The following is a 51,967-nucleotide window of genomic DNA, read 5'->3' on the forward strand; positions in this document are numbered from 1 at the left end:
TGCACTACTACCGCCGTCGCAAAGTCGCCGAGTCGGTCGGCGTGTGCGCGGCCGGGGCGACCTCGTCCGCGGTGACGGTCAGTCAGCAGAGCAGGGATTTCGCCAGGAGTACCTCGATGTTGCCCTGACGAGTACCTCACTGACGTTAGAACTCGTGAACATCACCCGCCCGTGGTTCGGGGTGCCTCCCGAACTCGTGAACAACTGACGTCATAACTCGTGGATAGAGCCACACCAGCAGCGCCACCACGAACATCGTCACTGTCAGCCGAGCATCTGGCGGGCCGTCGTGCGCAGCTCTTCAGGTGATCTCACAGCGGCGCACTGCCAGTGAGGAGCTATCGGGGACCGGTCGCTGGATGCACGACACTGCCGTCAGAGACGAACAGCAGGTACTCGCTGCTGGGATCAGGTACCTCTTCGGCCGTGCCGAATGCCCCCGTTGTGCCAGCGTGTTCGTCATCGCGGACGAGTACACGTCCGCCGAGTGCCCTGGCTGGGTGGCGATCGGCGACCCGAGCGCGGGTTCTCCGCAGGCACCGGCAGCTGGCGACAGGGGCACGCGACAACGACAGTTCGAGCTGTACTGAACGGATCCTCCCGCCGGGCGGCTCCTGGCAGGCGGACATGATGTTCCGCGGAGAATCCCGAGGTATTCGATGGACGGCGGCAAGGCGGTCCGAGTAGGCGCGGAGCGCCGACGGGGTGTCCGTGCGTGTCGGTGCTCTCCGGAATGATGCCCCTGTTCGAGGTCGAAGGAGAGGGGCTGTCATGGAAGACGAGCTGGGCGATCTGATCCACCTGGCCGATCCGCCGGGAACGAGCGGTCACGCCGTGTCTCTCCGCGTGCTGGAGCGGCCGGCCCCGGGCAGTGAGTTCCTCGACTGCGAGTTCGTCGTGTCGACCGGGACCATCAACGGCAGCTTTCCCGTCGGCATCACGTCCGATGACCTGGAGCAGTGGGAAGAAGCCCTGGACGAGCTGGCCGGCAATCGGTTCGTCTCGTGGCTGACCTCCGGTCGGACGGTCCAGCTCGGGATCAAGCCGTTGGCCTCCGGAGCGATCGGAGTGTCACTTCAGGACGCTCCGTCCTCGCAGGTGACGGTCAGCCTGCCGCTCTCGCCGTCGGCCGGTTGGATCGAGGAGCAGCGTGCGCGACTCGACCGTGTGCGGCGGGTGTTCGTGGGCTGACCGGGCAACTGATCGCCGGGGCAATGACACTGCTTAGCCGAGGTGGTGCTCGACCAGGTCGGCGGCTCGGGCCGCTCCGCCGCTGCGCCGGACGGCGAGGCGCATCTCCGCGAGGGCGGTGCGGATCACCTGGTCGGAGGCCACCGTGTCGATGGCCGACCGCAGGGCCTCAGGGTGTGCCGCGTCGGTGGCGTCCAGCCGTACCCCCAGGCCGAGTTCGACCAGGCGGGCGGCGTTGGCCTCCTGCTCGGGTGTTCGGGGGACGGCGACGATGCCGACGCCGTAGTGCAGGGCCTCCAGGACGAGTTCATCCCGGCGTGCGAGACGAAGGCGGTGGCCCGGCGGAGCACCGCGAGCTGAGGGAACTGCGGTCGTAGGTCCACCCGGTCCGGGATGGGCCTCAGTTCGGCGGCTGCCGCGCCGTCCACACGCATCGCCACCTGCCAGGGGCCGTCGGCGACGGCGGCCAGGCAGGCGCGGTAGAAGTCCGGGTCGCCGTCGAGCACGGTGCCCAGCGAGACGTACAGCAGAGGTGCGTCCGGGCCGGGTGGAGACCAGGTCTCGGCCTGCTCCCGCCGGCCCAGCGACGGGCCGACGAAGTGGAACCGTCCGTCGAAGCCCTCCGCGGCGGGCTGGAACTCCCGCGGGACGAACACCAGGTTGAGCCCGTCCGCCACCGTCATGGTGTCGGCGACATCGAGTGGGACGCCGTGTTCGGCGGAGAAAGCCGCGCAGGCGGCGGCGAGCGCCGCAGTCGCCGGGTCGTCGGCGCCGATCCCCGCGGTCAACTGTCGGTCCAGCGAATACGATTCGTTCGAGGTGAAGTGTGGGAAGCACTGCACACCCGGGACGCCCAGGCTCCGGGCGGCGATCCGGCCCGGCCAGTTCGTCGTGTCGTAGCAGATCGCGTCCACCGGCTCCGACGCGCAGTGCCTCCGCAGCACCGGCCACGTCGCGCTCAGCGCCGCGAAGTAGTGGCGCAGCCAGCCCGCCACGGCCGCCGGACCGATCGTCGGCGGCGGAGTGAAAGGCACCGGGGCCGGCAACTCCAGCCAGCGCGCCCCGGCACTGGACACGGCGGCGGCATGGCCGGACTCGGTGGCATACACCACCCGGTGCCCGCGCCGGACGAGTTCCTCGACCAGCGGCAGCGTCGGGTTGACGTGCCCGTGGCCGGTCAGGGTCATGAAGAGCAGGTTCTTCCTGAGCACGGCGGAGAGGTTGCCAGGAGCGGCCGCGCTGCGCCAGCGGTTTGCGCTGGGGCCCAGGGCCTCTCCTTCGGGCCGCGCCGGATCGGTGCGCGGCGTATCGCGCCCGGCGCGAACCGAAGGAGAGGCTTGGCCGTGTCCGTCACGCTGGTGGCGGTGACCTCTGTGAGTGCCGGGACTTGCAGCTGTTCTGCTGGCCGATGTACGGCTGACCCCCGCGGGTGCGGGGAGGGCCCTTTGTGAGCTGCGGGGATATGGCGGTTTTGCTGGTTCTTCGCGAATTGCGCCGGGGGTTGTTGAGGTGTCAGAGGGACTGCACGCCATCCTACGTGGGCCGCCTGGGTGGAGGGTCGGTGCCCCGGGCGGGGCAGCGACCCTCCACCCCTCGGGCTACTTGGTGAGGCGGGACCAGTCGGCGGGTTGGGCGGGGTCGAGCTGGCGGAGTTTGTCGAGGACCTTGGGGTCCTGGGCGTCGAGCCAGTCGGCGACTTGGCGGAAGGAGACGCAGCGGACGCCGTCGCGCCGGCAGACGTTCTTCATCACGTCCTCGATGGCCTGCATGTAGATGCCGCCGTTCCAGTCCTCGAAGTGGTTGCCGATGAAGAGCGGGGCGCGGCTGCCGTTGTAGACGCGTTCGAAGCCGGCGAGGTAGCTGTCGCGGGTCTCCTTCTCCCAGGTGTCGTACTTCTTGGGGTCGCCCTTGGTGGTGTCGCCGGACTGGTTGGCCAGGAAGTTGAAGTCCATCGAGAGGCTCTGGGTCGACTTGCCGGCGTAGGGGAGCATCTGCAGTGGGAAGTTCCAGATGCCGTCCTTCTTGACGGGCCAGACCTGGAACTCGCCCGGGGAGCTGGCGTCGTAGCGGAAGCCGGTCGCTTTCTCCGCCGCCAGCAGGTTCTTCTGGCCTTCCAGGCAGGGGGCGCGGCCGCCGACGACTTCCTTGGTGTAGTCGAAGGGGAGTGGCGGGAGGTCCTTGAAGCCGGTGTTGGTCTTCCAGTTGGTGACGAAGGAGATGGCCTGGTCGAGTTCGCTCTTCCACTCCTCGGTGCTCCAGTCGCCGCCGCCCTTGGGGCCGCAGAAGTGGCCGTTGAAGTGGGTGCCGATCTCGTTGCCGTCCAGCCAGGCGAGGCGCAGCTGTTCGAGGGTGTCCTTGATGTGGGGGTCGGTGGCGTAGTCGATGGAGGCGTCGCCGGGCTTGTGCTGCGGCGGTTTGTAGGTCGTGCTCTTGGACTTGGGGAGGGTGTAGAGCCCGGTCAGGAAGAAGGTCATCTGGGCCTTGTTCTCCGCGCCGAGCTTGCGGAAGCGGGAGAACAGGCGGTCGTCGCCCTCCAGCGCGCCGTCCCAGGAGAAGACGACGAACTGGGGCGGGGTCTCGCCGGGTTTGAGTTTCTCCGCCGTGGGCTGCTTGGGCTGCGGCCCGGTGTCGGAGGTCGATCCGTCGCCGAGCACCTTGACCTGGCCGTCCCAGGTGGGGGTGGGCGTGGGCGGTGGCGGGGCGGGGGCCTCGGTGGAGGCGCTGGGGGCGGGGCCGGCCGGGGTCGTTTCGGTGGCGGCGGCCGTGGGTCTGCTCGATGTGCCGGAGCATCCTGTCGCCAGGGCGGAGGCCCCGAGGACCCCCATCGTCAGCAGGATGGCCGAGCCGCGAGCAGTCCGCACCGGACCTCATTTCTCTGATGTCTGATCAGGCGATGTTTGGAAGGTGATCGATGGATGTGATCATCAGAACACTTTTGATCGACCTCTGTCGAGACGGGTCCGGTGCGGCTTCGATGGGGGAGCTTGGAAGCCAACTCCCTTGTGTCACACAGTGGATGGCGCGGAACGCAGGATCCGCTGGAGGGCCTCGGAGGCCGCGAGGGTGCAGAAGCGGCCGATGCGCTCGGGGACGTCCGCCCCTGACGTCGCCTCCGGCCCGACCGGGTATCACTCAGGTTTCCGGCCAAGTTCGTGGCAGGGCCTCGATACTCCGTGCCCAACCGTCCCGTCCGGAGCTAGGGTCGCTTCAGCCCTACGAACCTCCGGCGCCCCACGGCCCTCGTGCGGCGCTCCGTGGACCTGCCCGATTGGACCGGTGTGCCATGAACAGGACGTACCACCGCCCGCTGAACCGTCCGTCGACCACGACCACCCGGAGCCGGCTCGCCTCCCTGGCAGGGGGCGCCGCGGTGGCCGCGTTCGTCCTCACCGGCATCGCGGTCGGCGCCGCCGGTGCCGCGACCGCCGCTCCCGGCTCGGTCCCCGCGCCCGCGATCACCATCTACCGCGTGGCCGATGCCGCCCAGCCCGCTCCGGCGGCCACCCAGGTCGGCGTGGCCGCAGCCACGCAGCCGGCCCCGGCGGCCACCCAGCCCGCCCCTGCCGCCACCCAGCCGGTCGCGCCGCGGTAGGCGGGCGGCGGAACTCCGAACGTCCGGGCGGCGGTTCACCCGAGCCGCCGCCCGGCGCTCACCCCGCCCCCGCTCCCGCCCCGCCGTCGGCCTCGGGCAGCGGCCCGTCGCCGGTGAGCCAGGCCCGGAGGACGTTCTTGCGGACCTTGCCGAGTTCGTTGCGCGGGAAGCGCGGAACGGCCTCGACGCGGGTGGGCCAGTACCAGTCCGTCATCCCGCGCCCGGCCAGCCAGGCCCGCAGTTCCGCCGGCTCCGGGGCGGAACGGCCGTCGGCCGGCACGACGACGGCGCACGGCAGGTCGCCGTGTTCGGCGGGGTAGCCGACCAGGGCGACGTCGGCGATCGCCGGGTGTTCGCGGAGCTCCGTCTCGACGTCCAGGACGGGGATCATCAGCTGGGTGGTGCCCGAGATCCGGTCGGAGGCCCGGCCCGCGTAGCGCAGGCCGCCTTCGCCGTCCGGGCGCATCAGGTCGCCGGTGGCGTACCAGCCGTCGGTGTCGGCGGCGCGCCAGCGGAGTCGGCCGGTGTCGCGGTCGAAGGTGCCGAGGCAGGTGGACGGGCTGCGCACGTCGACCGGCGAGGCCTGGTCCGGCCGGGAGTCGTCCGTCGCCATCCGCAGTTCGATGCCGGGCATCGGGCGGCCGACGCTGCGGGCGGCCCGCTCGGGCGGGTCGGTGAGGCCGGTGGCGAGGATGCCGCCGGTCTCCGTCGAGCCGAGGGCGTTGACGACGTGGCCGCTCAGGGTGCGGCGCAGGAGGTCGACCAGCTCGCGCGAGGGGCTCGCGGCCATCGCGGCCACCGCCTCCCACGCGGGCAGGTCCCGTGGTCGGCGGCTCTGCTCGGCGGCGAGGGATTCCAGCATCGCGGGCGGGGCGATCAGTGCGCCGGTGCGGTAGGTGCCGAGCAGGTCGAGCCAGCGGCCGGCGTCCCACTCGTCGCAGTACAGGGCGCTGGTGCGGTGGACGAGCGGCCGCAGCACGCCGTTGCGCAGCCCGGCGCCGTGGCTGAGCGGGGTGAGCACCGGGAACGGCTGCCCGGGCCGCAGGGGCGGGATCGGCAGCGCCCGGCGGACCCCGGCGTACAGGGTGTTCAGGCTGTGCACGACGGCGGTGGCGCTGCCGGTGGTGCCGGAGGTGAACAGCACGGTCGCGGCCTCGTCGGGCCCGAGGCCGGGGCCCTGCGGCGCGTTCGGGGCGTGGGCGGTGCGCAGGAGGGCGTCGAAGTCGAGGGCCCCGGTGGCGGCGGTGTCGGCGGTGTCGCCGAGGACCGCGTGGTGGCGGAGGTCCGGCAGGTCGTCGGCGAGCCGGGCGAGGGCCGCGATGTGCTCCGGGCCGGGGTCGCGGTCGGTGGTGACCAGCAGGACGGCGCCGGTCGAGGCCAGCATCCGGCCCACCTCCCGGCGGCCGAACCGCAGGGAGAGGGGTACGGTCACCGCGCCGACGCGCCAGCACGCCAGGGTGAGCACGGCCGTCTCCCACCGGTCGGGGAGTTGGAAGGCCACCGCCTCGCCGCGCCGGACGCCCAGCCGGTGCAGCGCGGCGGCGTACCGCTCCACCCGGTCGGCCAGCTCGGCGAAGGTCAGGGTGACGGCCCGGCCTTCCGCCGCGCGCCAGTTGATGATGACGGGCCGGCCGGGCGCCCGCTCGGCGGCGTCGCGCAGATCGTCCAGGAAGGTCCCGTCGCGCCACCAGCCCTGCTCGCGGTAGCGGGCGGCGGTGGCGGGCAGGGGCCGCAGGGCGTCGAACAGCTCCGGCATGGGTTCCTGCTCCCTCGGTGAGGCGAGGTCGGTGAGGCGAGGTCGGCGGTGCGGGGTCGGCGGTGCGGCGACAGCGCGACGGGGACACCCGCGCACTGCTCGGCGCACGGGCACCCGACCTCCCGGCCGCACGGGCCCGCCGGACCATGCCTGCACTGTGGCACACGGGGGCGGCCGGCGCCCCCGCGGAGCCGCGGCTTACCCGAACGGGTGATTGCGGAGGTACGGCCGGTGCGGTTGGTGTCGGACGTGGTTTCCTCGGGCAGCCGCCGGGGTGCGGGGCCCGTCGTGCGGGGTCGGAGGTGCGGGGCCCGGCACACCGGACCCGGGCTTCGCGCCCGGAGGCGGCGGCGATCGGAAGCGGCGGCGACCGGAAGCGGCGGCGCCCGCCCGGCGCCCGGCGGCACCCGGCGCGGCACGGCTCGTCCGGGGAGGGGGAAGGCGGAGAGGAGAGCGCATGGACAGGTCGATCGGTTCCGTCTGGGGCGGCGACCGCTTCGGCCTCGACGCCTATCTGGCCCGGATCGGGTACCGGGGGGTGCGCGAGCCGACGCTGGAGGTGCTGCGCGCGCTGCACGCCGCCCACATCGACGCGCTCGCCTTCGAGAACCTGGAGGTCGTCCTGGGCCGTCCCGTCCGGCTGGACCTGGAGTCGGTGCAGGCGAAGATGGTCCGGCGGCGGCGCGGGGGCACCTGCTGCGAGCAGACGCTCCTCTACGCCGCGGCGCTGGACGCGATCGGTTTCACCTTCACCGCGACGGCGTCCCGGGTGCGCCTGGGCGAGCGGCGGATCCGCCCGGCCACCCACTACTCGCTGCGGGTGGAGCTCGACGGCGAGGAGTGGTTCACCGACGTCGGTTTCGGCGGGGAGGGGCTGCTGGAGCCGATCCGGCTACGGGACGGCGAGGTCGCGCGGCAGTCCGGGTGGACGTACGGGCTGGTCCGGGAGGAGGGCCCGACCCCGGGTGCGGCCGGTCCGCTGGTGCTCCGGCGGTGGCGGCGGGACGGCTGGTTCGACCTGTACGCGATCGGTTCGGAGCCGCGCTTCCCGGTCGACTTCACCGTGACCAGCCACTACACCTCCACGCACCCCCTCTCGCCGTTCCACGACAGGCTGCTGGTGCAGCGGCCGGCGGCCGACGAGCGGCTGGTCCTGCGCGACGCGGAGCTGGTCAGGCTGTTGCCGGACGGCACGGAGGAGCGGCGCCGGGTGGAGGCGCGGGATCTGCCCGGACTGCTGACGGGGACGTTCGGGGTGGTGCCGTCCGAGGGGGACCTCGCCGTGCTCGTCGCGCGCCACGAGGAGCGGTCGTGGAGGAGCGGCGGTCGAGGCCGGCCGGAGGGTCCTGATCCGGAGGGCCTGGTGCGGGCGGAGCCCTGATCCGGGGCCTGATCGTTTCGGCGGGTGGCATTGACAGGGGGGCACCCGCGGCTGAATGCTAAGCAAGCGCTTAGTCAATGAGGTCCCACGCAGAGGAGCCGCCCGATGGCCGAGACCCCCGCCGACCCGCCCGGCCTGGACCTGGCCCGTCTCCGGGCCCACCTGGAGCGCGAACTGCCCGGCCTCCTCCAGGGGCCGCTGCGGGCCGACCTCGTCGAAGGGGGCCGCTCGAACCTCACGTACGTCCTGAGCGACGGCGCCTCCCGGTGGGTGCTCCGGCGCCCGCCGCTCGGGCACGTCCTGGCCACCGCGCACGACATGGGCCGCGAGTACCGGGTGATGACCGCGCTGCGCGACACCGGCGTCCCCGTGCCCGGCACGCTGCTGCTCGACCCCGGCACCGACACCCTCGGCGCCCCCTGGTACCTCATGGAGTACGTCCCCGGGACGGCTCACCGGGACGCCGCCCCGCTGGCCGCCCTCGGCGAGCAGCGGGTGCACGCACTCGGGAGCCGGCTGGTCGAGACCCTCGCCACCCTGCACCGGATCGACCCGGCCGCCGTCGGCCTCGCCGACTTCGGGCACCCGGACGGCTACCTGGAGCGCCAGCTGCGCCGCTGGTCGCAGCAGCTCGCCGCCTCCCGCAGCCGGGACCTGCCGGACCTGGACCGGCTGCACGGCCTGCTCGCCGAGCGCCGGCCCGTCTCGCCCGCGCCCGCCCTCGTGCACGGGGACTACCGGCTGGACAACGTGCTCGTCGACGACGGCGACACCATCGCCGCCGTCCTGGACTGGGAGATGTCCACCCTCGGCGACCCGCTCACCGACATCGGCCTCCTGGTGATGTACACCGAACTCGCGGGCGTCGGCGGCGGCATCATCCCCTCCGCCATGACCGCGCCCGGCTTCCCGAAGGCCGACGAGATCGTCTCCCGGTACGCCGAGTCGACCGGCCGCCGGGCCGAGGACCTCGACTGGTACGTCGCCTTCGCCTCGTTCAAGCTCGCCGCCGTCGCCGAGGGCATCCACTTCCGCTTCCGGCAGGGCCGCACCCTGGGCGCGGGCTTCGAGCGCGCCGGCGAGATGGCGCCGGTCCTCGCCCGGCACGGCCTGAGCACCCTCAAGGAGAACTGAGCCCCGATGGACTTCGCCTACGACGCCCGGACGAACGAGCTCCGCGAGCAGCTGCTCGCCTTCATGGACGAGCACGTGTACCCCGCCGAGCCTGTCCTCGCCGCCCAACTCGCCGACCGTGACCGTGACCGCGACCGGGGCCGTGACCGCGACCCGTGGGCCATCCCGCCGATCGTCGCGGGCCTCCAGGCGGAGGCCCGCAAGCAGAACCTGTGGAACCTGTTCTTCGTGGACAAGCACAGCCTGCCCGGCGGGCCCGGCGCCGGCCTGACCAACCTCCAGTACGCCCCGCTCGCCGAAATCACCGGCCGCAGCGTCCAGTTGGCCCCGCCCGCGCTCAACTGCGCGGCGCCCGACACCGGCAACATGGAGCTGCTCGCCCAGTTCGGCAGCGCCGAGCAGCGTGAGCGCTGGCTGCGGCCGCTGCTGGACGGCGAGATCCGCTCCGCCTTCGCGATGACCGAGCCCGAGGTGGCTTCCTCGGACGCCACCAACATCGCCACCCGGATCGAACGGGACGGCGACGAGTACGTGATCAACGGCCGCAAGTGGTACATCACCGGGGCGATGAACCCCGACTGCCGGATCCTCATCGTGATGGGCAAGACCGATCCGGCCGCCGAACCGCACCGCCAGCAGAGCATGGTGCTCGTCCCGCGCGACACCCCGGGCGTGACCGTCCGGCGCGGCATGACGGTCTTCGGCTATGACGACGCCGACCACGGCGGCCACGCGGAGGTGCTGTTCGAGGACGTCCGCGTCCCGGTGGAGAACCTGATCGGCGAGGAGGGTACGGGCTTCGCCATCGCCCAGGCCCGGCTCGGCCCCGGCCGGATCCACCACTGCATGCGCGCCATCGGGATCGCCGAGCGGGCCCTAGAGCTGATGTGCCGCCGGGCCGGCGAGCGGGTCGCGTTCGGCAGGCCGCTCGCCGAGCAGGGCGTGGTGCAGGACTGGATCGCCGAGTCCCGGGTGCGGATCGAGCAGTTGCGGCTGCTGGTGCTGAAGACCGCCTGGCTGATGGACACCGTCGGCAACCGGGGCGCGCACACCGAGATCCAGGCGATCAAGATCGCCACCCCGCGGACCGTCGAGTGGATCCTGGACAAGGCCGTCCAGACGTTCGGCGCGGCCGGCGTCAGCCAGGACACCCCGCTCGCCCAGCTCTGGGCCGGCAACCGCACCCTGCGGCTGGCCGACGGCCCGGACGAGGTGCACAAGCGCTCGCTGGCCCGGAGGGAGCTGCGGCAGTACCGGAGTTGACCCGTAGGGGTGTCATACCCGGGTATTCAGGGACCGGTTGGCTCCCCGGTATGACGGCCGCGGCCCGTCCCCGACCGTACTGTCCTACGTGTTCGAAAGATCGGAACACGGAGGACGAGATGGGCAATCCGGGACGGGCCGTGGCGATGGTCCTGCTGGCGGCGGCGACGGCGATGGGCACGATGGGCACGGCCCCGGCCGGTGCGGCGGACGCGGCCCCGGCCGGCGGCGCAAGCGACGGCACCACCGGGCGGCAGGCGCGGGCCTGGCTGCCGGAGCCCAGCGGGCCGTACCCGATCGGGACCACCGCCCTGCACCTCACCGACGCCGGACGGGAGGACCCCTGGCACCCCGGGCAGCGGCGCGAGCTGATGATCAGCCTCTGGTACCCGACCTCCCAGCCGGCCGCCGGCGAGGACCGGGCCCCCTACATGACACCCGCCGCCGGGCGGCACTTCGACGGCCCGGACGGCGTCGGCCTGCTCAACTACGGCACCGAGCCCGGCCGCACCGACTGGTCGGCCATCCGCACCCACGCCCGCGCGGACGCCCCGGCGCTGTCCGGCGGCCCGCGCCCGGTCGTGCTCTACTCGCCCGGCCTCGGGGACCCGCGCACCTGGGGGACGGCGCTGGTCGAGGACCTCGCCTCGCGCGGCTACGTGGTGGTCACCGTCGACCACACCTACGAGGCCTCCGAAGTCGCCTTCCCCGGCGGCGACCTGGCCACCTCGGTGTTCCCCGGCATGCTCGGGCAGCCCGGCCTGGACGTCGGCGCGGTGCTGCGCAAGGCGATCGACGCCCGGGTCGCCGACACCCGCTTCGTGCTGGACCGGCTCGCCGGACTCGCCGGACGGCCGGGACTGCCCGCCGGGGTGGCCGGGGCCCTCGACCTCGACCGGATCGGCATGGTCGGCCAGTCCGCGGGCGGCTTCACCGCCCTCCAGGCCATGCACGACGACCCGCGGATCGCCGCCGGCGTCAACATGGACGGCCAGATGCACTTCCCCGGCCCCGACGGCCACACCGGCGTCCTGCTGCCCAGCGTCGCCGAGGACGGACTGAACAGGCCCTTCCTGCTGATGGGCACCGGGAGCTCCGACTCCGGCGGCTACCGCGACCAGCCCGGCTGGAACGCCCTGTGGCGGCACAGCACCGGCTGGCACGCCGACGTCACCCTCACCGGCTCCCGCCACGGCTCCTACACCGACGCCCAACCGCTGCTGCCGCAACTCGCCCGGCAGGGCGTGCTCGACGCCGAACAGCTGCGCAAGGACGTCGGCGACATCCGCCCCGGCCGCGCCGAACTCGCCACCCGTTCCTACGTCGCGTCCTTCTTCGACCGCTGGCTGCGCGACCAGGACGACCACCTGCTGGACGGGCCCTCGGCGCGCTTCCCGGAGATGGCGTACGAGCGGTAGCCGCGCCGGGACGGCCTTGTCCGACGCCCGGACCGCGGCCCGCCCTAGCGGATCTCGGAGCCGGGGTTGGCCCGGTCCCACCGCTGCCGGGAGGTGACGATCGCGGCGTGGTGGTCGTAGGACCAGTCCGTCATCGCCCGCACCAGGTGGGTCAGGCTGTGGCCGAGCGGCGTCAGCTCGTACTCCACCTGCGGCGGGACGGTCGGGTGGACGGTCCGCGAGACCACGCCGTCGCGCTCCAGACGGCGCACGGTGAGGGTGAGCATCCGCTGCGAGATCCCCGGCAGGGCTCGCTGTAGCTCGCGGAACCGCCGTACGCCCTGGGCGAGTTCGACGACGGTGAGGACGGACCACTTGTCGCCCAGGCGGTCCAGCAGGTCGCGGATCCCGCAGTCCACGCCGTCCTCGCACCAGACCACCGGGCGGGGGGTGGTTACCGCGGTGTGCCCTGCTGACATGAAAGTGCCTCCTTACGCCGAACCTCCAGGCTATCGAGGATGGTCGTGCAGCCGACCGAACACCCCTGGAGGAACCCATGCTGCTCGTCACCGGAGTCAACGGAGGCCTGGGCGCGCTCGTCCTGGAACGGCTCGCCGGGCTGGGAGCCGCCGGGCTCGCCGGGCGCGGGCCCGTCGTCGCCGGCTCCCGCACACCGGAGCGGGTGCCGGCCGGGATCCCGGCCCGGCTGGTGGACTTCGACCGGCCGAAGACCCTGGCCGCGGCCTTCACCGGCGTGCGGACGCTGCTGCTGATCTCGGCCGGCGCCGCCGAGGACGACGTGGTGACCGCCCGGCACGGCGCCGCGATCGAGGCGGCGGAGCGGGCGGGCGTCGAGCACGTCGTCTACACCAGCCTGTCCGGCGACGGCGACCACCTGCCGTACGCGCTCGCCCACCGCTGGACGGAGCGGCGGCTGCGCGAGTCGGCCACGCTGCGCTGGACGGTGCTGCGCAACGGCCTGTACGCCGAGTTCCTGGGCACGATCGCCGCACCGGACCGGGACGGGGTGATCGGCGCGCCGCTCGGGGACGGGAAGCTCGCGGCGGTGGCCCGGGCGGACCTGGCCGAGGCGGCGGTGAACGTCGCTCTGGCGCCCGACCGGCACGCGGGCCGGACCTACGAGCTGGTGGGGGAGCGGGCGGTGGGCGGCGCCGAGGTGGCCGAGGTGCTCGGCGCCGAGTACCGGCCGGGACGGCTCGGGCAGGCCCGGACGGCCGCCGCGGCCTCGGACGCGCTGGACGTCCAGGTGCCGATGGTGGTGGGCACCTACTCGGCGATCGCCCACGGCTTCCTGGCCGGGCCGGGCGGGCCGGGCGACCTCGCGGCGCTGCTCGGCCGCGAGCCCCGCCCGGCCCTGGAGGTGATCGCCGAGGGCCGCTGAGCCGCGGGCGGGCCGTCGGAGGAGGGGCGGGCCGCCGGAGCGGACGGTGCGCCAGGCGGCCGGCGGGCCCGGCCGGTTCAGCCGCCCAGGACGGCGATCCGGCCGGTGCTGAGCCCGGCGGCGACGCGCTGGACGGCGTCCGGGGCGGCGGCCAGCGGCACCCGGGCGCTCACCAGCGGCCGGACGGCGCCCCGGTCGGCGAGCCCGGTGAGCTCGTCGTGGGCGGCCCGGACGGCCCGCGGGTCGTGGGTGTTGTAGAGGCCCCAGTGCAGGCCCAGGATCGTGTAGTTCTTCACCAGGGCGTGGTTGAGCGCCGGGGCGGGGATCTGCCCGCCGGCGAAGCCGACCACCATGATCCGGCCCTCGAAGGCGACGCACCTGGCGGAGCCGGTGTAGGCCTCGCCGCCGACCGGGTCGAAGACCACGTCCGCGCCGCGCCCGTCGGTGAACTCCTTGACGGCGGCGACGAAGTCCCGTTCGAGGCGGTCCACCACCAGGTCGGCGCCGAGTGCCCGCGCGGCCCGCGCCTTCTCCGGCCCGCCGACCACGGCGACCACCCGGGCCCGGGCGGCCCGGCCGAGCTGGACGGCCGCGCTGCCGACCCCGCCGGCCGCCGCGTGCACCAGCAGGGTCTCGCCGGCCCGCAGCCGGGCCCGCCGGTGCAGCGCGAACCAGGCGGTCTGGTAGCCGATGTGCAGGGCGGCCGCCTCGGCGTCGTCCAGCGACTCGGGGGCCGGGAACGCGGCGGCGGCGTCCAGCAGCGCGTACTCGGCGAACGCGCCGTGCGGCAGTACCGGGTTGCCGATCAGCCGCTCGCCCCGCCGGGCGCCGTCCGCGACCTCGCCGCACAGCTCCACACCGGGCGTGAACGGCAGCGGCGGGCGGACCTGGTACCGGCCGCGCACCATCAGCGCGTCCGGGAAGTTGACGGCCGCCGCCCGGACCCGCACCAGCAGCTGCCCCGGGCCGGGCACCGGCCGCGGGACGTCCTCGGCCAGCCGCATCACCTCGGCCGGCTCGCCGAGCTCGCCGACCTGCCAGGCCCTCACAGCAGCCCGCCCTTCTCCAGCCCCTGCTGGAGCCGGTTCATCCCGTTGAGCCAGCGGTCCGGGTCGGTGGCCCGGACACGCTGGTACTCGGCGACCTCGGGGTGCGGCAGGAGCAGGAAGCGCTCCGCGCGCATCCCGTCCAGGGCCGCCCCGGCGACGTCCGCCGGGTCGAGCGCGGTCGGGGCCAGCAGGGCCTCGCCGACGGCGCCGGTGGCGGCGAGCAGGTCGGTGCGCACGCCCTGGGGGCAGAGCGCGTGCACCCGCAGGCCCCGGTGGCGGTAGCTCGCGGAGAGCCACTCGGCGAAGGCCAGCGCGCCGTGCTTGCTGACCGAGTACGGGGCCGAGCCGAGCATGGTGAGCAGCCCGGCGGCGGAGACGGTGGCCAGGAAGCGGCCTTCGCCGCGCTCCAGCCAGCGGGGGAGCAGCAGCTCGGCGGCCCGGACGTGGGCCATCACGTTGACCTCCCAGGAGGTCGCCCAGGCCGTGGCGGGCGCGTCGGCCCCGCCCGCCAGGGCGACGCCCGCGTTGGCGCACCAGACGTCGATCTCGCCCAGCTCGGCGCGGGCCTGTCCGACCAGCTCGGCCAGGCCCTCGGCGGAGGCGGCGTCCCCGGGCAGCGCGGTGCCGCCGCACTCCTTCGCGACGGCGCGGGCGGCCCCGGCGTCCAGGTCGTTGACCACCACCCGGGCGCCGGCCGCGGCGAGGGCCCGGGCCAGCGCGGCACCGATGCCCCGGCCACCGCCGGTCACCACCACGCCCCGGCCGTCGAACGCGTCGCGGTCGGGCGCCGGGCTGTCGGACGCCCGGCCGTCGGCTGCCCCGCCCTCGGGCGCTCCCGCGGTCACATGCCACCGCCGAGGGTGACCCCGCCGTCCAGGACCAGGGTCTGGCCGGTGATCCAGCCGGCGTCCGGGGAGAGCAGGAAGGCGACGGCGCCGGCGATGTCCTCGGGGACGCCGAGGCGGCCGAGCGGGTAGGCCTTGGCGACCTTCTCCTCGCGGCCCTCGTAGAGCGCCTCGGCGAACTTGGTCTTGACTACGGCGGGGGCGACGGCGTTGACCCGGATGCCCTGGGGGCCGAGTTCGGCGGCGAGTTCGGTGGTGAGCCGGATCAGCGCGGCCTTGCTGACGCCGTACATGCCGATCCCGAGGGAGGAGCGGATGCCCGCGATGGAGGCGACGTTGACGATCGAGCCGCCGTGCTCGCCCATCCAGGCGGCGTGCGCGCGGCGGGTCCAGGCCAGCGGGGCCAGCACGTTGACGGCGAGGATCTTGGCGGCGGCGGCCTCCTCGGTGTCCAGGACCGGCCCGTACACCGGGTTGATGCCGGTGTTGTTGACCAGGTGGTCGAGCCGCCCGAAGGCCTCCAGGGTGCGGGCGACGGCCTCCTCCTGGTGCGCCGGGTCGTCGGCCTTGCCCGCGACGGCGATCGCGTGGTCCGGGCCGCCGAGGTCGCGGACGGCTTCGGCCAGCGGCTCCGGGTTGCGGGCCGTGAGGCAGACCTTGGCGCCGCGGTCGACCAGCTCGCGCGCGATGCCGAGGCCGATGCCGCGGCTCGATCCGGTGACGACGGCCACCCGGCCCTTGAAGGAGTGCACCACGGAGCGTCCTGCCTTTCGTGCGGCGATCTCTGCCGTCCTGCTGCTGACTAAGCGCTTGCTCAGCATGGTGTCGGTGCGGGAGCCTGTCAACAGCCGCGACGCCCGGCCCGACCGCCTGCCGCCTGCCGCTGCCCGACCGCCTGCCGCTGCGCACCGTCGGGTGCACCGGGGCCGGGCGGCGCTCGGCGGGAAAGCCTGTACGAGTTCTCTGGGAGGATGACGCCATGACCAGCACCCCGCTCGCCGACCTCTGGCCGACCCTGCCCGGCGCCGACGCCCGCCCCGAAGCGGCGTACCGGCTGCTCCAGGCCGCCGTCGAGTCGTTCGCGGAGCGCGGCTTCCATGCCACCACGACCCGGGACATCGCCACCGCGGCCGGGATGAGTCCGGCCGCGCTGTACATCCACTACCAGTCGAAGGCCGCGCTGCTCGCCGAGATCAGCCGGGCCGGGCACGCCGCCACGCTGACCCTCGTCCGGGACGCGGCGGGCGGCCCGGGCGGCCCGGCCGAGCGGATGAGGCGGCTGGTCGAGCAGTTCACCGCCTGGCACGCGCGGGCCCGGACGGTCGGCCGGGTGGTCAACTACGAGCTGCACGCCCTGCCCGAGGACGCCTACGCGGTGGTCGCCGCGCTGCGGCTGGACATCGAGCGCGAGGTCAGCGCGCTGATCCAGGCGGGCGTGGCGGCGGGGGACTTCCAGGTGGCGGAGGTGCGGACGGCGGCCCGCGCCGTGACCTCGCTCGGCATCGACGTCTCCCGCTGGTACACCGGCAACTCCTCCGAGGCGCCGGAGGAGCTCGGGCGCCGCTACGGGGATCTGGTGTTGCGGATGCTCGGCGCCCGGGTCTGAGCGGAGCGGCCGGTCGGGCTGCCGGCCGGGCCGGCTCCCTTCCCGGTGGCGCGCTCCGATTGACCTGCTCCGAGGAGGCGAGCAGACTCGTATACGAAGTACGTTTTTCCCGTACGTGTGCCTCGTAGTCGTACGTGAATCCGCGTGTACCGGACCAGGGAGCCCGCCACGACCGTTCGTGGCGGGCTCCCTGCTGTCGGGCGCTGTGGCTCGGGGGCCTCCCGTGGGGGTTCCGACGGTGGCCGGGGGCTCCGGCGGGTGGCCCGGGTTTCAGGCGGTGGCCAGGCAGAACCGGACCAGCCCGGCGTCCACGTCGAGGACGATCCGCTCCATCTCCGCCCACGGCGGCTGGAACTGGGTGCCCCACTCGACGGTGAAGCCGAGCACCTTCCCCAGGGCGGGGTCGTCGAAGTGGCGGGCGAAGACGTAGTCGTCGCTGGTGCCGCTGGTCGGGTAGAGGTGGAAGCCGCTCAGCGGCCGGTACGTCAGGCCGCGCACCCCGTGCAGGCCCCGGCAGAAGGCCTCGGAGAGCAGCACGGCGGTGTCGGCGTCCGTCTTGGGGATGTACTCCGCGTACGCGACGTCACCGGGCAGTCCGCGCTTGCCGTCGTACTCGCTGTTGCGGAAGTTCATGTCGGGGGAGACGGACTGGTTCTTGTCGTCGCCCCAGTTGTAGAGCATGTCCTGGGAGTAGCTGTGGACGTCGACGAACCATCCGGTCCGCGGGAAGGAGTCCAGCAGCCAGCGGACGTTGCGGGTCTCGGGCTCGGAGAACGGGCTCGGGCCCTCGTAGACCTGCTGGTCGCACGGGTTCGCCGACACCTGGGGGGTGGCGGTCGGGGCGAAGGCGGTGGCGAAGTCGAAGAGGAAGTCGTAGTTGCGGTTGAGGTCGACGCCGACGCAGTCGGGGTTCGCGCTGCCGCCGGAGTTCGCCGGGTCGCGGTTCTTGCGCCACATCGGGTCGACGGTCTGGCTGAACAGCCGGCCGTCCGGGTTGACGAGCGGGAAGAGCACCAGGTCCAGCCGCTGGAGCAGCTCCCGGACCTGGTCGGCGGTGAAGACGGTGCCGCCGTAGCCGAGGCCGGTGCCGCCGTGCTGGGCCTCCAGCAGATCGGCGGCGAGGTGGACGAGGATCTCGCAGCTGCCCCACTCGCGGGCGTGGACGCCGCCGATCATCATCACGCACCGCTTGGGGATCGGGGCGGGTGCGCCGATCTTGAGGGCGTGGGCGGTGCGGCCCTCGATCGAGGGCTCGGGCAGGGTGAGCAGTTCGGACGTGCCGGGGTAGGCGGTGGCCAGGCTGGTCACGGCCGATTCGACCTCGGTGATGTTCAGGTACGGCATGACGGCCTCCCCGGTCAGTCGGTGGGCTTGGCGGCGAGGCCGCGCGGGACGGCGTCGGCGGCGGCGAACCGGTCGCCGGTGCCGACCTCGGCCTGGGCGGCGCGGCCGGCCGCGCTGGCGTTGCCGATCCGGGTGACCGTGACGCCCTCGCGTTCGAGGGCGGCGATCCGGTCCTCCCGGGCGTAGACGTCGATGCCGACGCTGCCGTCCGGTTCGAGGAGGGGCCGGCCGCCGGTGTCGGGCCGGGCTTCGCGCAGCAGTGCGCGCAGGACCTCCGGGTTCCTGGCGGTGACGCGGAGTCGGAGGATGTCGGGTCGGGACGACGGGTGGGTGGGAGCGGCGGACATGGTGGCCTCTTCCCGGGCGCCGGCGGGGCGGGCCCACGGCCTGCCCGGTGGCGCCGATTCGAGCGGATATGTCCGACGTGTACCTCGTATCCTCAGGATGCGTCGCCGCCGTAGAAGCCGTCAAGGGGCGGCTCGGGCATCCCGTCGAGCAGGCTGTCCAGGCCGCTCAGCATCTCGGCCTCGTCGTCGAAGTCGGCGAACCGGGGCACCAGGGCGCGCAGCCGGGGGTAGTCGACGGCGGACAGCCGGTGCAGGCCGAGCCGCAGCGCCGGGTCCGGCTCGCTCGGGTTGTCGACCACCTGCCGCTTGTCCACCAGCAGGCAGCCGAGGTTCCAGGCGACGAAGGTGCGGTAGACGGTCAGCGCGCCGGCGTCGTCGAAGCCGGCCCGGGCGAGCACAGCCAGGATGTGCTCGGTGAGCTCCAGCACCGAGGCCGGGCGGCGCGCCACCGGGACGGCCAGCGGGCGGGTCGCGACCAGCGGCAGGATCTCCGGGTGGGCGTGCGCGGTGGCGGCGAACGCCTGGGCGATCCGGCGCAGTTCGGCGCGCCAGCCGTCCCCGTGGGGGCCGCGGACGGAGCCGGCCCGCAGCCGGGAGTTGATCTCGTCGAAGTAGGCCTCGACCAGGCCGTCGATCAGTGCCTCCTTGCCCGGGGTGTAGCGGTACAGGGCCATCGACTCCACGCCGAGCTCGGTGGCCAGGCGGCGCATGGTCAGCGCGCCCAGGCCCTCGCGGTCGACCAGGGCCACGGCGGCGCCGAGCACCAGCGGGCGGCTCAGCCGGCCCCGCCTCTCGGGGGCGTCCTGCTCGGCCATCTCCGCACTCCTCGGGGTCGGTGGCGGCGTCCTCGGCCCGGGCCGCCCGGGGGAGCGGCGGTGCTGCGGGGCCCGTCGGGCCGGGGCTTCGGCGGATGTCACTCAGCGGATACAGAACCAGGATACAAGGTAGGAATCAGACGTAAACGGGGTGAGCGGTACCAGTCGGTTGATTCGCCGATTCCGCTGGTCAGCCGGTTGTGGGCGGGGGAGTGGGAGTCGCGGGCGCGGCGACCGGGGCGGCCGGACCGGTCGCTGTGCGTAGCCCCGGGGCGGGTGGCGGCGGGTGCGGGCAGCGGGCGGGCGGCGGAGTCGGTCATGGGCCGATGGCGGCGGCCGGGGAAGGGGGGTGGGCAAGCGGTCTTCCGGGGGCCGGGGGTAGCGTGGGGCCGACCCCGTGATCACCGTCCCGAGGAGAGCCGATGAGCAGTCAGAACGACCAGGTGCGCGCGCTGTTGGCGGAGGCCTGGGTCTCGTGGGCGGAGCGGGGCGCGGCCCTGGCCGCCGGGGACTGGGACCGGCCCACCCGGCTGCCCGGGTGGACGGTGCGGGAGCTGTACGCGCACGTCGCGCCGGTGCCGGAGATGTTCACCGGGCTGCGCGCGGCCGTCCTGGACGGGCCGGCCGAGGTGGGCGACGGGGCCGGCATCCTGCGCGCCTACAACCGGCCGGGCGGGATCGCCCACACCGCGGCGGACCAGGTCGCCGAGGCGGCGAAGCGGGTGGCCGAGGTGGCCGAACCCGCCGTGCTGATCGCCCGGTTCGGGGTCGAGGGCCCGGCCGCGCTGGCCGGCCTCGCGGACCTGCCGCCGGACGGCGTGGTGGCGCACCCGCTGCTCGGCAGCGTGACGGTCGGCGCGCTCGGGGAGGTGGCGCTGATGGAGGCGACCGTCCACCTGCTCGACCTGGTCGCGGCCGTCGGCGGCCCGCCGCCCGCCGAGGGGGCGCTGCGCTTCACCACCGCGCTGCTGGCGCGGGTGGCCGACCCGGTGGCCTTCATCGAGGCGGCGACCGGCCGCGGCGCGGAGGCGGTGCTCCCGGTCATCCGCTGAGGTGCCGGTGCGTTGGCTGAGGCGCAGGTGCGTTCGGTGGGGCGTCAGTGCGTCGGGTGAGGCGCAGGTGCGTTCGGTGGGGCGTCGGTGCGTCGGGTGAGGCGCAGGTCGGGGCGCCGGTGAGGCGTACACGTTTCATGTCATGAGCCTTTCAAAGGTGCGGGCTTGCTGTCACGCTGCTGCTCCCGGCCCGCTCCCCACGAGAGGCTCCGATGAGAAGACTCCTGCCTGCCCTGACCGGCGCCGCCCTGTTCGCGGCGACCGGCCTCACGGCGCTCGCCACCCCCGACGTGGCGAGCGCCGCGGACTGCACGCCCGCCCAGGTGGTCGCCAACGGCGGCTTCGAGTCCGGCAGTTCGCCCTGGACCGCGCCCAGCGGCGCGATCACCGCGGACAGCGGCCAGAGCGCCCACTCCGGCAGCTCCTACGCCTGGCTCGACGGCTACGGCTCCAGCCACACCGACACGCTCTCGCAGTCCGTCACCCTCCCCGCCGGGTGCGGCACCGCGACGCTCGGGTTCTGGCTGCACGTCGACACCGCCGAGACGACCACCGGCACCGCCTACGACAAGCTGGCCGTCAAGCTCGGCTCCACCACGCTGGCCACCTACTCCAACCTGGACGCCGGGGACGGGTACGTGCACCGGACCGTCGACGTCTCCGCCTTCGCGGGCAGGACGGCCACGCTCTCCTTCACCGGCGTCGAGGACGCGAGCCTGCAGACCAGCTTCGTCCTGGACGACGTCACCCTGGACGTCTCCGGCGGCGGCACCACGCCGCCCCAGCCCGGCGACCCGACCCGCACCCCCGCCGCGCCGGCGTACACCGTGAACCTGACCAGCGACGCCTCCGGCGCCAGTTGGAACGGGCACGAGAGCGTGACCTTCGGCAACGCCTCGGCAGCCCCGCTGAACGAGGTGTACCTGCGGCTGTGGGACAACGCCCACGGCAGCTGCCCCGCCACCCCCATCACCGTGACCAACGTGACCGGCGGCACGCCCGCGCCGCTCACGGTGAACTGCACCGCGCTCAGGATCGCCCTGCCGGCCCCGCTCGCCCAGGGACAGAGCGGCACCGTCGGCTTCGACCTCGGCATCACCGTGCCGAGCGGCGCGGACCGCTTCGGCCACGACGGCGCGTACAACTTCCTCGGCAACGCCCTGCCCGTCCTGGCGATACGCGACGCGGCCGGCTGGCACCTCGACCCGTACACCAACAACGGCGAGTCCTTCTACTCGGTGGCCGCGGACTTCGACGTCACCCTGGACCACCCGGCCGGGCTGCTGGTGCCCGCGACCGGTACCTCGGTGGACACCCCCGGCACGGCCGGACGGACCGTCACCAGGGCGACCGCGAGCAAGGTGCGCGACTTCGCCTGGGGCGCCGGGCCGTTCGCCAGGACCTCCGGCACCTCCGCGGCCGGGGTGAAGGTCAACGTCTACTCGGTGGCGGGGATCAGCGCGGCCGACGCCGCGTCGATGCTCTCCACCTCGATCTCGGCGGTCGACGCCCACGCCCAGCGCTTCGGGGTCTACCCGTACGGCGAGTTGGACGCGGTGCTGGACAACAACTTCTGGTTCGGCGGCATGGAGTACCCGGGCTTCGTCCTCGACCTGGTCAGCACCACGGCGCTCACCCACGAGATCGGCCACCAGTGGTGGTACGGCATCGTGGGCGACGACGAGTACAACGGCCCCTGGCTGGACGAGGCCTTCACCGACTACGCGACCGACCTCGCCCTCGGCAAGACCGGCAACGGCTGCTGGAACAGCGTCTCCTGGGCCTCCGCGGCGGAGCGGATCACCAACTCGATGGCGTACTGGGACGCCAACTCCTCCCGCTACTCCACCGTCGTCTACGGCTACGGCAAGTGCGCCCTGCACGACCTGCGCCGGACGATCGGCGACGGCCCGATGACCACGCTGCTGCGGAACTACGCGCAGGCGCACTGGTACGGCGTCTCCACCACCGCGGAGTTCAAGGCCGCGGCCCAGGCCGCGACCACGGTGGACCTGACCTCCTTCTGGAGCCAGCACCGCATCGACGGCTGAGCCGGCGCGTCCCCGGCGGTCGCCCCCGGCTCCGGCCGGGGGCGACCGCCTCCGCACAGGCGTCCGCCGCCGCCTCGGCCACCCCCGCCGCCGTCTCCTGCCGCCCCTTGACGCCACGGGGGGCCGGGAGGACGCTGTACGTGTACGACATAAACGTGTGCCGTACACGGACAGTCGAAAGCACACGACCAAGAGTCGCGAGGCTCCCGGCGCGGACCCGACCGCTGGAGCGATCATGTCGACCAACCACTACGTGGCGCTGCCGGACAGCTCCCGCGTTCCGTTCGGCGGAGCGCGGGCCATCGGACCGGCCCACCCCCAGACCCCCCTGACCGTCACCGTCTACCTACGGCGCGACCCCGCCGCGCAGCCGCGGCCGGACGTCTACGAGCTGGCGCTCCAGGCGCCGACCCGGCGCACCCTGCCCACCGACGACCAGTACGCCGCCACCCACCGGTGGCTGGACACCGACCTCAAGGCGGTCGAGGCCTTCGCCGCCGAGCACGGTCTCACGACCGGGAACCCGAACCCGCTGGCCCGCAGCGTCCAGCTGACCGGCACCACGAAGGACGTCGCGGACGCCTTCCGGGTGACCCTGGCCCGCTACCGCTACCGGGACGCCCACGGCAACCCCCGGACCTATCGCGGCCGGGAGGGCCAGATCTACGTCCCCGCCGAACTGGACGGCATCGTCACCGGTGTCTTCGGCCTGGACGACCGGCCGATCGGCAGCCGCCTGCTGATCCGCCGGGCCGCCGACGCCGCCCCGACGGCGCACACCGCCCCGACGGTCCGGCCGGGCGCCTTCCTCCCGCCGCAGCTCCAGTCGCCCTACGCCTACCCGGCCGGCACCGACGGGAGCGGGCAGTGCGTCGCCGTCCTCGCCTTCAACGGCGAAACGCCGCCCGGTGTCCCGTCCGGCGGCTACTCGCTGGACGCCCTGCGGAACTACTTCGTCAACGTCCTGCACCAGACCATGCCGGACATCACCGACGTGGTGATCCCGGGGGTCGGCAGCCCCGGCAACGACCCGGGCCAGGACTCCGACTTCGAGACGGCCGACAGCACCGGCGAGATCATGCTCGACCTGGCGGTGGTCGGCGCCCTCGCCCCCAAGGCGAAGATCGTCGTGTACTTCAGCCGGTTCACGGAACAGGGCTGGGTCGACGTGATCACCCGGATCGTCAACGACACCGAGAACCGGCCCACGGTGATCTCCGACAGCTACGGCAACCCCGAGGCCGGCGCGGGGAGCCGGTGGACGCTCGGGGCCATGAAGCGGGTCGACGCCGCCTTCGCCGCCGCGGCCGAGAAGAACATCAGCGTCTGCTGCGCCTCGGGTGACGACGGCTCCCGCGACCAGGTCGACGACGAGCGCGCCCACGCCGACTTCCCCGCGTCCAGCCCGCACGTGCTCGGCGTCGGCGGCACCCGCCTGGCGGTCGACCAGGGGCAGGTCGTCGGCGAGGTCTGCTGGGACGACGGCCCGGGCAGCCGGACGGGCGGTGGCATCAGCGCGGTCTTCCCGCTGCCGCCGTACCAGGCCGGTGCCGATGTGCCGCCGTCGGCCGATCCGCCGCACGCGCACGGATGCGGCGTGCCCGACGTGTCCGCGCTGGCCGACCCCGAGACCGGCGTGGTCGTCCCGAGCGTCGACGGGGTGCACTTCAACCAGACCGGCGGCACCAGCGCCGCCGCCCCGATGTGGTCCGCCCTGCTTGCCCGGATCAACCAGGGCCTGCCCGGCTCCGCGCAGGTCGGCTTCCTCAACCCGCTCCTGTACACGAAGTTCGCGACGGGTGTCCTGCGGGACATCACCCGGGGCAGCAACGGCGCGTACGCCTCCGGCCCCGGCTGGGACGCCTGCACCGGCCTCGGCAGCCCCGGCGGCCAGCAGCTCCTGGACGGCCTCAAGGCCCTCTGACCTCCTGGCCCTGTGGCCCTTCGACCCCGGCACCCCGGCTGTCGGGCCCCGTCGGCGAGGCGGGGCCCGACAGCGGGAGGGGATCAGCCCAGGGCGAGGGCGCGCAGGCGGTCGGCCGCGCCGTTGAAGTAGTTCTGGTCACCGGGGAAGGTGCCGGAGTCGGCGAACTGCCAGAAGGTCTGGTAGCCCCAGCCGTTCGGCAGGGTGCCGACGGAGGAGGCGTAGCGGGCTATCCAGAGCGGGTTGGTGGTGCCGAAGCCGGCGTTGTTGCCGGTGCACTGGGTCCACCAGTTGGTGGTGGTGTAGATGGTGGGGTAGCGGCCGGTGCGGGAGTGCACGGTGTTGCTGAAGTCGCGGATCCAGCTGACCATGGCGCTCTGGCTGAGGCCGTAGCAGGTGGCGCCGTAGGGGTTGTACTCGATGTCCAGCGCGGGCGGCAGGGTCTTGCCGTCGGCGGACCAGCCGCCGCCGTGGCTGACGAAGTAGTTGGCCTGGGTGGCGCCGGAGGAGGCGTTCGGCAGCGCGAAGTGGTAGGCGCCGCGGACCAGGCCGGCGTTGTACGAGCCGTTGTACTGCTGGGCGAAGGACGGGTTGGTGTAGCCGGTGCCCTCGGTGGCCTTGACGTAGGCGAACTTGGCGCCGTTGGCGGCCACCGAGGACCAGTTGACGTTGCCCTGGTAGCCGGAGACGTCCAGCCCCGGGGTCTGGGTGGCGGCGAGGGAGGCGAAGGGGGCGGCGGTGGCGCGGCCCTCGCGGGCGGCGACGGTGGAGCCGGCGAAGTCCTGCTCGGGGTGGAAGCCGGGGCGGCCTTCGGCGACGGGGGCGATCGGGGCGGGGTCGGCCGCGTACGCGGGGGCCGCCGCGCCGGTGACCAGGGCGGTCGCGGCGGCGAGGGCGGCCAGTGCGGGCAGGCGGCGGCCGGCCGGTCTGTCGGTGCCGGCGGTGCGGGCGGAGCGGGGCATGGGGCACTCCTCTGGTCCGTGCGGGGGTGGTCGAAATGGCCCGTGACGGCCGGGGCCTGACCGGGCGTACCGCAGAGTAGCCATGTACCTGGCACCGCCGCCAGGCATCTTTTTTCACCTAGTGAACGCACGTCAGGTGTGCGGAAAGGCCATGGGCGGCAAGTGGAGTTGCCGGTCCTGCCGGTCCGTCCGCCCCCGGAGGGGGAGCGCCCCGAGGGGCCGGGCGGGGCCCCGGGGGCGGGCGGGGCGCGCCCGGCCCTGTGCGACGATGCCCGCGGGCCGGCCGGCACCGGCGGCCCCGCACGTGAGGAGAGGAACCAGTCATGACCGAGACCGCCGCCGGATCCGCCCGCCCCGCCGGGGAGCCCGTGTTCCGGCCCGCCACGCCCGCCGACGTCCCGGCGCTGGTCGCGCTGGTCGAGTCGGCCTACCGGGGAGACGCCAGCCGGGCCGGCTGGACCACCGAGGCCGACCTGCTGGGCGGCCGGCGCACCAACCCGGAGGCCGTCACCGCGGCGGTGGGCCACCCCGACGGCGTGGTGCTGCTGGCCGAGCGGGGCGGCGAGCCGGTCGCCTGCTGCCAGCTGGAACGGCGCGGCGACCTGGCCTACTTCGGCATGTTCTCGGTGCGCCCCGGGCTCCAGGGCGGCGGCATCGGCCGGGCCCTGCTGGCCGAGGCGGAGCGGGTGGCCGCCGAGGAGTGGGGCGTCGGTGCGATGGAGATGACGGTGATCGAGCAGCGTGCCGAGCTGATCGCCTGGTACGAGCGGCGCGGCTTCCGGCGCAGCGGCGAGTTCAGCCCGTTCCCGTACGGGGACGAGGACTTCGGCATCCCGCTGCGGCCGGACCTCCGGTTCGCCCACCTCGTCAAGGAGTTGAAGGCGCAGGCCTGAGGGGTCGGCGGTCCGTGTACGGAAGTCGACGGCTGGTACGGGAGTTGACGAGGGGTCGGAACGGCCCGCGCTCGGGGTTCGGTTCAGCTCCGCTGGACCGGGTTTCCGCAGGTGACGCCGGGTCAACTCGCTGAGCTGGGGCGATGCGGAGATGTCATACCTCGTTCATTATTGGTCTAGGCCAATGTGAGAGGCTGAGGGCGAACGGCCACGTTCCGTCCGCTGCCCAGGGGGGCCATTTCCGCATGCCCGCACTCCATGGCACCGCCATGCCCGCACCCGACGCCGGTCCGCGCCGGATACCCGCGGACCCCGACAACCACCGCCTGCCCAGCCCGCCCGACGACGAGGAGCTCTACTGGTACTTCGGCCCGCAGCGCCGCTGGGTGCTGCTCTGCGCCACCCTCTCCTACGCGGGAGCCACCGCCACCCTCGGCCTGTTCGCCCTCAGCAAGCCGCTGCTCTGGCCGTTCCTGGTGCTCACCGTGCTCAACGCGGCCACCTGGCTGCTCTCGCTCACCGACGGCCAGCGCGCCCGGCGCTTCACCCGCGACTCGCACGACCTGCTGCTGCGCGCCTGGAGCCCCGCCCGGGCCCCGAGCGTGGACCTGCTGCTGCCCACCGCCGGCGAACCGCTGGCCGTCCTGGACAACGCCTACCGGCACACCGCGGCCGTCCGCTGGCCCGGTGAGCTGACCGTCCTCGTCCTCGACGACGCGGGCCGCCCCGAGGTGCGCGAACTCGCCGAGTCCTACGGCTTCCGGTACCACGCCCGTCCCGACCGGGGCCGGTTCAAGAAGGCCGGCAACCTCAACCACGGCCTGGCCGAGGGCACCGGCGAGATCATCGCCGTCCTCGACGCCGACTTCTGCCCCCGCCCCGACTTCCTGCACCACCTGGTGCCCTACCTCGACAACCCCGAGGTCGGCATCGTGCAGAGCCCGCAGTGCTTCGACACGGACGCCGACATGTCCTGGCTCGAACGCGCCGCGGGAGCCACCCAGGAGATCTTCTACCGCTGGATCCAGCCCTCCCGGGACGCGCAGGACGGCACCGTCTGCTGCGGCACCAACGCGCTCTACCGCCGCGCCGCACTGCGGCGGATCGGCGGCTTCGCCGAGATCGACCACAGCGAGGACCTCTACACCGGACTCGCCCTCGCCCGCGCCGGATGGGCCACCCGCTACGTCCCCGCGCTGGTCGCCAAGGGCATGTCGCCCACCGGCCTGCCCGCCTTCATCAGCCAGCAGTACCGCTGGTGCCTCGGCTCCCTGGCCCTCGTCCGCGACCCGGACTTCCGCAAGGGGCCGCTCCCCAAGTCCGCCCGGCTCTGCTTCTGGAACGGCATCCTCGGCTACGTCACCAGCGCGGTGAACGTCTTCGCCGTGCCGCTGCCCGCCCTGATCATGCTGTTCTTCCGGCCCGAGGAGATCCAGCCCTGGCAGGTGCTGCCGTTCCTGCCGCCGATCTGGGTCGCCCTGGTGCTGCTGCCCGCGATGTCCCGCACCCGCTGGCGCTTCGAGGTCACCCGGGTCCAACTCCTCGGCGGGCTCTGCCACGTGGTCGCCATCGCGCACGCGCTGCGCCGCCGCTCCGCCGACTGGGTGCCCACCGGCGCCGTCTCCGGCGGCAGTTCGCTCGCCCGCGCCGTCGCCCGGATCGGGGTCGGCTGGCTCGGGTTCGTCGTCCTCGCGGGCGTCGTCGGACTGGTCCGCGCCGGGCTGCTCCACGGCTGGCGGCCGTACTGGGCGCTGGCCGGACTGCTCGCGCTCACCGCGTACACCATGATCCCGCTGATCAGGGAACTGCGCCCGCTGCTGAACGGGACCGGGGGTGGCAAGGGCGCCGCCGTCGGCGAGGTCGCCGCGCCCGCGCCGGGCCGCTCCGACCTCGGGTTCGGACGCGCCGAAGCCGTCGCCGTCACCGCCGTGCTGCTGCTGTGCGGGCTGCTGGCCTCCGGCTGGGCGGACCCGCTGATCTTCTGACACTCCATCAGGTCATTTCTGTTCCACCGCACTTCCGCTCCACCGCGTTTCCTTGCGCGTCGCCCCACCGGCGCGGACACCGCCCGGCCGCCCCATCGGCCCGGCGGGCCCGACAACCGCTGCCAGCCCTGCAAGGAGCACCGCCGTGCCAACGGCCGTACCGCCGTCGTCCTCCTCCTCCGTATCCCCTGCGCCGTCCACCGGTTCTTCCTCGGACACCGTCTCCGACTCCTCCGCGACACCCGCCGACCTGCTGCCCGGCGTCGTCCGGATGGACCGGGACCTCGCCGCCCCGCGGGGCGCCACCGTCGCCGAGAACGGACAGGCCCGCCCGCGCACCGCCTTCCGCCCCGACATCGAGGGGCTGCGCGGCGTCGCCGTCCTCGCCGTCCTCGCCTTCCACTCCGCCGTCCCGGGCCTCACCGGGGGCTTCGTCGGCGTCGACGTCTTCTTCGTCGTCTCCGGCTTCCTGATCACCGGCCTGCTCGTCGGCCGCCCGCTCGGCCTGTGGGACTTCGCCGCCCGCCGCGCCCGGCGCATCCTGCCCGCCGCCGCCACCGTGCTGGTCGCCACCGCCGTCGCCGGCGGCGCCCTGCTCGACCCGCTGCGCGGCACCGACCTCGCCCGCGACCTGATCGCCTCCGCCGGCCAGTTCGCCAACTGGCGCTTCGTCGGCGAGCAGACCGACTACCTGGCCGCCGAACACGACCCCAGCCCGCTCCAGCACTTCTGGTCGCTCGGCGTGGAGAACCAGTTCTACCTGCTCTGGGGCGTGCTGCTGCTCGGCCTCGCCCGCTACCTGCACGGGCGCCGCCGCACCCTGGCGATCACCCTCACCACGGCGGCCGTCGGCGCCGCCTCGCTCGCTCTCTGCCTGCGCTGGACGGCCACCTCCGCGCCGCTCGCCTACTTCTCCACCGGCAGCCGGCTCTGGGAGTTCGCGGCCGGCGCCGGCGCGGCGCTGGCCGCCCGGGCACTGGCCACCCGCCCGCTCGGGGGCGCCGCCCGGTGGTCCCTGCGGGCACTCGGCTGGGGCGGCCTGGCGGCCGTCCTCGCCTCCGTGTTCCTGTACGACCGCACCACCGCCTTCCCCGGCGCCGCCGCGCTGCTGCCCGTCCTCGGCACCGCCGCCGTGCTGCTCGCCGGGCGCGGCACCCCCGGCGCCGCCGACGCCGGAGGCCTGCTCGCCATCCGCCCGCTGCGCGCCGCCGGACGCCTCTCCTACGCCTGGTACCTGTGGCACTGGCCGGTCCTGACCATCGCCCAGGCCCGGTACGGCACCCTGCCCTGGACCACCCTGCTCGCGCTCACCGCCGCCAGTGCGCTGCCCGCCTGGCTCACCCTGCGACTGGTCGAGCAGCCCCTGCGGTACGGCAGCAGCCCGGCGCCCCGGCGCGGCCTCGCGGTCGGCGCCAGCGCCCTGGTCATCCCGCTGATCGCCGCGCTCACCCTCGGCGGCGGCACCGTACGCGCCCTCGGCGACCCCGCCTCCGGGCCTACCGCGGCCCCCGCCGGAGCCGCCGACGGCCCGGGCCTGCTCGCCCCCGGCACCCGGGTGCTCACCCTGACCCCCTCACTGGCCCGGGCCCGCGAGGACTTCCCGCCCGGCAAGGGCTGCGAGATCCCGCTCAACGCCGACAGCAGCCCGCGCTGCCTCTTCGGCGACGAGGACAGCCCCGACCGGATCGTGCTGCTCGGCGACTCGCACGCCGGGCAGTGGATCTCCGCCGGCCTCGCACTGGCCGAACAGCGGCACTGGGCGCTGGAGGTCCTGGTCAAGCCCGGCTGCCCGCTGGCCACCCTCACCGTGCGCAACAACGTGCTCGGCCGCACCTTCGAGGAGTGCGACCGCTGGCGCGAGAACACCCTCACCCGGCTGACCTCCGGCCCCAAGCCGCGCCTCGTCCTGATGGCGGGCCTCAACCGGTACGGCAGCCCCGAGGAGCGCACCGAGGGCTGGACCCGCACCCTGGACCGGCTCAGCGCGCTCGGCGCCCCGCTCGCCTACCTCGGCGACACCCCGATGCCCGGCAAGGACATCCCGACCTGCCTGGCCGCCTCCGACGGCCGCTCGGACGCCTGCTTCTTCCCGCGCGACACCGCCTTCGAGCCCGACCCCGTGCTGGACGGCGGGCTCGCCGCCCGGTACGGGGTCCGCACCCTCGACCTCGGCCCACTGCTCTGCCCCGGCACCGGCCCCTCCTGCCCGGCCGTGCTGGAGGGCGTGGTGCTGTACCGGGACACCGGGCACATCACCGACACCCTGGCGCGGGTCCTGGCACCCCGGCTGGACAAGGGACTGCTCGGGACACCGGGGGGCCCGACGGGCACGACCGCTCCGACGGGCCCGGCCGTGTCGACCGGCTCGCCCGCGTCCGCCGGTGCGACCGCTCCGACGAGCCCGGCGGGTACGGCCGGACCGGATGGTCCGACCGTGCCGACCGAGCCCGTGACTCCCGGGTTGCCCCCGGCTCAGCCGTAGATGCTGCGGCAGAGCCGGGCCGAATCAGACCCGGCCGGCCAGTGGCCCGCCCGCTCGGCCTGGTCGCAGATGCCGCTCTGACCGCCGCCCGCGCCCGCCCCGGCACTCGCCGGGGCGGACGTGTCCGACGGCCCGCGGGCCGGAGCGGCGCTGTGCGGGCTGTGCCCAGGCTTGGGGTGGGCGCTCGCCGACGCCCGCTGGGCGTCCGTCGACGCCCCGGCCCTGGCCCCGGCCCCGGCCCCGGCGCCCGGCCCGGCCGCCGCCGGGCCCGGCCCGCCCACCGGGACCGCCGGCCCCGGGGTGGGCGGCGGCAGCGGGGACGGCGCGGGCGTGGCCGGTGAGGGGGAGACCGGCAGCAGCTGCGCCGTCGGCTGATCCGAGGCGGACGGCGAGGCGTCCGGCAGTGCCGCCACGCTGACCTCGTCGCCCGCCCCCGGCCCGCACATCACCAGGACGGACGCCAGCACGGCACCCGTCCCGACCATCGCGGCCGTCCAGGCCTTGCGCGACAGACGCCTCGGCGGCGGGGCCGTGGACCACGGCGGCACCGGACTCGTCGGTACCGGATTCGGCGGGATCGGATCCGTCGGCACCGGCGGCGGCTGCCAAGCGTTCTGCGGCCACTGCCACTGCCCTCCGGTGGGCTGCCCAGTCATGTGCTCGTCCTTCCAGCGGCCCCCCTAGAACCTTGCCGTGCTCAACGAGCGCGCCGACGCCGGGACATGACCCGGAAGAGGGGTCTGGACGGGCGTTGATTGCCACCGCGCCACATGCTGGGGGTCATGGAGACCAACAGCACGTCCGCGGCCATGGTCGAGGTGGCCGCGTTCCGGACCGACAGCCGCTACCGCCTCGTCCACTTCGAGGGACACGGCTGGGAGCCGCTCGCACCCGAGGAGTTCGAGCCGCGCGTCCACCAGCTCTTCCCCGACCTCGACCCGCACGACGCCCAGCGGGTCCACTGGGCCGACCGCCCCTGGGAATGGCCCGCCTGGCACCCCGGCGAGGCCTGAACCCGCCCGGTGCGGCCGGAACCGGTGGGCCGCGGCAGCGCCGGCCACCGAGTTCGTTACGCTGAGCGGGTGAGTACGGATCACTTCTGGCGTCGACTGCCGGGCCGGGCCGTGGACACCTGCTCGCCGGAGGAACTCGGCGAACTGGTGCCCCGCGACCGCGACCTCCGGTACGACCGGCTGGCCGCCGCGGGCCTCGCCCTCGGCGCGCGGCAGACCGCCGTCCTGATGGAACTCGCGCTCACCGAGAACGGCCTGCACCCCGACCCGGCCGCCCGACTGCCCGTCTACGGCGGCGGGCACCACCGGCCCGACGGCGCGCTGCCCGGCGACTCCATGCCGGTGCTGCGCCCCGAGCAGGTCGTGGCGGCCTCCGCCTTCCTGCGCGGCTCGGCGCTCGGTGAACTCGTCCGCGAACAGGACGGCGTGCTCGCCCGGACGGTCGCGGAGCTCGGATACCCGACGCCCTGGTCCGAGACCCTGGCGGCACTCGTCGTCCACGACCTGCGCGAACTGCGGGACTTCTTCGCCGGCGCGGCCGCGGCCGGGGACGCGGTGGTCGTCCGGGAGGCGACGTGACCGGGCCGGCCGGAACCGAGGGCTACGGCGAGGAGGCACCGCAACTCGCCGTCCAGTACGAGAGCGTGAGCTTCGCCGAGGTGCACCGCGAGCTGCGCCACCTGTACCCCGCCCCGCCCGCGTCCGTCCTCGACATCGGCGCCGGCACCGGCCGCGACGCGGCCGCCCTCGCCGCCCTCGGCCACCCCGTGGTCGCGGTCGAGCCGACCCCCGAACTCCGCGCCGTCGGCGAGCGGTTGCACGCCGGCTCCGACGTGCGGTGGGTCGCCGACGCGCTGCCCGGCCTACCGCTGCTCGCCGCCGAGGGCGAACGCTACGACCTCGTACTGCTCACCGCCGTCTGGATGCACCTCGCCCCCGCCGAGCGCCCGCCCGCGATGGCCGCCCTCAGCCGCCTCCTCGCCCCCGCCGGCCGCCTCGCCCTCACCCTCCGCCACGGCCCCGTCCCGCCCGGCCGCCGGATGTTCGACCTCCCGGCCGAGCCCACCGTCACCCTCGCCACCGCCTGCGGCCTGCGCCTCCTCCACCGCGCCGCCCGCCCCGACCTGCACGGCAGGGACGGGGTGCACTGGACGGCGCTGCTCTTCGAACGCCCGGGGGCGGACGCGTAGCCGCTCGCGGCAAGCGGCATTCGCGCCGTGTGGGGAGGAAGCCCCGATCGTCCGTGATTCGGGCGAGGCCGAAGGGCGGGGACACCGCCCCGGGGCCGTCGGCACGATGGCGGTGCCGGGGGCACCGGTCGGAGGCCGCGGGGGATGGTCTCCGGCCGGTCCCGCGCCGTACCGGCCTGGCGTCGGACCGGCCGCGGTGCCCCGTGGAGCCGAGGGTCATCCGGCCTCCCGATGGGTGGAACTGACGGGCACTCACGTCACCCGCCATGCCGGCACCGCCCCGGCCGTCCTGCTCCTTGCGGATGCCGTCGCGCACACCGCCGACCCCCTCCGGCAGGGCCCGCACCTCCACGGTCGGGTGTCGGCCCGGCTCGACCTCCGGCCCCGTCGGCGAGGACCCCGCCGCCCCGGCCACGCGACCGGGTCAACGAGGGGTGCGGATCCGGGGGACCCGACCTACGGTGAGGATCGGGACACCGGGCGGCCGTACGCCGCCGACGGTGATCCCCCCGCCACAGGCGATGGACCGATCGCCGGGCGCCCGCACCACGCGTGGCAGGCCCCGTACGGAATCGCCGAATCCGGTCAATCGGAAACCAGACACTCGTCGCCACGACGAGTGGGAGGCATCATGAGAAAGCTCCCGGTCGCACTGGCTCTGATCCCCGCCGCCGCGCTGATCACGTCGTGCTCCGACAACGGGGGAGCGGCGTCCGGCGGCGGCACCGCCGCGCAGAAGCCCGCCGTCGTCACCGCCGAGCCCGTGCAGTCCCAAGCTCCCCAGTCCCAGACCGCCCAGACGCCGCAGACGCAGGTGAAGGTGGTGGCGGACGGGCTGGGAGACCCGTTCGAGCTCGCCTACGCCCCCGACGGCCGGCTCTGGGTCAGCGAGAAGTCCGGACTCAAGATCACCCGGGTCGACCCGCAGAGCGGCGCCAAGAGCACCGCCCTCGACCTCACGGGAAAGGCCTTCCACAGTCAGGACGGGCAGGACGGGGTGCTGGGCTTCGCGCTGCACCCGGACTTCGGCAAGGACAAGGGCAGCGACTACGTCTACCTCGCCTACACCTACAAGAACGGCAACGACTCGGCCACGAAGATCGTCCGCTACACCGCGAAGGACGGCCTCCTCTCCGACGAGCAGCCTGTCCTGACGGGGCTGCCGGGGCACAACCAGCACCAGTCGGCCCGGATCCGGTACGGACAGGACGGCAAGCTCTACTACTCGATCGGCGACCAGGGCCACAACTACATGGCCGACTACTGTCTGCCGAACCACGCGCAGGACCTGCCGACCGCCGCCCAGGTCGCCGCGTCGGACTGGTCGCTGTACCAGGGCAAGGTGCTCCGCATCAACCCGGACGGCTCCGTCCCCGACGACAACCCCGAGCTGAACGGAGCCCGCAGCCACATCTACGCCTACGGCATGCGCAACCCGGACGGCATGGACTTCGGCGGCAAGGACCTCTACACGGCCGAGAACGGCCCGCTCACCGACGACGAGTTCAACCACATCACGAAGGGCGGCAACTACGGCTGGCCCAACGTCGCCGGGTGGAAGGACGACAAGGCGTACGTCTACTCCGACTGGTCGCAGGCCAAGGGCGGTTGCGAGAAGCTCACCTACAACCCGGACCCGAACACGCCGCCGGCCGAGGTGCCGACGACGAAGGAGTCGGACTTCACCAAGGACATGGTCTCCCCGCTCAGTACGTACGGGACGACCGTCGAGAGCGGACACGACTTCGGCACCACGCCGGTCTGCCCCGACGCGGCGTCCGCCTACATGTGCTGGCCGACCATGGCGCCCGGCAGCCTCAAGGTGTACGGGGACGACGTCCTCGTCACCTCGCTGAAGAACGGCACCGTCTTCCGGCTCTCCAAGGACGGCAAGAAGTACGAGGAGCTCTACCGGACCGTCAACCGCTACCGCGACGTCGCCCTCAGCCCGGACGGCAAGACGCTGTACATCGCCACCGACAGCGAAGGCCAGCACATGGTCCGCGGCGACGGCGGTACCCCGACCACCCACCTGGCGAACCCGGGGGCGATCCTCGCCGTCCCCTACGACCGGAACAAGACGCAGTGAAGCCCCGACACGGAGGTGAGACAGTCATGACCCGTCACGACGAACAGCCCAGGCGCGCCCGGCAGTCCCGGGAGCGCACCACCGACCGGCCGAACACCCCGCCGGAAGCCGCCCGTTGGCGCAAGCCCGGCTACCAGGTGGTGGAGGCGTCACTGGAGGTCTCGGCGTACTACCTCGCCAAGCGGTAGCGGCCCCCGGACCGCACCGCACCGGTAGGACCACCACTCGAAGAGGGAGGAAGCGCTGTGCGACTGCACGTACTCGGTACGGCAGCCGGCGGCGGCGTCCCGCAGTGGAACTGTGCGTGCCCCGGCTGTGCCGGGGCACGCGCGGTTCCGTCGCGCCGACGGCTGCACGCGTCCGTCGCCGTGGAGACCGAGCCCGGCCGGGTGTACCTCGTGAACGCCACACCGGACATCGCCGAACAGATCGAACGCTGCCCCTGGCTGCGCCCCGACGGCCGGCGCACCCGGCTGTCCGGCGTGATCCTCACGGACGCCGAACTCGACCACACGCTCGGCCTGGCGCGGCTGCGCGAGGCCGACGAACTGGAGGTCATGGCGACCGACGCGGTACGGGACGCCGTGCACAAGGGGCTCGGTCTCGGCGAGGTCCTCGCGCCCTACACCCGCCTGCGCTGGCGGGACTTCGACGGCGTCGAGCTCGAACCGCTCTCCGGCAAGCGCCCCCGCTACGCCCGGGACGCCTGCGACGGGGACTGGGTGAGCGCCCTGCGGGTGGGCGGACTGCTCTACGCGCCGTCGACCGGCGTCTGGACCGACGGGTTCGGCGAGGACGCCGACCTGATTCTGGTCGACGGCACCTTCTGGGACGACGAGGAGCCCCGCACCGCCGGGTTCTCCACGAAGTCCGCCACGGGGATGGGCCACCTGCCCGTGCTCGCCACCCGCGACCGGCTCGCCGCCCTGTCCGCCCGGTGCCTCTACACCCATCTGAACAACACCAACCCGCTCGTCGACCCGGACTCCCCCCTCCACGCGGAGCTGGCGGACCGGGGCCTCGGGGTGGCCGCGGAAGGAGCGGTCCTCACATGGTGACGACCTTCGAGAGCGAGCTCAGGGCCGTGCCCGAGCGCCGCTACCACCACCGGCACCCCTTCAACCTGAGGATGCACCAGGGGCTCCTGCTGCCGGAGGAGCTGCGCACCTGGATCCTCAACCGGTTCCACTACCAGCGGCACATCCCGGTCAAGGACGCGCTGATCCTCGCCAAGCTGGAGGACCCCGCCCTGCGCCGGCTGTGGATCCGCCGGATCACCGACCACGACGGCGGCGACGGCGACGAGGGCGGCATCGAGCGCTGGCTGCGGCTCGGCGAGGCGGCCGGGCTCGACCGCTCCGACCTGCTCTCGGGCCGCGGGGTGCTGCCCGGAGTGCGGCTCGCCGTCGACGGCTACGTCAACCTCTGCCGCCACGGCACGCCCCTGGAAGCCGTGGCCGCCTCGCTGACCGAACTGTTCGCGCCGGACCTGATGGCCACCCGGATCGCCGCCTTCGAGCGCCACTACACCTGGATCGAGCCCGTGGGCCTCGCCTACTTCAGGACCCGCGTCGGCCAGGGCCGCCGCGACAGCGACGAGGCGCTGTCCCTCGTGCTGTCCTGGGCGCGCACCCGTGCCGAGCAGGAGGCCGCCATCGCGGCGCTCTCCTACAAGTGCGAGCTGCTGTGGACCCTCCTCGACGCCGTCGAACGGGCCCCGGCGTGACCTGGCGACCGGCCCTGAGCGGGTACGCGCGGCTGCGCCACTGCCCGGTGCGGAACAGCACGCTGCTGGTCGTCCCGGAGCGCATCGTCGTCCTCAGCGCCGAGGCGGCCGCGATCGTCGGACTGTGCGACGGCACCCGGACCGTACCGGAGATCACCACCGAGTTCCCGGCCGAGGGGGCCGACGACGTCGTGGACTTCCTGGACGACCTGAAGGAGCGGGGATGGCTGCGGTGAACCCGCCCTGGGCCATGCTGGCCGAACTCACCCACGGCTGCCCCCTGCGCTGCCCTTACTGCTCCAACCCGCTCGAACTCACCGCCCGTCAAGCGGAACTGACGACCAGTCAATGGCTGGACGTGCTGACGCAGGCCGGTGAGCTCGGGGTCGCGCACGTCCACCTGTCGGGAGGTGAACCGCTGTTGCGGCGCGACCTGACCGAGATCGTCGCGGGGGCCGCCCGCGCCGGGATCTACGCCCAGCTCGTCACCAGCGGACTCGGCCTGACCCGGGAGCGGCTGGCCGCTCTGACCGCGGCCGGACTGCCCAGCGTCCAGCTCTCCGTCCAGGGCGCCGACGCCGCCTCCTCCGAGCTGATCGCCGGACGGCGGTCGTTCGCGGCGAAGGAGCGGGCCGCCGCGCTGGTCCGCGAGGCCGGACTGCCACTGGGCCTCAACGTCGTCCTGCACCGCCTGAACCTCGACGACATCGACGCGATCGTGGACCTCGGCATCGCCTGGGGCGCGGTGCGCATCGAACTCGCCAACACGCAGTTCTACGGGTGGGGGCTGGCCAACCGGGCCGCCCTCATGCCCACCCGGGACCAGCTCACCCGGGCCCGGGAGGCGGTCGAGCGCCGACGGCGACGGACCGGCGTCGAACTCGTCTGGGTCGTCCCCGACTACTTCGACGGCGTCGCCAAACCCTGCATGGGCGGCTGGGGCGCGGTCTCCCTGACCGTCGCCCCCGACGGACGGGTCCTGCCCTGCCCCGCCGCCTACGACCTCCCACTGGACCTGCCGAACGTCCGCGACCACGGCCTCGCCTGGATCTGGTCCGAGTCGTCGGCCTTCCGGGCCTACCGCGGCACCGACCGGCTGCCCGAGCCCTGCGCCTCCTGCGCCCTCCGGGAGGTCGACTTCGGCGGCTGCCGCTGCCAGGCCTTCGCCCTCACCGGCGACCCGGGGCGGACCGATCCCGCGTGCGCGCTGTCTCCTGACCACGGCCTGATCGCGGAGCTCGCCGCCCGGCAGGGCGGGGAACTCGTCTACCGGGATCCGGCCGGCCGCTGAGGCTCCGCTCCGCGGGCCGGCGTCCCGGGGCCGGCCTGCCCGTCGCCCGGCCGGTGTTCAGGCGGTGCCCGCGTGGTCCTGTGCGGCGCCGAGCAGGTGCCGGACGGCGTGCCGGGCGTGGTCCAGCGGCTCGCGGCCGCGCCGGACGGAGGCGAGCAGCACGGCGCCCTCCAGCAGGGCGAGCACCTGCCCGGCGGCGGTCCCGGCCCGCCCCGGGTCGAGGCCCTCGCCCTCCGGCCGGCCGGCCAGGACCTGCTGCCAGCCCGCGTACAGCTCGGCGCAGAGCGTCCGCAGGGCCTCGGTGGTGCCGGCCACCTCCAGGGCGACGGTGGCGATCGGGCAGCCGCTGGTGTACTCCGACGGGCTCTCGCGCCCTTGTCAGAAGCGGAGTTGGGGCGGGTAGCCGGTCCAGTGCAGCTCCTCCGGCAGATGTCCCTGGTCGTTCAGCAGGAGGACGGCGGGCGGCCGGCCGGGCGTGTAGCGCAGGACGGTCAGCGCCGCGTTGGCGGCGTTGACGCCGAGCCAGCGCCAGGTCGGGGCGTCCAGGGCGTGCCGGACCAGCCAGCCGACCAGGAAGGCGTGGGTGACCACCAGTTCGTGCCGCACCTCGCCGCCCGGCACCGGCCCGGTGAACCGCTCGACGGCCCGTCGCGCCAGCGCGGCCCCGGTCCGCCGTTCCTCCGCCGTGGTGCCGGAGAGGTGGTCCAGCAGGAACCGGGCGCTGTCCTCGGGGAGTTCGGCGGGCGCGGGCACGTACGGCACGAAGTCCCCGGCCTCCTCGCGGCATTCCGGCCGGACCGCGGTCAGCTGCTCCGCGACCAGCCGCGCGGTCTCGGCGGCCCGGGGCAGCGGGCCGTGGTGCAGGGCCGAGACCGGGCGGCCGGCCAGGCGGCGGCCCAGCAGGACGGCCTGCCGGCGCCCGGTCTCGGTGAGTCCGCTGCCGTCGCCCTCGGAGGCGGCCTCACCGTGGCGGGCCAGGTACAGGTAGCGGGTGGCGCGTTCGGTCATGCTCCGGGGCTCCTTGCGACGAGGGAGGATCACTCGTCCCGGAGTGACACCCCGCGGGCCGCGTCCGGTTCCGGGGCTCAGCCCGCCGCGTGGGCCTCGTCCAGCAGCGCCAGCTCCTGTGCCGACAGCCGTAGCGCCCCGGCGGCGATGTTGTCCTCCAGGTGCGCCACGTCGCCGGTGCCCGGGATGGCCAGCACGTGCGGGCCGCGCTGCAGCGTCCAGGCCAGCCGCACCTGGGCGGTGCTCACCCCGCGGGCCCGGGCCACCGATCGGACCTGGGCGGGCTCGGCCCCGCCGGCGCCGTCCTGCCGTCCGGCTCCGGCGATGGCGTAGAAGGGGACGAAGGCGATGCCCTGCTCCCCGCAGATCCGCAGCAGCTCGTCCTGCGCCGGGGTGGCGCCGATGCCGTACGGGTTCTGGACGCAGACCACCGGTGCGATGGTCTGCGCCTCGGCGAGCTGGTGCGGGTGGACGTTGGACAGGCCCAGCTGCCGGATCAGCCCGGCCCGGCGCAACTCGGCCAGCGCGCCGAAGCGTTCGGCGACCGAGTCGGTGCCGAGGACGCGCAGGTTCACCAGGTCGAGGTGGTCGCGGCCGAGCTGGCGCAGGTTCTGCTCGACCTGGGCGCGCAGCCGCTCGGGGGTGCGGGCGTGCTCGACCCACTCGCCGTCGGGGCCGCGGCCCGGGCCGACCTTGGTGGCGATCACCAGGTCGTCGGCGTACGGCGCGAGCGCCCGGTTGATCAGCTCGTTGGCGGAGCGCAGCGGGGAGAAGTAGAACGCCGCGGTGTCGATGTGGTTGACGCCGAGTTCGACCGCGCGGCGCAGCACCCGCAGGGCCTGTTCGCGGTCGCGCGGGACGGCGTCCGGGACGAGTGCCGGGCCGGTCTGCGGCAGGCGCATCGTGCCGAAGCCGATCCGGTGCACGGTGCGGTCGCCGAGCGTCCAGGTGCCGGAGGCGGCGGCGGTCACGGTGGTGCGTGGGGGAGTGTTCTCCGCGGTGTTCGAAGTCATGCTGGTCATGATCGTCACTGCACCGGCCTGACCGCCAATGATTCGAACACATCTGAATGCGTGGGGCGGGGGTACGGTGGCCGGCCTCGGGACCGCCGGTTAGGCTGCCCGGCGTGGAGAAGGAGAGCGGCGCGGCGGGCGCCGGGCCGGGGGACGACCGGGCCGCGGCGCAGTGGCTCCGCGAGCACTTCGGGCTGGTCCCGGAACCGCAGGGCTCGGTGACCGCCTTCGACGGACGCCTCGTCATCGACCTGGACACCCGGATCGTCACCCTGGACGGCCGCGAGGCGCAGCTCACCCGCTCCGACGTCCGGCTGCTGCGGGGCCTGGTCGAGCTGGGCGAGGGCGTGCACGAGTCGTCCTCGATCATGTGGGAGATCTACAACGCGCCGTTCAATCCCCATGAGTTGAGGTACCTGATGGCGGTGCTGAGGATCAAGCTCGGCGAGCCCTCCTGGATCGTGCGGACCGAGGAGGGGTACGGCCTGCGGCCCCCGGAGCCGCCGCGGCCGCCCGCTCCCGCCGGGCACTGAACCACCGGAAGCCGGTCCGGGCCGTCCGCAGCGGCGCACGGCGCCGACCGGCCCCGGGGAGACCTCCGGCGCCCGGGCGCTCCGGAGCCGCATACTGACGGCATGACAGGTGGAGACGGCGGCCGGGCCCCGGGCCGGCGCGAGGTGCTGCGGGCGGGTGCGGCGGCGCTGGCACTGGGTGCGGCGGGGTGCACCGGCGGGAGCGGGCCGAGGGCGGCGGCCACCGGCCCGTCCGTCACTCCCGGCGGAACAGCGACACCGACGCCCGCACCGGAACCGACGCGGACACCGACACCGGCTCCCACGGCGACCCCGCTGCCCCGGCCGCCCCTCTGGCAGCCCGGCCCCGGTGAGATCCGGCCCGACGTCAAGCTCCGCGCCGTCGAGCTGGTCGCCGCGCTCGGCGCGTGGCCGCCCGGCGGGCAGGGCATGGAGGCGGCCCGTACCCGGGTGGCGGCGCTCGGCCTGCCGCCCGCGCTGGCCGACCGAGCGGGCCCGCTGGCCCCGGCGTCGGCCGAGGCGAGCCTGGAGGTGATCGTCGCCCAGTACGGGGGCATCCTCGACGACTCGGCGAGCGTGCTGGTGGTCTGCCGTCAGTGGACCCGGGGGCCGGACGGCTCGGTGGTCGAGGGCGGCACCACGGTGGACGTCCGGCTCACCGCGGCCGAGCCGCGCTGGAACGTCACCGAGCTGCGTCCGGGCGTCGCGGGCCCGGCGGCCGAGGCCCCGCCGGCCGCGGTGGCCCGGGTGCTGGCCGAGCCGCGGATCGAGCTGCCGCCCGAGGCCGCCGCCGACCTGCGCGGCGGCACCGTCCACGACAGCGTGCTGGAGGCGATGCTGCGACTGGCCGGCCCGTACACGCTCTCGGTGAGCGTGGTGCGGACCGGCCACCCGTTGGACGTCTTCGGGACGACCCGGCCCAGCGACCATCCGCTGGGCCGGGCCTTCGACGTCTGGCGGATCGACGGCCTGGCGGTGGTCGACCCGGGTACGTCCCGGCAGCTGGTCGAGTCCTTCATGCGGGACGCGGCCGCCGCCGGTTCGTACAACGTGGGGGGTCCGGTGGCGATCCCGGGCGTCGGCAACCGGTTCTTCACCGACGACACCCACCACGACCACTGCCACGTGGGGTTCGACCACTGACGGGCGGACGTCAGTTGACGTTGACGCCGCTCCAGGACGCCGCGACCGCGTTGTACTCGGTGCTGCCGGCGCCGTACAGGTCGCGGGCCGCGTTCAGGGAGGCGGCGCGGGCGCCCTTGTAGTTGGTGGTGGAGGTCATGTAGACGGTCAGCGCCCGGTACCAGATCTTGGCGACCTTGTCGCGGCCGATGCCCGCCACCGTGGAGCTGTTGCAGGTCGGGCTGTTGTAGGTGACGCCGTTGACGGTCTTGCTGCCGCTGCCCTCGCTGGCCAGGTAGAACCAGTGGTTGCCGACGCCCGAGGAGTAGTGCACGTCGAGCTTGCCGACGCCGCTGCTCCAGCAGTCGGCCGAGCTGCCGTCCAGCGAGGGCTTGTCGAAGCGGCGCAGCCACGGCGGGGTGGACTGGTCGCTGAACAGGTAGTCGCCGGTGTCGACGCTGTTGTTGGCGTAGAACTCGACCATGGTGCCGAAGATGTCGCTGGTGGACTCGTTGAGGCCGCCGGACTCGCCGCTGTAGCGCAGGTTGGCGGTGGCGCTGGTGACGCCGTGGGTCATCTCGTGGCCCATGGTGTCGAGGTCGACCTGCTCCGGGTCGGTGGTGCCGTCGCCGTCGCCGGTCATCATGCAGAAGCAGGAGTCGGACCACTGGGCGTTGTCCCACTTGGTGCCGACGTGGACGAAGACGGTGGCGCCCTTGCCGTCGTTCTTGATGCCGTTGCGGCCGTGGACGTTCTTGTAGTAGTCGTACGTCCAGGCGGTGTTGGCGTGGGCGTCGACGGCGGCGGTGGAGCGGTCGGTGGAGAACTTCTTCCCGTCGCCCCAGACGTTGGTGGCGCTGGAGAACGCGGTGCCGGAGGACGCCTTGAGCGAGCTCGCCGAGAGGTTGTTGGCGTCCTTGGTGACGTGGCCGCGGACCGGGTCGGTCAGGGTGTAGCCGCCGCCGGTCCTGGCGGTGGTGTCGATGGTGATCCGGCCGGTGTACTCGGAGTTGCCGGTGCCGGCCGCCTGGTGCTCGGCGTCGTAGGACTCGATCTGCTCGCCGGTGGTGGCGTCGGTGACGACGACCTTGCCGGCCGGCTCGCCGTGCTCGCCGGTGCCCTCCACGGTGGTGCGCCAGGCCAGCCGGGGCGTGCCGTCGGCGGCCCAGACGACCAGCTCGGGGCTGCTGACGGCGTCCTTGACGCCGGGGGCGGCGGCCAGGGCGCCGGCCGCTCCGGACTGCCCGCTCACCTTGGGGACGGTCGACTTCACGGTGGCGTCGTGGGCGGCCGCGCGGGAGGAGTCCTTGAGCCTGCCCTTGGCGTCCTGGTGGACGACGAGGTCGCCGCCGACCACCGGCAGGCCCTGGAAGGTGCGGTCGAAGCGGACGTGCGAGGCGCCGTCGGCGTCCAGCACGACGTCCTTGAGGACGAGGTCCTGGCCGGCGCCGAAGCCGAACACCCCGGCGTTGCGGGCGACGTTGGCGCGGGCCTGGGATATCGCGGCGTCGCGCGAGCCGGTGGCGGCGGACGCCGTGGCGGCCGGGACGGTGGCGCCGGCGAGGGCGGCGACGACCGCGACGGCTCCGGCCACGCGGGCACGGCGGGAGGAGGGCGTGGGGGTCACTCTGACTCCAGTGGGGTCGCTGTGCAGGGAAAGGAGCTGCGACCGAGATTGACGGGGGTCAGTCAGATTCAGCTAGGGGAAAGGTCATAACTTTGCCAAGTCGTGTCCTTGGTCGATAAAAAATGATCGAAAGTTAACAAGGGCTCTACAGTGCCGTCGTGACGATCGACTACCTGTGGCGCGGCCCGCTGACCGACCCCGAACTCGACGCCCTGCACACCGAGGGCTTCGGCGCCCCCGCCGGCCTCGCAGGCGCCCCCGCCGACCTCACCGGCCACCCCGCCACCGACACCCCGGCGGAGTCCGGCGGTCGGCTCGCCCGGCTGGAACGCCACAGCCTCGGCTGGGTCACCGCCCGCCGTCCGGCCGGCGGCGCCCTGGTCGGCTTCGTCAACCTCGCCTGGGACGGCGGCGCCCACGCCTTCCTGCTGGACACCGTGGTGGCCCGGGACGCCCGGCGGCAGGGCATCGCCACCCGGCTGGTCGCCGAGGCCGCCGACGGCGCCCGCGCGGCCGGCTGCGCCTGGCTGCACGTCGACTTCGAGCCGCACCTGCGCCCCTTCTACCGCGACGCCTGCGGCCTGCGCCCCACCGACGCCGGCCTGTTGGCCCTCTGAGGCCCCAACTCGCCCCGTCCGGCCGGTCGCTGGGGCGTCCACCCCTCGGACGCCCGGCCCCGCCCCCGGTCGACGGTTGTACTCTGCACGCGGACGGACGGCGCCGGCCCGTCCGGTGCGGCGCCCCGCCCGCACCCTGCCCGGCGCCGCGATCGGAGTCCCATGAACTCATCCGCCCCCGACTTCGACGGTCCGCTGCTGCGCACCCGGGACGTGGACGTCGTGCGCGACGGCCGGCACCTGCTGCGCGGGATCACCCTGGAGATCCGGCCCGGCGAGCACTGGGCGCTGCTCGGCCCCAACGGGGCGGGCAAGTCCACCCTGCTCGCCCTGCTCGGCGCGGTCTCCCACCCCACCCGGGGCGAGGTGGACGTGCTCGGCCGCCGGCTCGGCCGGGTCGACATCCGCGAGCTGCGCGCCCACCTCGGGCACGTCAACCCGCGCCATCCGCTGCGCTCCCCGCTGAGCGTGCGCGAGGTGGTGCTCACCGGGCACACCAACACGATCGAGCCGGAGTTCCACCGCAAGCCGGCCCCGGAGGCGCTGGAGCGGGCCGAGCGGCTGATCGACACGCTGGGCATGCGTGCGATGGCCGGGGCCGCCTGGACCACGCTGTCCCAGGGTGAGCGCGGCCGGGCCCTGATCGCCCGCGCGCTGATGCCCAGCCCCCGGCTGCTGCTGCTCGACGAGCCCGCCACCGGGCTCGACCTGACCGCCCGCGAGCTGCTGCTGGACAGCCTGGACCTGCTGCGCCACCAGCACCCGGAGCTGGCCAGCGTGCTGGTCACCCACCATCTGGAGGAGCTGCCGGAGAGCACCACCCACGCCCTGCTGCTGCGCGGTGGTGAGTGCGTGGCGGCCGGGCCGGTGGACGAGGTGATGACGACGGAGCTGATCAGCGCGACGTTCGGCCACCCGATCCGGATCAGCCGTCACGAGGGGCGCTGGACGGCCCGGGCCGCGGCCCGCCGGACACCGGGGAGGTAACGGTTCGGGGGGTGGGTGTAGACGTCAACACATGTTTACGTAAGGTATGCCTTAGCTAATGATGGTCTGCTGGTCCCCGGCGGGCCGCGCTTCCTTGGCACACCCATGCCCCTTTCCGTTGGAGCCCGCATGTCCGCCCGTCGCCGTTCCACCGCAGCCGCGCTGCTCACCCTCGCCGTGGCGACCGCAACCCTGGCCGGCTGCGCGTCCAAGAAGGACGACAAGGCGGCCGCCTCCGACGCGGTCAAGGTGAACGCGAGCGACAGCGCCTGCGAGGTCTCCAAGACCACCTTCCCGGCCGGCCACGTCGTGCTGGACATCAGCAACAAGGGCTCCAAGACCACCGAGGTCTACGTCTACGGCGACGGCGACAAGATCGTCACCGAGCGCGAGAACATCGGCCCCGGCACCAAGGCCAGCATCAACGCCGAGATCAAGGCGGGCTCGTACGAGATCGCCTGCAAGCCCGGCATGGTCGGCAACGGCATCCGCCAGAAGATCACCGTCACCGGCGAGGGCGGCAGCGCCGCGCCGACCGACCCGCGCCTGGCCGCCGCCGTCGCCGCCTACCGCACGTACGCCCAGGAGCAGGCCGACGCGACCATCCCGGCGGTCGAGGCCTTCGCCGCCGCGATCAAGTCCGGCGACCTGGAGAAGGCCAAGTCGCTGTACGCGCCCTCGCGCACCGGCTGGGAGCGCACCGAGCCGGTCGCCGAGAGCTTCGGCGACGTCGACCCGAAGACCGACACCCGCGAGGACAAGCTGGAGCAGGGCCAGGAGTGGACCGGCTGGCACAAGCTGGAGAAGTCGCTCTGGGCCGACGCGAAGATCGGCGACGACGAGAAGACGCTCGCCGACCGGCTGGTGGCCGACCTCAAGGACTGGCAGAAGAAGATCCCCGAGGCCGAGATCACCGCGACCAGCATGGCCAACGGCGCCAAGGAGCTGCTGGACGAGGTCGCCACCAACAAGATCACCGGTGAGGAGGACCGCTACAGCCACACCGACCTGGCCGACTTCCAGGCCAACGTCGAGGGCGCGCAGAAGGCCTACGAGCTGCTGAAGCCGGTCGCCTCCGAGAAGGACCCGGAGCTGGCGAAGACGCTGGACTCCGAGTTCACCGAGATCAACGCCCTGCTGGCCAAGTACAAGCAGGCCGACGGCACCTTCACCTCCTACGACAAGGTCACCGAGGCCGAGCGCAAGACCTTCTCCGACGCGGTCAACTCGCTGGGCGAGCCGCTGTCGAAGCTGGCAGCCGCCGTGGTCGTCAAGTAACCGGCCCACCCGCACCGCAGTACCCCCACCGACGCCGTGGCGGCCCGTGATCCGGGCCCCACGGCCGCCGTGGGTCAGCGCAGAACCCAGTGGAAAAGAGAAGGGCCCGCCCGCCGATGGACGCGGAGAACGAGCAGCAGAACGGGACGCCGGCCGCCGCCGGCGCCGCCGCGACCAAGGGCGCGGTCAGCCGCCGCGCCGTCATCGGCTGGGCCGGCGCGGGCGTCGCGCTCGGCGCCGCCGCCGTCGGCTCGGTCGCCGCGGCGACCCGGCAGGACGACGCCGTCCCGGTGGCCGCCGCACAGGTCGGCGCCGAGGTGCCGTTCTACGGCGAGCACCAGTCCGGCATCTCCACCCCGGTCCAGGACCGGCTGCACTTCGCCGCCTTCGACGTCTCGGAGAAGGCCACCCGGGAGTCCCTGGTCAAGCTGCTCAAGGAGTGGACCAAGGCGGCCGCGGCGATGACCGGCGGCCGTGAGGTCGGCACCGGCGCGGTGCCCGGCTCGGCGGAGGCGCCGCCGGACGACACCGGCGAGGCCCTCGGCCTGCCGGCCTCCCGGCTCACCCTGACCATCGGCTTCGGCCCGAGCCTGTTCGAGAAGGACGGGGTGGACCGCTTCGGCCTCCAGGCCAAGCGCCCCGAGGCCCTGATCGACCTGCCGAACTTCAAGGGCGACAAGCTCGACCCGGCCCGCAGCGGCGGCGACCTCTGCGTCCAGGCCTGCGCCGACGACCCGCAGGTCGCCGTCCACGCGATCCGCAACCTGGCCCGGATCGGCATGGGCACCGTCAACATCCGCTGGTCGCAGCTCGGCTTCGGCAAGACCTCCTCGACCACCCCGGACGAGCAGACCCCGCGCAACCTGATGGGGTTCAAGGACGGCACCCACAACATCGCGGGCACCGACACCGGGAAGCTGGCCGACCACGTCTGGGCCGCCCCCGGCGACGGCCCGGAGTGGATGACCGGCGGCTCCTACCTGGTCGCCCGGCGGATCCGGATGCACATCGAGACCTGGGACCGCGCCTCGCTCAAGGACCAGGAGGACACCTTCGGCCGCACCAAGGGCGAGGGCGCCCCGTACGGCAAGGGCAAGGAGCACGACGCGCCGGACCTCGCGGCGATGCCCGCGACCTCGCACGTCGCCCTCGCCCACCCGGACGCCAACAGCGGTCTGATGATCCTGCGCCGGGGCTTCTCCTTCACCGACGGCACCGACGGCCTCGGCCGCCTGGACGCCGGGCTGTTCTTCCTCGCCTACCAGCGCGACACCCGCAAGGCGTTCGTCCCGCTCCAGCAGAAGCTCGCCGCGAGCGACAAGCTCAACGAGTACATCCAGCACGTCGGCTCCGCCCACTTCGCCTGCCCGGCGGGCGTGCGCAAGCCGGGGGAGTGGTGGGGCCAGGCCCTGTTCGGCTGACCCTCCGCTTCCCCGGTACCACCTCTACACCCCCCAGGAGCCCGCGTGTTCGGCAACTACCTGATCGGCCTGCGCGAAGGCCTCGAAGCCAGCCTGGTCGTCTGCATCCTGATCGCCTACCTGGTCAAGACCGGCCGCAGGGACAAGCTGCCGCCGGTGTGGATCGGCGTCGGCTCGGCCGTGGCCCTCTCCATGGCCTTCGGCGCCCTGCTGCAGTTCGGCTCCTCGCAGCTCACCTTCGAGGCCCAGGAGGCGCTCGGCGGCACGCTGTCGATCATCTCGGTCGGCCTGGTGACCTGGATGGTCTTCTGGATGCGGCGCACCGCACGGCACCTGAAGACCGAGCTGCACGGCAAGCTGGACGCGGCGATCGCGATGGGCACCACCGCCCTGGTCGTGACCTCGTTCCTGGCGGTCGGCCGCGAGGGCCTGGAGACGTCGCTGTTCATCTGGACGGCCGTGCAGGCCACCGGCGACGGCTGGAACCCGCTGATGGGCGCCGCGCTCGGCCTGCTCACCTCGGTGGTGCTCGGCTGGCTGTTCTACCGGGGCGCACTGAAGATCAACCTGGCCAAGTTCTTCACCTGGACCGGCGCGATGCTGGTCGTGGTCGCGGCCGGCGTCCTCGCCTACGGCGTGCACGACCTCCAGGAGGCCGGATGGCTGCCCGGTCTGCAGAGCGTGGCCTTCGACATCTCCAGCACCATCCCCAAGGACAGCTGGTACGGCACCCTGCTGAAGGGCGTCTTCAACTTCCAGCCGGACCCGACGGTGCTCCAGCTGGTGGTCTGGCTGCTCTACCTGGTGCCCACGCTGGCCGTGTTCTTCAACCTCTTCGGCGGCGGCAGGGCCAAGCCCGCCCAGCGGCCGGCCGTCAAGCCGGCCGACTGATCCGGCCGTTCGACACCCGTACCGCCCCGCCCGGCACCCGCCGGGCGGGGCGGTTTCGTATCAGGGGCGGTTTCCTAGCAGAGGCGCCAATTCCGGCCAGTTCAGGACATAACAAGACAGAAAACCGGCAAAAGTAGTCAGCTCCGGCAAACTGCAGCCCCAGTGGAACCGTTCTGCCACGGCCTTCGTACATAGGGTGACAGCTCCATGCCATTACTCACCCTTGGGGGGACCATGACCGTTCGCAGGCCTGCCAGGTTAGTCGCCGCCGGTGTCGCCGCCCTCGCGGCGACCGTCCTGCTGACCGCGTGCGACGACGTCAAGTACACCGACGACAAGCCGGGGGACGCGAAGGCGGGTTCCGCCGGGGCCACCGTCCCCGGTGACCCGATGGCCGCCCAGGCGGCCGGTTCGCGGTGCAAGAGCGACGACATCACGGCCACCGTGCAGGTCAAGGGCGCGGGCTCGGCCATGCTGACGATCAAGAACAAGAGCGACCACAACTGCACCCTGTACGGCTACCCGGGCTTCGCCGGCCTGAAGGCCGACAACAGCCCGGACGTGCTGACGGCCAACCGCGACGCCCACCCCGGGCCGGCCGTGCTGGTCACCCTGAAACCCGGCAAGTCCGGCTACGCGGGCCTCAAGTGGAGCTCCTGCGACAAGGCGGACACGAGCTGCCACGTGCTCGCCGGCCTCCAGGTCACCTCGCCGGACGAGACCGCGCCGGTCACCGCCGAGGTGCTCGGCACCGACGGCAAGCCGAGCGCGCAGCTGCTGGTCTCGGCCGCCGGGCTGACGACCGGCACCCTGCAGCCGAACAGCGAGAAGGTCCTCTTCAACTGACGTTCTCCGCCTGACGTTCCTCGGCCGGCGTTCTCCGGCCGGCGTCCTGCGACCCGACACGACGGAGCCCCCGGGGCGGTTCGATGAGAACCACCCCGGGGGCTCCGGGTTGCCGTACGGGCCCGCTACTGGCTCTTGATGGAGGTCAGGATGTCCAGCCGCGCCGCGCGGTGGGCCGGCCAGAGGGCGGCCAGCAGGCCGACCACGGCGGCCGCGAGCAGGAAGCCCGCGATCTGCAGCGGCGGCACCACGGTGCTGATGTCCTTGAGGCTGTCCGCCATCGTGCGCACGACCGCCCAGGCGACCAGGACGCCGAGGCCGACACCCACCACCCCGCCGAACAGCGCGATCAGCAGCGACTCCAGCCGGACCATCCGGCGGATGCCGAGCCGGTCCAGGCCGATCGCCCGCAGCATGCCGATCTCCCGGCGGCGCTCGAACACCGACATCGCCATGGTGTTGACCACGCCGAGCACCGCGATGACCACGGACATGCCGAGCAGCCCGTACATCATGTTCAGGATGCTGGTGATCATCTGGCGGTTCTCCGCCTTGATCTCCTTCTGGCCCTTGACCGCGATCAGCGGGTTGCCGCCGGTCGCGTCGCGCAGCGCCTGCTTCAGCTCCTCGGTCGGGCCGTCGGCGCCCTTGACCAGGACCGACTCCGGACCGGAGCCGGGCGCCGCGTGCGGGCCGACCACCGAGTCCGGGGCGACGATGCCGGCCAGCGCGGTGTTGGCCTCCAGGATGCCGCCGACGGTCAGCGAGCCCTTGGCGCCGTCCGGGTAGGTGACGGCGAGGGTGTCGCCGAGCTTGTAGCCGCCGTGCTCGGCGCGGCCCGAACTCACCAGCAGCCTGCCCTGCTTGAGGGCGTCCGCGGAGCCCTCCGTGACCTTGATGGTGGCCAGCTGGTCGATGGTCGAGGCATCCACCGCGGTGATCGCCTCGCTGTCCTCCTGCTGCTCGCCGACCTTGACCCGGACGGTGCGCTCGACGCTCATCGCGGTGACACCGGGCACCTTGGCGATCTGGGCGGCGACCTCGGGGGCGAGCTTCGAGAAGTTCTGCATCGCGACCGTGTAGTCGGCCTTGACGCTGGTCGCGGTGAGCCGGTCCACGGCCTGGTTCACCGAGGCGCCGATCACGGTCAGCGAGGTGATCAGGGTGACGCCGATGGTCAGCGCCGAGGCGGTCGCGGCGGTGCGGCGCGGGTTGCGGACCGCGTTCTCCTGGGCCAGCTTGCCCGGCGTGCCGTACACGGCGCGCAGCAGCGGGGCGAGCAGCGCGATCAGCGGCTTGGACAGCATCGGGGTCAGCACGAACACGCCGATCAGCAGCGCGCCCGCGCCGAGGCCCACCGGCTTGACCTCCTTGGCGGCCACGCCGGCCGCCAGCGCGGCCGCACCGGCGGCGGAGAACAGCAGGCCGATGGTGTTGCGGACCACCAGGCCCTTGTGGGTGGTGGGCTGCTCGACCGAGCTCATCGCGGCCACCGGGGCGATCCGGGAGGCGCGGCGGGCGGGCAGCCAGGCGGCCAGCACCGTCACCAGCACACCGGTGGCGAGCGCGGCGACCACCGTGGTCGGGGAGACGATCAGCGGGCCGTCCGGCAGGTTGGCGTCCATCGGGCCGTTGAGCAGGGCCTTGAGGCCGAGGGCGATCCCGATGCCGGCGAGCAGGCCGGTCACCGAGGCGGTCAGGCCGACCAGCACCGCCTCGATCAGCACCGAGCGGGTGATCTGGCGGCGGGTGGCGCCGACGGCGCGCAGCAGGGCCAGCTCCCTGGTGCGCTGGGCGACCAGCATGGTGAAGGTGTTGGCGATGATGAAGATCCCGACGAACAGCGCGATGCCGGCGAAGCCCAGCAGGGCGGTGCTCAGCACCTGGGTGCCCTGCTTGATCATCCGGTCCTGCTCGTCGGCGAGCTCGCGGCCGGTCCTGGCCTCGATGTTGTCGCCCTGCGGGACGGTCTGCTTGACGGCGGCGAGCAGCGCGGTGTCGTCGGTGCCCGGCTTGGCCTTGACGTCCAGCTCGGCGAAGCGGCCCGGAGCCAGGTAGAGCTGCTGGGCGGTGGCGGTGTCGAAGGCGGCCAGCGAGCCGCCGGCCACCACCCGCGGGTCGTTCGTGGTCACGGTGCCGGTGAGCTTGAGCTGCATCACCGGGCCGTTGACCGCGACCCGGATGGTGTCGCCGACCTTGAAGCCGCCCTTGTCGGCGGTCTTGCGGTCGAGCGCGACCTCGGTGGCGTCCTTCGGGCCGCGGCCCTCGACCAGCGGGTAGCGCGGGTCGGTGCCGTCGGCGCCCGGCACGTAGTTGGTGCCGGTGGTGGAGAAGCCGTTGCCGATCAGCGCGCCCTTCTTGTCGGCGATGCCGGCGAAGCCGCTGACGATGCCGCGGACCTCGGCGGTGCCGGGCAGCGCGGCGACCTTCGTGCGGGTCTCCTCGGTGAGGGTGGGGCTGTCGACGGCCCGGCCGCCCTCGTCGTGGCTGAGGTTGCGGGCCTCGCGGTCGCTGACCGTGACGGCGATGTCGGTGTAGCTCTTGGAGCTCTGGGTCCTGAGGGCGTTGCCGAAGGTGTCGGAGAAGACCAGCGTGCCGGACACGAAGGCGGTGCCGAGCATGACGGCCAGTACCGTCATCAGCAGCCGGCCCTTGTGGGCGAGCACATTGCGCAGTGCGGTGCGGAACATGGGGAGGCGTCAGTCCTGGGGGTACTCGGGGACGGGTGGCGTTTCGGGGGCCAGGGGGCTCAGCTGGTGCGGCCCTTGGCGTCGAAGCGGCGCATGCGGTCCAGGACGGTGTCGGCGGTGGGCTGGTGGAGTTCGTCGACGATGCGGCCGTCGG

General features: G+C 73.6%; 47 protein-coding genes and 2 pseudogenes. 31 read left to right on the forward strand and 18 right to left on the reverse strand.

Annotated features, from left to right (window positions below; translation table 11 throughout):
• Nucleotides 1-771: 771 nt before the first annotated feature.
• On the forward strand, nucleotides 772-1,191 hold the full coding sequence (locus ACWD4P_RS23260; RefSeq protein WP_359827264.1) for a DUF5959 family protein: 420 nt from the start codon (nucleotides 772-774) through the stop codon (nucleotides 1,189-1,191).
• A 125-nt stretch (nucleotides 1,192-1,316) separates the two neighbouring features.
• On the opposite strand, the gene ACWD4P_RS23265 is transcribed toward ACWD4P_RS23260, so the two are convergent.
• Entirely contained in the window at nucleotides 1,317-2,402 is a 1,086-nt protein-coding gene (locus ACWD4P_RS23265; protein WP_449780892.1) for a macrolide family glycosyltransferase, read from the reverse strand.
• Between the two features lie 387 nt (nucleotides 2,403-2,789).
• On the reverse strand, nucleotides 2,790-4,016 hold the full coding sequence (locus ACWD4P_RS23270; RefSeq protein ID WP_449780922.1) for a hypothetical protein: 1,227 nt from the start codon (nucleotides 4,014-4,016) through the stop codon (nucleotides 2,790-2,792).
• Nucleotides 4,017-4,474: 458 nt separating this feature from the next.
• Here ACWD4P_RS23270 and ACWD4P_RS23275 point away from each other — a divergent pair, with 458 nt between their 5' ends.
• On the forward strand, nucleotides 4,475-4,783 hold the full coding sequence (locus tag ACWD4P_RS23275) for a hypothetical protein (protein WP_449780893.1): 309 nt from the start codon (nucleotides 4,475-4,477) through the stop codon (nucleotides 4,781-4,783).
• A gap of 58 nt (nucleotides 4,784-4,841) precedes the next feature.
• On the opposite strand, the gene ACWD4P_RS23280 is transcribed toward ACWD4P_RS23275, so the two are convergent.
• The gene (locus ACWD4P_RS23280) at nucleotides 4,842-6,539 is read right to left on the reverse strand and encodes an AMP-binding protein (RefSeq protein ID WP_449780894.1); all 1,698 of its coding nucleotides are present in this window, start codon (nucleotides 6,537-6,539) and stop codon (nucleotides 4,842-4,844) included.
• A gap of 457 nt (nucleotides 6,540-6,996) precedes the next feature.
• Here ACWD4P_RS23280 and ACWD4P_RS23285 point away from each other — a divergent pair, with 457 nt between their 5' ends.
• The 4 genes from ACWD4P_RS23285 to ACWD4P_RS23300 all read left to right on the forward strand — a co-directional run bounded on the left by ACWD4P_RS23285 (nucleotide 6,997) and on the right by ACWD4P_RS23300 (nucleotide 11,735).
• Entirely contained in the window at nucleotides 6,997-7,920 is a 924-nt protein-coding gene (locus tag ACWD4P_RS23285; RefSeq protein WP_449780895.1) for an arylamine N-acetyltransferase family protein, read from the forward strand.
• A gap of 105 nt (nucleotides 7,921-8,025) precedes the next feature.
• Entirely contained in the window at nucleotides 8,026-9,054 is a 1,029-nt protein-coding gene (locus ACWD4P_RS23290; RefSeq protein ID WP_359827272.1) for a phosphotransferase family protein, read from the forward strand.
• 6 nt (nucleotides 9,055-9,060) lie between these two features.
• Nucleotides 9,061-10,317 carry an acyl-CoA dehydrogenase family protein gene (locus ACWD4P_RS23295; RefSeq protein WP_449780896.1) on the forward strand — a complete coding sequence of 419 codons (1,257 nt, stop codon included), beginning with the start codon at nucleotides 9,061-9,063 and terminating at the stop codon, nucleotides 10,315-10,317.
• A 119-nt stretch (nucleotides 10,318-10,436) separates the two neighbouring features.
• Entirely contained in the window at nucleotides 10,437-11,735 is a 1,299-nt protein-coding gene (locus ACWD4P_RS23300) for an alpha/beta hydrolase family protein (RefSeq protein ID WP_449780897.1), read from the forward strand.
• Between the two features lie 44 nt (nucleotides 11,736-11,779).
• Here the strand turns inward: ACWD4P_RS23300 and ACWD4P_RS23305 are convergent, their stop codons facing one another.
• Nucleotides 11,780-12,193: a winged helix-turn-helix transcriptional regulator gene (locus tag ACWD4P_RS23305; RefSeq protein WP_359827277.1), complete on the reverse strand. Its 414-nt coding sequence runs from the start codon at nucleotides 12,191-12,193 to the stop codon at nucleotides 11,780-11,782.
• Nucleotides 12,194-12,270: 77 nt separating this feature from the next.
• Between ACWD4P_RS23305 and ACWD4P_RS23310 the strand changes: the two genes are divergently transcribed.
• Entirely contained in the window at nucleotides 12,271-13,116 is an 846-nt protein-coding gene (locus ACWD4P_RS23310; protein ID WP_449780898.1) for an NAD(P)H-binding protein, read from the forward strand.
• Between the two features lie 77 nt (nucleotides 13,117-13,193).
• Here ACWD4P_RS23310 and ACWD4P_RS23315 read toward each other — a convergent pair whose 3' ends face one another.
• The 3 genes from ACWD4P_RS23315 to ACWD4P_RS23325 all read right to left on the reverse strand — a co-directional run bounded on the left by ACWD4P_RS23315 (nucleotide 13,194) and on the right by ACWD4P_RS23325 (nucleotide 15,765).
• Nucleotides 13,194-14,165, reverse strand: coding sequence for an NADPH:quinone oxidoreductase family protein (locus ACWD4P_RS23315; protein WP_449780899.1), 972 nt, complete (start codon nucleotides 14,163-14,165; stop codon nucleotides 13,194-13,196).
• On the reverse strand, nucleotides 14,162-14,920 hold the full coding sequence (locus tag ACWD4P_RS23320) for an SDR family oxidoreductase (RefSeq protein WP_449780923.1): 759 nt from the start codon (nucleotides 14,918-14,920) through the stop codon (nucleotides 14,162-14,164). The genes ACWD4P_RS23315 and ACWD4P_RS23320 overlap by 4 nt, the downstream gene beginning before the upstream one ends.
• A gap of 86 nt (nucleotides 14,921-15,006) precedes the next feature.
• Nucleotides 15,007-15,765 (reverse strand): SDR family oxidoreductase, encoded by a 759-nt coding sequence (locus tag ACWD4P_RS23325; RefSeq protein ID WP_449780900.1) that lies wholly within the window; start codon nucleotides 15,763-15,765, stop codon nucleotides 15,007-15,009.
• Between the two features lie 224 nt (nucleotides 15,766-15,989).
• On the opposite strand from ACWD4P_RS23325, the gene ACWD4P_RS23330 reads away from it, so the two are divergent.
• Nucleotides 15,990-16,616 (forward strand): TetR/AcrR family transcriptional regulator, encoded by a 627-nt coding sequence (locus ACWD4P_RS23330; RefSeq protein ID WP_359827463.1) that lies wholly within the window; start codon nucleotides 15,990-15,992, stop codon nucleotides 16,614-16,616.
• 270 nt (nucleotides 16,617-16,886) lie between these two features.
• Here ACWD4P_RS23330 and ACWD4P_RS23335 read toward each other — a convergent pair whose 3' ends face one another.
• The 3 genes from ACWD4P_RS23335 to ACWD4P_RS23345 form a co-directional block, all read right to left on the reverse strand.
• Nucleotides 16,887-17,960, reverse strand: a complete 1,074-nt coding sequence (locus tag ACWD4P_RS23335) for a M14 family metallopeptidase (RefSeq protein ID WP_359827464.1) — start codon at nucleotides 17,958-17,960, stop codon at nucleotides 16,887-16,889.
• 14 nt (nucleotides 17,961-17,974) lie between these two features.
• Nucleotides 17,975-18,307: a hypothetical protein gene (locus ACWD4P_RS23340; protein ID WP_359827466.1), complete on the reverse strand. Its 333-nt coding sequence runs from the start codon at nucleotides 18,305-18,307 to the stop codon at nucleotides 17,975-17,977.
• A gap of 92 nt (nucleotides 18,308-18,399) precedes the next feature.
• Nucleotides 18,400-19,122, reverse strand: a complete 723-nt coding sequence (locus ACWD4P_RS23345) for a TetR/AcrR family transcriptional regulator (RefSeq protein ID WP_359827468.1) — start codon at nucleotides 19,120-19,122, stop codon at nucleotides 18,400-18,402.
• A 422-nt stretch (nucleotides 19,123-19,544) separates the two neighbouring features.
• On the opposite strand from ACWD4P_RS23345, the gene ACWD4P_RS23350 reads away from it, so the two are divergent.
• The 3 genes from ACWD4P_RS23350 (at nucleotide 19,545) to ACWD4P_RS23360 (ending at nucleotide 24,149) form a co-directional block, all read left to right on the forward strand.
• Nucleotides 19,545-20,174, forward strand: coding sequence for a maleylpyruvate isomerase N-terminal domain-containing protein (locus ACWD4P_RS23350; protein WP_449780901.1), 630 nt, complete (start codon nucleotides 19,545-19,547; stop codon nucleotides 20,172-20,174).
• Nucleotides 20,175-20,386: 212 nt separating this feature from the next.
• Complete coding sequence (locus tag ACWD4P_RS23355) at nucleotides 20,387-22,225, forward strand: M1 family aminopeptidase (protein WP_449780902.1); 1,839 nt, start codon at nucleotides 20,387-20,389, stop codon at nucleotides 22,223-22,225.
• A gap of 235 nt (nucleotides 22,226-22,460) precedes the next feature.
• Nucleotides 22,461-24,149, forward strand: coding sequence for a S53 family peptidase (locus ACWD4P_RS23360; protein WP_449780903.1), 1,689 nt, complete (start codon nucleotides 22,461-22,463; stop codon nucleotides 24,147-24,149).
• Nucleotides 24,150-24,232: 83 nt separating this feature from the next.
• Here ACWD4P_RS23360 and ACWD4P_RS23365 read toward each other — a convergent pair whose 3' ends face one another.
• Nucleotides 24,233-25,111, reverse strand: coding sequence for a lysozyme (locus ACWD4P_RS23365; protein ID WP_449780904.1), 879 nt, complete (start codon nucleotides 25,109-25,111; stop codon nucleotides 24,233-24,235).
• A gap of 323 nt (nucleotides 25,112-25,434) precedes the next feature.
• Here ACWD4P_RS23365 and ACWD4P_RS23370 point away from each other — a divergent pair, with 323 nt between their 5' ends.
• From ACWD4P_RS23370 to ACWD4P_RS23380, 3 genes are all read left to right on the forward strand, one after another.
• Nucleotides 25,435-26,004, forward strand: coding sequence for a GNAT family N-acetyltransferase (locus tag ACWD4P_RS23370; protein WP_359827475.1), 570 nt, complete (start codon nucleotides 25,435-25,437; stop codon nucleotides 26,002-26,004).
• A 245-nt stretch (nucleotides 26,005-26,249) separates the two neighbouring features.
• Nucleotides 26,250-27,989 carry a glycosyltransferase family 2 protein gene (locus ACWD4P_RS23375; RefSeq protein ID WP_359827477.1) on the forward strand — a complete coding sequence of 580 codons (1,740 nt, stop codon included), beginning with the start codon at nucleotides 26,250-26,252 and terminating at the stop codon, nucleotides 27,987-27,989.
• A 145-nt stretch (nucleotides 27,990-28,134) separates the two neighbouring features.
• Nucleotides 28,135-30,471, forward strand: a complete 2,337-nt coding sequence (locus ACWD4P_RS23380) for an acyltransferase family protein (RefSeq protein WP_449780905.1) — start codon at nucleotides 28,135-28,137, stop codon at nucleotides 30,469-30,471.
• Here the strand turns inward: ACWD4P_RS23380 and ACWD4P_RS23385 are convergent.
• Nucleotides 30,462-31,127 carry a hypothetical protein gene (locus tag ACWD4P_RS23385; RefSeq protein WP_449780906.1) on the reverse strand — a complete coding sequence of 222 codons (666 nt, stop codon included), beginning with the start codon at nucleotides 31,125-31,127 and terminating at the stop codon, nucleotides 30,462-30,464. The genes ACWD4P_RS23380 and ACWD4P_RS23385 overlap by 10 nt on opposite strands.
• Nucleotides 31,128-31,253: 126 nt before the next feature.
• On the opposite strand from ACWD4P_RS23385, the gene ACWD4P_RS23390 reads away from it, so the two are divergent.
• From ACWD4P_RS23390 to pqqE, 9 genes are all read left to right on the forward strand, one after another.
• Entirely contained in the window at nucleotides 31,254-31,484 is a 231-nt protein-coding gene (locus ACWD4P_RS23390; RefSeq protein ID WP_449780907.1) for a hypothetical protein, read from the forward strand.
• Between the two features lie 69 nt (nucleotides 31,485-31,553).
• The gene (locus ACWD4P_RS23395; RefSeq protein WP_359828002.1) at nucleotides 31,554-32,063 is read left to right on the forward strand and encodes a hypothetical protein; all 510 of its coding nucleotides are present in this window, start codon (nucleotides 31,554-31,556) and stop codon (nucleotides 32,061-32,063) included.
• A complete protein-coding gene (locus ACWD4P_RS23400; protein WP_449780908.1) occupies nucleotides 32,060-32,674 on the forward strand; it encodes a class I SAM-dependent methyltransferase in 615 nt (204 codons plus the stop codon). Before ACWD4P_RS23395 ends, ACWD4P_RS23400 begins: the two co-directional genes overlap by 4 nt.
• A 631-nt stretch (nucleotides 32,675-33,305) precedes the next feature.
• Nucleotides 33,306-34,763, forward strand: coding sequence for a glucose/sorbosone family PQQ-dependent dehydrogenase (locus tag ACWD4P_RS23405; protein WP_449780909.1), 1,458 nt, complete (start codon nucleotides 33,306-33,308; stop codon nucleotides 34,761-34,763).
• Between the two features lie 26 nt (nucleotides 34,764-34,789).
• Nucleotides 34,790-34,951: a pyrroloquinoline quinone precursor peptide PqqA gene (locus tag ACWD4P_RS23410; protein ID WP_359828008.1), complete on the forward strand. Its 162-nt coding sequence runs from the start codon at nucleotides 34,790-34,792 to the stop codon at nucleotides 34,949-34,951.
• A gap of 57 nt (nucleotides 34,952-35,008) precedes the next feature.
• Complete coding sequence (gene pqqB, locus ACWD4P_RS23415) at nucleotides 35,009-35,821, forward strand: pyrroloquinoline quinone biosynthesis protein PqqB (RefSeq protein ID WP_449780910.1); 813 nt, start codon at nucleotides 35,009-35,011, stop codon at nucleotides 35,819-35,821.
• A complete protein-coding gene (pqqC, locus tag ACWD4P_RS23420) occupies nucleotides 35,815-36,489 on the forward strand; it encodes a pyrroloquinoline-quinone synthase PqqC (protein ID WP_449780911.1) in 675 nt (224 codons plus the stop codon). The genes pqqB and pqqC overlap by 7 nt, the downstream gene beginning before the upstream one ends.
• Nucleotides 36,486-36,725: a pyrroloquinoline quinone biosynthesis peptide chaperone PqqD gene (gene pqqD, locus ACWD4P_RS23425; RefSeq protein ID WP_449780912.1), complete on the forward strand. Its 240-nt coding sequence runs from the start codon at nucleotides 36,486-36,488 to the stop codon at nucleotides 36,723-36,725. Before pqqC ends, pqqD begins: the two co-directional genes overlap by 4 nt.
• The gene (gene pqqE / locus ACWD4P_RS23430) at nucleotides 36,713-37,780 is read left to right on the forward strand and encodes a pyrroloquinoline quinone biosynthesis protein PqqE (RefSeq protein WP_359828014.1); all 1,068 of its coding nucleotides are present in this window, start codon (nucleotides 36,713-36,715) and stop codon (nucleotides 37,778-37,780) included. The genes pqqD and pqqE overlap by 13 nt, the downstream gene beginning before the upstream one ends.
• A 57-nt stretch (nucleotides 37,781-37,837) precedes the next feature.
• On the opposite strand, the pseudogene ACWD4P_RS23435 reads toward pqqE, so the two are convergent.
• From ACWD4P_RS23435 to ACWD4P_RS23445, 3 genes and pseudogenes are all read right to left on the reverse strand, one after another.
• Nucleotides 37,838-38,128 (reverse strand): annotated as a pseudogene (locus ACWD4P_RS23435) (LmrA/YxaF family transcription factor); the annotation flags it as partial.
• A gap of 30 nt (nucleotides 38,129-38,158) precedes the next feature.
• The gene (locus tag ACWD4P_RS23440; protein WP_449780913.1) at nucleotides 38,159-38,788 is read right to left on the reverse strand and encodes a histidine phosphatase family protein; all 630 of its coding nucleotides are present in this window, start codon (nucleotides 38,786-38,788) and stop codon (nucleotides 38,159-38,161) included.
• Between the two features lie 77 nt (nucleotides 38,789-38,865).
• Nucleotides 38,866-39,810: an oxidoreductase gene (locus tag ACWD4P_RS23445; RefSeq protein ID WP_449780914.1), complete on the reverse strand. Its 945-nt coding sequence runs from the start codon at nucleotides 39,808-39,810 to the stop codon at nucleotides 38,866-38,868.
• 104 nt (nucleotides 39,811-39,914) lie between these two features.
• Between ACWD4P_RS23445 and ACWD4P_RS23450 the strand changes: the two genes are divergently transcribed.
• Nucleotides 39,915-40,334 carry a hypothetical protein gene (locus ACWD4P_RS23450; protein ID WP_449780915.1) on the forward strand — a complete coding sequence of 140 codons (420 nt, stop codon included), beginning with the start codon at nucleotides 39,915-39,917 and terminating at the stop codon, nucleotides 40,332-40,334.
• 102 nt (nucleotides 40,335-40,436) lie between these two features.
• Nucleotides 40,437-41,477: a hypothetical protein gene (locus ACWD4P_RS23455; protein WP_449780916.1), complete on the forward strand. Its 1,041-nt coding sequence runs from the start codon at nucleotides 40,437-40,439 to the stop codon at nucleotides 41,475-41,477.
• Between the two features lie 10 nt (nucleotides 41,478-41,487).
• Here ACWD4P_RS23455 and ACWD4P_RS23460 read toward each other — a convergent pair whose 3' ends face one another.
• A complete protein-coding gene (locus ACWD4P_RS23460) occupies nucleotides 41,488-43,083 on the reverse strand; it encodes a M4 family metallopeptidase (RefSeq protein ID WP_359828023.1) in 1,596 nt (531 codons plus the stop codon).
• 158 nt (nucleotides 43,084-43,241) lie between these two features.
• Between ACWD4P_RS23460 and ACWD4P_RS23465 the strand changes: the two genes are divergently transcribed.
• The 6 genes from ACWD4P_RS23465 to ACWD4P_RS23490 all read left to right on the forward strand — a co-directional run bounded on the left by ACWD4P_RS23465 (nucleotide 43,242) and on the right by ACWD4P_RS23490 (nucleotide 49,123).
• Nucleotides 43,242-43,700: a GNAT family N-acetyltransferase gene (locus ACWD4P_RS23465; RefSeq protein ID WP_449780917.1), complete on the forward strand. Its 459-nt coding sequence runs from the start codon at nucleotides 43,242-43,244 to the stop codon at nucleotides 43,698-43,700.
• 162 nt (nucleotides 43,701-43,862) lie between these two features.
• Nucleotides 43,863-44,687 carry an ABC transporter ATP-binding protein gene (locus ACWD4P_RS23470; protein WP_359828026.1) on the forward strand — a complete coding sequence of 275 codons (825 nt, stop codon included), beginning with the start codon at nucleotides 43,863-43,865 and terminating at the stop codon, nucleotides 44,685-44,687.
• A 129-nt stretch (nucleotides 44,688-44,816) separates the two neighbouring features.
• The gene (gene efeO, locus ACWD4P_RS23475) at nucleotides 44,817-45,965 is read left to right on the forward strand and encodes an iron uptake system protein EfeO (RefSeq protein WP_359828028.1); all 1,149 of its coding nucleotides are present in this window, start codon (nucleotides 44,817-44,819) and stop codon (nucleotides 45,963-45,965) included.
• Between the two features lie 116 nt (nucleotides 45,966-46,081).
• Nucleotides 46,082-47,386 (forward strand): iron uptake transporter deferrochelatase/peroxidase subunit, encoded by a 1,305-nt coding sequence (gene efeB, locus ACWD4P_RS23480; RefSeq protein ID WP_449780918.1) that lies wholly within the window; start codon nucleotides 46,082-46,084, stop codon nucleotides 47,384-47,386.
• 45 nt (nucleotides 47,387-47,431) lie between these two features.
• Nucleotides 47,432-48,277 carry an iron uptake transporter permease EfeU gene (gene efeU, locus ACWD4P_RS23485; RefSeq protein WP_449780919.1) on the forward strand — a complete coding sequence of 282 codons (846 nt, stop codon included), beginning with the start codon at nucleotides 47,432-47,434 and terminating at the stop codon, nucleotides 48,275-48,277.
• A 234-nt stretch (nucleotides 48,278-48,511) separates the two neighbouring features.
• Entirely contained in the window at nucleotides 48,512-49,123 is a 612-nt protein-coding gene (locus ACWD4P_RS23490; RefSeq protein WP_449780920.1) for a DUF4232 domain-containing protein, read from the forward strand.
• A gap of 125 nt (nucleotides 49,124-49,248) precedes the next feature.
• Here the strand turns inward: ACWD4P_RS23490 and ACWD4P_RS23495 are convergent, their stop codons facing one another.
• Both ACWD4P_RS23495 and ACWD4P_RS23500 read right to left on the reverse strand, forming a co-directional pair.
• A complete protein-coding gene (locus ACWD4P_RS23495; RefSeq protein WP_449780921.1) occupies nucleotides 49,249-51,813 on the reverse strand; it encodes an ABC transporter permease in 2,565 nt (854 codons plus the stop codon).
• Nucleotides 51,814-51,872: 59 nt separating this feature from the next.
• Nucleotides 51,873-51,967: pseudogene (locus ACWD4P_RS23500) on the reverse strand (ABC transporter ATP-binding protein); the annotation flags it as partial.

It is taken from the genome of Kitasatospora sp. NPDC002543, assembly GCF_053594915.1.

Excerpts from the sequence above, each read along its gene's own strand:
- ACWD4P_RS23260 (WP_359827264.1), top strand. The coding sequence starts at position 772 with ATGGAAGACGAGCTGGGCGATCTGATCCACCTGGCCGATCCGCCGGGA.
- ACWD4P_RS23270 (WP_449780922.1), bottom strand. The coding sequence starts at position 4,016 with ATGGGGGTCCTCGGGGCCTCCGCCCTGGCGACAGGATGCTCCGGCACA.
- ACWD4P_RS23275 (WP_449780893.1), top strand. The coding sequence starts at position 4,475 with ATGAACAGGACGTACCACCGCCCGCTGAACCGTCCGTCGACCACGACC.
- ACWD4P_RS23280 (WP_449780894.1), bottom strand. The coding sequence starts at position 6,539 with ATGCCGGAGCTGTTCGACGCCCTGCGGCCCCTGCCCGCCACCGCCGCC.
- ACWD4P_RS23285 (WP_449780895.1), top strand. The coding sequence starts at position 6,997 with ATGGACAGGTCGATCGGTTCCGTCTGGGGCGGCGACCGCTTCGGCCTC.
- ACWD4P_RS23290 (WP_359827272.1), top strand. The coding sequence starts at position 8,026 with ATGGCCGAGACCCCCGCCGACCCGCCCGGCCTGGACCTGGCCCGTCTC.
- ACWD4P_RS23295 (WP_449780896.1), top strand. The coding sequence starts at position 9,061 with ATGGACTTCGCCTACGACGCCCGGACGAACGAGCTCCGCGAGCAGCTG.
- ACWD4P_RS23300 (WP_449780897.1), top strand. The coding sequence starts at position 10,437 with ATGGGCAATCCGGGACGGGCCGTGGCGATGGTCCTGCTGGCGGCGGCG.
- ACWD4P_RS23305 (WP_359827277.1), bottom strand. The coding sequence starts at position 12,193 with ATGTCAGCAGGGCACACCGCGGTAACCACCCCCCGCCCGGTGGTCTGG.
- ACWD4P_RS23310 (WP_449780898.1), top strand. The coding sequence starts at position 12,271 with ATGCTGCTCGTCACCGGAGTCAACGGAGGCCTGGGCGCGCTCGTCCTG.
- ACWD4P_RS23330 (WP_359827463.1), top strand. The coding sequence starts at position 15,990 with ATGACCAGCACCCCGCTCGCCGACCTCTGGCCGACCCTGCCCGGCGCC.
- ACWD4P_RS23335 (WP_359827464.1), bottom strand. The coding sequence starts at position 17,960 with ATGCCGTACCTGAACATCACCGAGGTCGAATCGGCCGTGACCAGCCTG.
- ACWD4P_RS23340 (WP_359827466.1), bottom strand. The coding sequence starts at position 18,307 with ATGTCCGCCGCTCCCACCCACCCGTCGTCCCGACCCGACATCCTCCGA.
- ACWD4P_RS23345 (WP_359827468.1), bottom strand. The coding sequence starts at position 19,122 with ATGGCCGAGCAGGACGCCCCCGAGAGGCGGGGCCGGCTGAGCCGCCCG.
- ACWD4P_RS23350 (WP_449780901.1), top strand. The coding sequence starts at position 19,545 with ATGAGCAGTCAGAACGACCAGGTGCGCGCGCTGTTGGCGGAGGCCTGG.
- ACWD4P_RS23355 (WP_449780902.1), top strand. The coding sequence starts at position 20,387 with ATGAGAAGACTCCTGCCTGCCCTGACCGGCGCCGCCCTGTTCGCGGCG.
- ACWD4P_RS23360 (WP_449780903.1), top strand. The coding sequence starts at position 22,461 with ATGTCGACCAACCACTACGTGGCGCTGCCGGACAGCTCCCGCGTTCCG.
- ACWD4P_RS23365 (WP_449780904.1), bottom strand. The coding sequence starts at position 25,111 with ATGCCCCGCTCCGCCCGCACCGCCGGCACCGACAGACCGGCCGGCCGC.
- ACWD4P_RS23370 (WP_359827475.1), top strand. The coding sequence starts at position 25,435 with ATGACCGAGACCGCCGCCGGATCCGCCCGCCCCGCCGGGGAGCCCGTG.
- ACWD4P_RS23375 (WP_359827477.1), top strand. The coding sequence starts at position 26,250 with ATGCCCGCACTCCATGGCACCGCCATGCCCGCACCCGACGCCGGTCCG.
- ACWD4P_RS23385 (WP_449780906.1), bottom strand. The coding sequence starts at position 31,127 with ATGACTGGGCAGCCCACCGGAGGGCAGTGGCAGTGGCCGCAGAACGCT.
- ACWD4P_RS23390 (WP_449780907.1), top strand. The coding sequence starts at position 31,254 with ATGGAGACCAACAGCACGTCCGCGGCCATGGTCGAGGTGGCCGCGTTC.
- ACWD4P_RS23405 (WP_449780909.1), top strand. The coding sequence starts at position 33,306 with ATGAGAAAGCTCCCGGTCGCACTGGCTCTGATCCCCGCCGCCGCGCTG.
- ACWD4P_RS23410 (WP_359828008.1), top strand. The coding sequence starts at position 34,790 with ATGACCCGTCACGACGAACAGCCCAGGCGCGCCCGGCAGTCCCGGGAG.
- pqqC (WP_449780911.1), top strand. The coding sequence starts at position 35,815 with ATGGTGACGACCTTCGAGAGCGAGCTCAGGGCCGTGCCCGAGCGCCGC.
- pqqE (WP_359828014.1), top strand. The coding sequence starts at position 36,713 with ATGGCTGCGGTGAACCCGCCCTGGGCCATGCTGGCCGAACTCACCCAC.
- ACWD4P_RS23440 (WP_449780913.1), bottom strand. The coding sequence starts at position 38,788 with ATGACCGAACGCGCCACCCGCTACCTGTACCTGGCCCGCCACGGTGAG.
- ACWD4P_RS23445 (WP_449780914.1), bottom strand. The coding sequence starts at position 39,810 with ATGACCAGCATGACTTCGAACACCGCGGAGAACACTCCCCCACGCACC.
- ACWD4P_RS23455 (WP_449780916.1), top strand. The coding sequence starts at position 40,437 with ATGACAGGTGGAGACGGCGGCCGGGCCCCGGGCCGGCGCGAGGTGCTG.
- ACWD4P_RS23470 (WP_359828026.1), top strand. The coding sequence starts at position 43,863 with ATGAACTCATCCGCCCCCGACTTCGACGGTCCGCTGCTGCGCACCCGG.
- efeO (WP_359828028.1), top strand. The coding sequence starts at position 44,817 with ATGTCCGCCCGTCGCCGTTCCACCGCAGCCGCGCTGCTCACCCTCGCC.
- efeB (WP_449780918.1), top strand. The coding sequence starts at position 46,082 with ATGGACGCGGAGAACGAGCAGCAGAACGGGACGCCGGCCGCCGCCGGC.
- ACWD4P_RS23490 (WP_449780920.1), top strand. The coding sequence starts at position 48,512 with ATGACCGTTCGCAGGCCTGCCAGGTTAGTCGCCGCCGGTGTCGCCGCC.
- ACWD4P_RS23495 (WP_449780921.1), bottom strand. The coding sequence starts at position 51,813 with ATGTTCCGCACCGCACTGCGCAATGTGCTCGCCCACAAGGGCCGGCTG.